Here is a 56,577-nt window from a genome sequence, read left to right on the forward strand (position 1 = left end):
TTGTGGGATGGGCATCCTGCCCGTCTTATTTTCGGACGGGCAAGATGCCCGTTCCACAAGAAGAAAAAAAGTTTTTGTGGGATGGGCATCCTGCCCGTCCTAACTATTTTTACCAGAAATCTATGGAATCTCGCATTCAAGCATACCTGCGTTTTGCCGCCAGCCAGCAGCGCGACACCGAGCATATCGGCCCCTTCCTCGCTACATTCAGCCCCCACAGCACCAACCCTTATCTGAATTATGCGATTCCCGAAGATGGCGCCACACCCTCCCTCGCCGATGTTAACGCACTAATTGCTGCGTACTCTGACCGCGATCGACAGCCACGTTTGGAGTATGTCACGAAACTCGCGCCCGCTGTCGAAGAAGCCCTGATATCCGCTGGTTTCACCGTTGAGGGACGCTTACCGCTGATGATTTGCACTCCGGGATCGGAGAAATTGCTGCCGATTCCGCCGGAAATCGAGCTAATTCTGCCAGTTTCCGATGACGAACTTTTGGGTACTGTGGCGGCGCAAAACGAGGCTTATGGAGAGGCTGCACCCAGCCCTGAAGATGTTGACAGTCTTCGGAAAACTCTGGCGGCGGGTGGGATTGCGGTACTCGCCCGCGTCGCAGCAACGGGCGAACCTGCGGGCGCTGGAATCTGCACGCCACCGCAAAACCAGACGACGGAAATCGCGGGAATTGGTGTGCCGGCTGCTTTTCGGCGGCGGGGTATTGCAGGGGCTTTGACGGCGCGGTTGTTGCGAGAGGCTTTTGACGCGGGTGTTACGGTGGCTTTTTTGATGACGCTACACGAGCAGGAATTTCGAGTTTACACTAGGGCGGGATTTTCGGCGATCGGCTCCGAGGGCTGCGCCAACGACGAAATTCTCCACATTTCCCTCCCGCCCCAGTAAAACACCTGTCAAATAGGTTTGTAGTGAGGACTTTAGTCCGCATCTAAATTAGGGCTTGCTGAATAAAAGTAGAAAGTTTTCCAGATAACGGCTTCAATCTTTTGAAACTCTCACAAGTGCAAGTTATAGGATTATAGATTCTCAAAACCCTTGCACTGTCCTTGTTCGTTGATGGCTAAATTTGGGAAATTTAGCCAGAAACCTACTATTTGTTAATCTGTGTAGCCTCGTTTTTCCAGTACGTACACTTTTTCAGCAAGCCCTAAATTGGCCGACTAAAGTCCTCACTACAAACATCTTGATTGAACTCCCAAAATCAATCGATTACCAATCGATTAAATCATCCTCATCAACATCAGAAGATAACTCAGGAAAATCCGGTTCAGATTCCAATCTAAAAGTTTCCGACTCCCAAATCTCTAAATCATCCGACAAATCGACTACTTGCCCGTCAAACATATCAGCCCATTGCTTGCTCGTATTCGCGACAGCTTGAGCATCAGCCCGTACCGCTACAGCCTGAGCATTTAACTCATTCTGAGAGTCTGTAGAAGTGTTGATCTGCCGCAACGGTTCAGAAACATTTGGCACATTAGCAGCAGTATTTTCGTTCGCCCAAGAGTGTTTTTGCTCTTCTCCTCCGTCCCCCAAAAAATTACCTGCCATCTCAGAATTACCCGGGTGCTCCACCTGTTGATTCTCATCGATCGCAGCAGGAGAATTCCGAGGAGTTTCGGCAACACGTTCGTTATAATTTGGCAAATCTTGGGTGCGGGAACTATTAGTTGCAGCGGGATTTGTTAAAACTACTTTTACTGCTACTCGACTGTTAAACACTTGCAAAAAAGCTTCTTCAATATTAGGTACTTTGTCTTTAACCATATTCAGCAACGGCTGCGAACTAATCTTAACATAAGCCGTATCATTGCTAAACATTACTAGCTGTCCGTGTTGCCGGAGTAGCGATTGAGTCCCGTGGGGCCGCACGCGATCGAGTACCTGTTGCCACACTTTATCTAAATCAATTTCGCTACCTAAATTAGTTGGTGAATAATTGGTTTGACTCGTTTCAGCAGTTGGTATCGCTTCGGGAATCGGGGCAGGAGGTGTGCTTTGTGTGCGATCGACAATAGGTTGCGAAGTCGGTGGCGGATTTTGAGGTTTGGCTGCGGGAGGCTGTTCGATATTAGCTGTGGAACTCCCCCCCAAAGCTTGGGGGGGTTCGGGGGGGTGAATTTGGGATTGAGCAATATTTCTACCTGGTTGGGCTGCTGGTTGTGGCTGAGTTCTAATGGCTGAAGGCAACAATCCCAACAGCGTTACTTCCAGCCACAATCGCGGCTGAGTGGTGTTTTTAATTTGTACTTCGTGGGTTTGCAAGTGTTTCTGACTTGCCAGAATTAACTCGGCGTCCCAATTGCGGGCAAAATCGCAGAGTTTTTCCCAAGTTGCCGCGGTTAAAGCTACTAAATTTGACCGTTGTGGTGCTGCCTTTGCTATGAGCAAATCTCGGTAAAAGCTGGCGAGGCTTTGCAGCACGATTAGTGGTTCCCGTCCGCGATCCATGAGGTGCCGGGTCATGTCTATTAATGCTGTAGCGTTATCGTTTGCGATCGCCTGTAGTAGTTCCATCAAGTCATTTTCTGGAACTGCGCCGACTAAATCCCAAACTTTTTCGATGGTTATTTGACCGGGAAATAAGCTGAGTTGGTCGAGCAAACTTTCTGCATCTCGCAGTCCTCCTTGGGCGAGTTGAGCAACCATTTGTACGGCATCGCTGGCAATATTGATATTTTCTAATTGGGCAATCTTGTGTAAATGAGAGGTCATTGAGTCGAGGGGAATCCGGCGGAAGTCGAATTTTTGGCACCGAGAAATGATGGTTGGTAATACTCTTTGGGGGTCGGTTGTGGCGAGGACGAATACGACGCGATCGGGCGGTTCTTCTAAGGTTTTTAATAGGGCATTAAATGCCTGGGTACTGAGCATATGAACTTCGTCGATTACATATACTTTATAGCGGCACTGTACGGGGGCAAATTGGGCTCGTTCGATCAAGTCCCGAATGTTGTCTACTCCGGTGTTACTGGCGGCGTCGATTTCGATGACATCTAGTGTGGAACCTCGGGCAATTTCTTGACAAACGTTGCATTTGCCGCAGGGTGTCGGGGTAGGGGCGCCGGTAGAAATACAGTTGAGGGATTTGGCAAAAATTCTGGCACTAGAGGTTTTACCGGTGCCTCTGGGGCCGGTGAATAGATATGCTGGTGCTATGCGCTGTTGCAGGATGGCGCTGGTGAGAGTTTGGGCGATCGCCTCTTGACCGACTAATTCGGCAAATGTCTGAGGGCGATACTTGTGATGCAGGGGTTCGTAGGTCACGATCGAATATTTGTGGTATTAGCTGTAATCTTAGCTAAGGACACGTTGTTCGATCGCGCGATAGCTCTATTCTCACAGCCAGCCTCCCGGTGGGCTGGCAGGGCGGGAGCGATCGAACAGTAGTAATTAGCACCCGATAGGAGAGTCCGCTTCTCGATCGGTTGTTCTCCAGAAGTGTTTTTGGCGATCGCTGGAGAGAGTTAGTATTGATTTATGTGTACTTATTTTTCTTTTTCTAGAAACGGAGGCTGCGGAACAATTTTTTTTTTGACCTATATTGGTATAATCTATCACAGACAATTCACCATTTCTTTTTGCCGGTGCCAGCGCGGGATTTTCCGATATTTCGGAAACCTGCTTGCAGTTAAAGATAAAGTATTAATTAGAGGGTGCCTGTTCGAGTTGTAGAAATCCAGTTATAGCAAGATGGTGGTGGAATGATGTCAATGTTGGTCGATCGAGTTACACTGCCAGCTCTACTCTGGAATCCTGTATAAATATAGCGTCAAAATTTACCCTTTAAAAGCCCATGTCAACCCAAATCATCCTTGTAGAACCAAGGTTGGCAGTAGCCTCTCCCAAACCTAAACAGGCTAAACCAGGATCTCCGTCCCCCGACCAAATCTTGATGGGAGCGTCGGGATTACTGTTATTATTGCTGCTCGGTTTAGCGGTATTTACCAAGCTAAGACTAGATGATTTGAGTAAGAAGCTCAAATTTGAAGAGTTTAGAAATAGAGAACTCCAGAAAAAATACAAAATGGCTCTGGAAACCATATCAAAGATGGAAAAAAACCCCGACCTCATTCACTCGCGAGACTTTAATTTAGACTACCTGAGAATGCGGATGGCGGAAGAAGTCTTTCACTTTGCCATTGTCAACCAGATTAAAGTAAAAGTCAAAGACAAAATTAGTATTGCCCTGCGCCCGACTCAGAGTGCAGTAGGAGATAAAAACGGGACTGCTGGCAGCGGCAGGCAAGTAGATTCGATGTTTGATATCGAATACGAAACTGGCGATCCAGCCGTAAAAATAGAAAGGCGAGTGCTGTTTCGGATTCAAATTAAGCTGATGAAACTGCCGACTCAGGCAACATCGGCGACAATTAATCAAATTATTGATTGTTTGGAAACTTATCTGAGTCCTTCAGATGACCATGATAGTTGGCAGCCGACTATTCAAGGTCGCATCGTTCACATTGAATGGGATCAAAAAGCGAAGCCGACGCCGATGTTGGTGTTGGAACAGTCGAATGAAGGGGTGAATGTTACCTTTAGGACTACGAGAACGCCTGCCGGCAGACCGGCTAATGAAAATGAGAGCCAGTTGGCAGGAGCCAAGGGTCAAAAAAATGCTAAAAGTAGTTCTAAAAGTGCAGCTAAAGGTGGAACAAAAAGCCCTGCGAAGGTAGGAGCAAAACGTCCCGGATCTCGGAAATAAGTTGAGCAAAATCACAATAATTGTGCTGAAAGAAGGTCAGTTGCAGCGGGTGTTTGTGTGTCTTGTGCGAGGTGACCGTCTTCTATAGCATTTCTCAGGTACATGAGGTATAGCTTGAGATTTTAGATTGGGCGATTGAGGGGATTGTTAATGAATTGTTGAATATCTCACTTACAATCTTTCGCGCTATATTGGAATAATGCGATCGGCTATGTCTAAAATACGGTTGTCGTGGGTGACGAGTAAAATAGTGCAGGGCTGTTCTTTTGCCAAACCTCCCTAAATATCGATCGCCAAACTCGAATTAAGGTTAACAAAGTTGTTTTACCAGACGCAGAATGCTAATTCATCAACACAACTTCGCCGTAATAAATTGCGGCGTTGCTGAATTAATGAATGACTGAGTGAGGAAGCGGAACATCCTGAAATTTTAGAGCATCTCCGTCTTTGAGAGAGCGGGGAGTTGCCAACCAGGTAGGAACAATTGTAAACAGATTTTAGCTATTTAGGGTAATCAAACAGCACCTCGGTCATGTAATGTTCTGCCCAATCTTGACCGAAAGCTTTTTCGAGTACGCGCCTGGTTTTGTCGTTTTGCTGCTGCTGGGTGCAGTAGTAAATTTGAGCGTCGAGAATTTTTGCTTCTTCGGCTACAGAAACTGGTTCCGAAGCGACTGCGAGTTTGCAGTGAATTTCGACGTAGGATTCAACTATGTCTAGAAATCGGCTTTCTTCTTCCTGTGAATCGGGGCGCACAAACAGGCAAAACTCTGAGAAAATATCGCCCCATTCGGGAATTTGGCGGGGACAAGAAAACTGGTTGACGGGCAAAGTTTGCAGTCGAGTGCGGTAGGTTTCCGACAAAGTTCGATCGGGATTGAGGGGAGAAAGGTCTGCGATCGCGGCGCTAATTTGACCTTTGCCTGCTACGATGTCTGTGCCGAACATCGGCAAAGCATAATTCGGTCTGGGAAACATCACGCAGTGGAGGATATCCAGCAGCGGCCCGACTTTAGCCAGTTCCAAGTGTATTTTGCGGAATTGGGGAGTTTGATAGCAGCGATTTTCTATGATCAGTTTTTCTCCTTCCAGCCGCCCTTCCACGTATCCCAACTCAGCGGGGAGGTGGTAGGGTTCGAGGTCGAGGTACCGACGCCATACTGATTCTATCCGATCGGCTAATTCGCGGATAAGGTAGTGCTGTTGGTCGCGCAGGGAAGGCTTGGATGTTTCTAACATTCTTATTTATCGGGCGATCGCTTAATAAAACTTCATTCTACGGTTGCAGGATGCAGTAAACAAGGTAGATACTTTTAAGGATATCAGCAGTTCGACGTGCGATCGAGTAAGTTTTACAAAAAAATCTGCCCTCTTATAGCAAGCCCTGTGACATTAGTCTAGGTATTCGCAGTGGCACAGGGCAATAAATTGCCATAAAAACCCGAGTAATGAGTAAGATTTCCGGAAACTCTCCGCTAAAATAAATGCACTAGCGGTAATTCGCAGGGAAAAAGCAAAGTAGGTAAGCGCGGAGATTTTGTATGTTTGGTCTGGGATTGCCCGAATTGGGCATTGTTGCGGTAGTCGCTATTCTAATTTTTGGCCCCAAGAAAATTCCTGAGTTGGGAAATGCTTTGGGGAAAACGCTGCGGAGTTTTAAGGAAGGGGTCGGTCAAGCTGATGATGAATCTACCCAGAAGGACAAGGATAAGGACAAGGAGGAAGAGCAAACGCTAGGAAAGTAATTTGCTGAACTTCCTGCAAATAGAATTAGCAACGCTCTGTCATCGTATATGTAGAGAATGTTTCATTGGGCAGTGTCCATATTTCCCAATAATAAGGCGCTGGCAATGAGCTCGATAGCCTTCAAAAATACCCAGATTTGGACTGTATTTATAAGCTAATTTTTGTTGTAGTTTTTTGCCTATAGTTCGTCAGTTTTGAGCAACTTTCTCTTGTTTTTGGGCGAGTCTTCGATAATATTTGGGGGTATTTTTTGAGGCTTGTATTCCTGATAGTCGGTTGCCTAACTGTTTGTTGCGAGGGATATACTGCAATTTCTCCAGCTTGACTTTAGACTTTTTTAGGGAAACTGGCAGTTGTATTTTTTACCGTTATTAAAGCTGGGAAACGTCGATATTCCTAAGGATCGCGAATTAAATAATTTACACTCTTGAAAGTGGGATGGGCCAGAAGAACCCGTCTTTTCTGGACGGGCGGGACGCCCATCCCACAAGAACAATAAAAAATGTAAGTTATTTAATTCTCATTCCTAAGTCTATACCTGTAGGTTTTCTAACGCCACGGTACAAGGGAGGGAGTTTGACTTCTAGTCTGATGGCGTATACGAGTGCGTCGGTTCGATGTCAAGGTATGATTACATTTGAGATTTTACCGTTGTTAGCACAGGAATGGTGGTGATCGCCCTTAGCGATCGTCCCCGATGAGAGCCTCCGCAATGTCCGTGCGATCGCCAAATGTGAATTAAACCGCTATCTAGTAATGTCTCTGGGAAACATAAGGAGCAATTGAGAGCGACTCGCAGCACAGTCCGCTTGGAGGGTGGCTGGCCCGAATCAAGTCCTGATTCTGGCATCTATTCTGGTAAATGCCTCTTGCGAGGGATGCCGCCGGCCCGAAAATCTGCACTTAGATAAATAGCGTACAAGATAGATTTAGTGGTAAAATGAAATATGGTAACCCCCATAGGTGCCAAAGTTTCGGAAAACGTCAAACTGGCCAGTCCATAGGGCTGTGCCTTCCGATGTAAAACTCAAAGTACGTTACTGTAAACAGGCCATATTTTAAGCAAGTTACACTGCGCAGGAGAACTGACAAATGCTACAGCGCAAAATCTATCAACTCTGTTGTGATGGTCGTGAGGTTTCTATTTTTCTTCGAGATCAGCAACGTTGGATAGAGCGCGCTCGTATCCTAGATATTGAAGGGGATCTAGTCACGCTGCGCTACGAAACCGACGAAGAAGACGAAATTAGCTCCTGGGAAGAAATGGTGCGTCTAGAAAGTATTGGAGCTGTGTCCCAGAAGTTGGCTTCGGTGTCGAGAACTAACTGCGAACCCCTAGTTACTGACGATTGTCCCGAAGCCGAGCAAATTCGCAATCACTACCCGGACTCGAATTTAGAATAGTTTTGATCCTTAGCTTGAGTCACAAAAAATAGTTGGGGGAAAAGAAAACGACTTTTCTCCCTTTTTTGTCGAGGAATGGGGCAAAACTCGGGTTTTGCCGAAAAATCTGCTGGATTGTCACCAAATAAGCTATTTAGGATGGAAATTTGAGTTCGATCGCCAGTTTTCGCCTCTGAGCCACCAGAGCAGTCACAGACGCAGAACCGACGAACAACAAATACTGCGATCGCCTCATCAGAAAGCGCGCTAAGCTGTCGATCGCAATGACAACAATAGGTTTATTCCGCATCTAATTCCTCATCTATGAAAAATTCAGACTCCGGTATCGCTTCAAACACCGGACAGAAACCGTCGGGAGTGACTTTAAAGCCAAACAAAGCACTGGACTGGTTCCAACAGCGCTGGCCGCGGTAGTGCTGGCAATTGCCACAGCATTCGAGGTTTGCCTGAACGGCGTTGCCTTGAAATAGCAGTTCCCGCTGGGAGATGCCGCGCAGTACCAGTTCTTCGCCTTGCCAGCGCGCTTCTACTAAACCTGTATCGGCAAAATTTGCCCACCGAGGATCGGCTGTAATCGGACTCGGCAAGCTAATTGCTACCTCTGTCCCCAATTCGCTGAGTTCTCCCTCATAGTTAGTTTCGGGGATAGCGGGCTGCAAAAACATTTCCCCGATCGGCAATTCGACAACAGTCCCTACCGCCGGAGTGTGCAACTGGTAGCGGTTTCGCAGCTCGTCCAAGTTAGCCAAGTCAGCCAAATATGCAGGGGAACCGTGCACTAAAATTACGTGCTGCGGACGCAAATTGTGGATGAGCTGGGTAGTTCCCGGCCCGTCGCAGTGTTCGGCTAGCAGATAAGTTTCAATGAGCCGAACTCCTGATTCCTGCCAGTTGGCAAACCATTCCCTGACGGGATATCCGGGTTTTTGAGGTGCGAGTAAAATCCAAGGATTTGTGCGATCGGCAACGTACAAACCCAAATCGGAAATTTGGTCAGTAATTACAATACACGGGGTTTTCCCCAATTCGGAGCGCTGTTCGGCAGACAACCGGCGCACGCGAGGTTTCACCCTTTCGTCCCAAAACAAAGGTTGGTGGAGAGCAAAGTTTTGAACGGCGGTGGGAAAATGGGGCAGCAGTTCCAGATAAGCGTCGCACCCGTCGGCGACAGTGCCGTCTACCCAAATATCCAAGTCGCGCCCGGTGAAGTAGTGGTGGCTGCGGAGCAGCATCAGCAGTTCTTGACCCAAACCGAGGGCGGGTGCGGGTAGCAGTACCGAGCATCCGTCGGCGATCGCGCGGTGGATGCGATCGGCTAACTGATTTTCCAGTTGTCGGCGGTGAGGGTGGCGCGCTGTGCCGTAACTACCTTCCAAAATTAACACGTCGGGCTTCATGCCCCGGAGTTGTCCCAGCGGCAAACCTTCCACCAAACGACAATTCGATAGAAAAAAGTCGCCGGTGTAAACCAGGGTGTAGGTGCGATGGGGGGCTTCATAGGTCAAGAGTACAGTCGCCGCTCCGGGCAAATGGCCCGACGGGAACAACTGCACGCTCAGTCCTCGGCGCAGTTCGATCGGCGACTGCCAGGGTAGAGCCTCACAGAAATGCGACTCTGGCTGCTGAGACTGGGCCGGCCAGTTAAGCGGTAGCAGTCGCGCTGTGACTTCGCTGGCGTAAATTGGCAACAGGGGGAAAGCCTGGTGGAGTGCGAGCAAACCTCTGGCATGATCGGAGTGGGCGTGGGTGCACACTACGAAATCGACTGGGGGCGATCGATCTAGTGTCGCTGACAGGGGTGCGACATCCTCTATACCGCAGTCGAGTAAAATGCGGTACGGCCCCATTCGCACTAGCAGACAGACCCCTTCCTGGGCGTGGCCTGCGCCGTAAGGTAAACAATCGAGATCCATCACTGCCGTTAGCTCCCTGTACAAGCGCGCAACTTGCTGTATCGCAACATCTAACTAAATGTTGGCTGCGACTGCATTCATTCGATCGAATCGAGTTGAGTCTTGGACGCAAAAACCAGGTTTGATGGAGGAAAAGACTGTGTTTCTGTCCTCGTTGCCGGTCAAAAAACCGTCGCTCAAAGTTCTGGTGCGTCAGCTTTGGACTTAAATTTTTCCTCTATACCTGCGGTTCCCGTCGTGCAAACAAAGTAATTGCACTTGAAATTTGATGCGATCGACGAGGAAAGCGATTTTCAGAAGGCACGGCCAGAAATTGGCCTGTGACCTTCAACAAGGTTAATGCTAGTGGTTCTTGCATCAAAAGTTACATTAGTTACATTGTTATTGCACCTTGTCAGAGCAGCGAATTCCATCTCATAAGCTGAGTTTTAAATTTTTTTTCATAATTTTGCCTGCTAGAAGCTCGTCTTTTTTATGAGAAGATTTTAATTCAGCAACCCTAAGATGTTGACAAAACATTACAAATCTTCATCTTTCGGGTGTTGGGGGCGGTGTAGAGTCGAATAATCCAAAGTTAGAGAACCGGACTCATGCTGAGGAAGTGCTTTTGTCACGAAGATAGCGGCTTTATGAGTGCGATCGGTTTATTTGTAAAAGTTTGATACATTTTTCTAAGCAAACCTTGTGCCGATCGAGGAGACACATCTTGCAGTGTCGGGCGCTTTTCTTGAGCCAACTTTTGAATCTTCAGCCTGACTCGCCCCATTTCTGAGCCCTCAATCTTCCAAAATCTCAACTAAATCTTCCATTGTCACGTCGAAAGCGCGGGCGATTTTGTAGACAGCAGAAATATCGGCCGTGTTCAAAGCATCGCGCTGAACGTAGCTTCTAACAGTGTTGTAATTCACTCCCGATCGATCGGCAACTTGCTTTAGCGTCCAACCCTTTTGCTCAGCTAGTTCTCGAATCCGCAGCCTCACGTATCCCATTAGCGCGCCCTTACTATTCCAAAATCTCGACTAAATCTTCCATCGTCACGTCTAAGGCGCGAGCAATTTTGTAGACAGCAGACAAATCGACTGTGTTCAAAGCATCGCGCCTCCCGTAGCTTTTTACCGTGTTGTAATTGACTCCGGATCGATCGGCAACTTCTTTGAACGTCCAACCTCTTTGCTCAGCTAGTTCTCGAATCCGCAGTCTCACGTAGCCCATTTTTTTGCTTGATTTCGGTGCATATATACCGGATAATATCTATGTACACTGAAAACGATCGCCCACCTAGCGTCGAAAACTTGAGGGCGATCGCTTTTCTACCCAACCCCGCAAACGCGGGGCACGATTTTCCTATGATACCAACATCAAAGCCCAAATTAAACTCTCATCCCTGCTGTATTGTGCGGCAATTGCCAAATATGCAGCGATTGGTTGTGGCGCGCTTCCACCGCCGCGGCGATGCTGACGGCTATATTCAGATATTACGGCGGTTGTTACCTGCGACTAAACACGCGATCGTCTTTGATACGACTGGGGCCGAGAAATTGCCGGAAGTGCGATCGATCTGAGATGTTGCACCATTGTGAAGAACGGGCAAGATGCCCGTTCCACAAAAGATAAATTTTCTTGTGGAACAGGCATCTTGCCTGTTTCTAAACAAGTAATTAAGAATGGTGTAAGATATCAGATGGCTCCTTCTGCAAATTCAATTAGCAACTTATAAGCTACAATATTCCAAGAGTATCTACGAGCTTTAATTACTGTCAGGAACTCAGGGCTGAAGCCACGCTCGCTTGTAAGAAATTACAAGCTATTCTGACGGGCCTAAGTCTTAACTGACTACGTTATTTGAGTCACGACACCGGGCGAATGCGAAGCTAGTCCCTTGCTCTGTCATCTGCAATTAAACAGTTTTAAAGTCACGCTTTACAGTGTTGCAGGTCTAAAAAGCTCTTATAACCTTGGGCGTTGCCTAACATTACCCGAAAGGGATTCGGAGACAACCATATCTCCACAGAGGGGCAACCATACCCCTCTACCCCGCAAGGGGGATTCAAGGCGATTGAAATCGCCGGGTCGTTTTCCTCTCAGGTCTAAAGACTCGCTCGTTTCCCACTTACCGAGTGTTTTTATGAATACTCAATTAATGGTGAAACCTTCCTCCTTGATGCCCCAAGGCCTCAAAATGGTAGAGTTTGGGAACATTTACTTATTCAGATTTACCGACGATCTTCAATCTCGCATGGAAGAACTGCTAGAGAGAAAAAAACTAGATTTACTAACTGCCGATGAAGTTCCAGAATTAGCTGGCATCATCGAACTATCCCGAATTTTTACCTTGATTAACGCCCAACTTTCTACCCAAGCCAAATGGTGTCCGATCGCACTCCACAACTTATACGACAACGAGCTAAATACCTCTGCGAATACTGTCACTCTCCAGAATACCTAAGCCCCGATCGCTTTACCATAGATCATCTCATGCCCAAATCTCTCGGCGGATCTGATGACAGTGAAAATTTAGCATTAGCTTGCCGTCGTTGCAACGAACACCACTACAATTTCACCAAGGGAATTGACCAGGAAACTCAGCAAGAATTTTTCTTATTTAATCCTCGTCATCAGCAATGATCAGAACATTTCATCTGGACAGCAGATGGTCTAAATATTGTCAGTAAAACTTCAGTAGATCGAGCAACTTGCAATCGGCTTGACCTTAATGACGAACGTTATGATGAAATGAAGAGGATTCGATTCGGCGATCGCGCAGGTTTTGGGTATAGCGGTTCTCAGAAAGATCAGGTACGTTGTTGGGCTTGGGCCCTCTTGGTTTCAGTGGTTATATAACCTGTCAGTCATACCTCACCTTTTTGAGAAAGGCTATAGAAGGTGGTTGGCATCCACCTGCGGAAGATCCTCGTCAATTAGAATAAGCAAAATCTCTCAATTCAACTTGACTTCTGCTATGTTATGTGCCATGAATAAGGTATCTAAAAATGAATTTCATAATTAAACTGCTTGATGTCGTTGCATTACTAGAAGACTTACCCGAACATGGCTTATATCGAGGTCAAGTGGGAACAGTAGTTGATGAATACGATGCAGAATTTGTTGAAGTTGAGTGGGAGCATCTCATTTTTGTAAAAAGCATTTTTTTCTTATAGTGCTGTCCCCGCTCGCGTATCCTATAATACGCGAGCGGGGACGCTCGCACTATTAAATGCAAAACTGAGATGCTCCCAGTTGAGTTTAGCGATTTGCAAGGTTGTACCTACGCACGAGAAGCTCTTAAAAAATCGCAGTTAATGATTTTGCATCACAGTCCGCTTGCAGAAACCCAATGGTTAAAAAGTCAGCCCTTATTACAAAAACCAGTTTTAAATCGATAATAATCCCCGTGCAGCTAATAATTAGCCGTTACCAACTAACAAAATAAGCATTTTTTATATTGACTGTTTGCGGTTTACTTATTATAATTACCAGGTCAAAAATAATAAAAATCTTACGCCTAACAGTTTTTCTCAAATAACAGGTAAAATATTCTAAGTTTGCGCGTACCGAACGCCGCAGGCTCAAACTATTATCTGTTAAGGATTCGTCCTAATTCTTAGGAGCGGGATTTTAAAATATGCATCTCAGCGAACTGACTCATCCAAACCAATTACACGGCCTGTCGATTCATCAACTCGAACAAATTGCCCGACAAATTCGAGAAAAGCATTTAGAAACAGTAGCCGCTAGCGGCGGACACCTTGGCCCAGGATTGGGTGTAGTGGAACTCACCTTAGCACTCTACCAAACACTCGACCTCGATCGCGACAAAGTTACCTGGGATGTCGGCCACCAAGCTTATCCACACAAGTTGATCACCGGTCGCTACAACAATTTTCACACCCTGCGCCAAAAAGACGGCGTTGCAGGCTATCTCAAGCGCTGCGAGAGCAAATTTGACCACTTCGGCGCCGGTCACGCTTCCACGAGCATCTCCGCAGCCTTAGGGATGGCGATGGCGCGCGACCTCAAGGGCGAAAACTTTAAAACTGTAGCAGTCATTGGCGACGGTGCGCTGACAGGGGGTATGGCACTCGAAGCGATCAACCACGCAGGCCATATGCCGAAAACTAATGTGATGGTAGTGCTCAACGACAACGAGATGTCAATCTCGCCCAATGTCGGCGCAATTACCCGCTATTTGAACAAAATGCGACTCTCGCAGCCGGTGCAATTTCTCAAAGATAACCTAGAGGAACAATTCAAACAAATTCCCTTTGTTGGCGAAACTTTTACCCCAGAAATGGAACGCCTCAAAGAAGGCATGAAACGGTTAGCCGTATCGAAAGTTGGAGCCGTAATTGAAGAATTGGGCTTTACCTACATGGGCCCAGTTGACGGACACAATTTGGAAGAGTTAATTGCCACTTTCAAACAAGGTCATACTATCCAAGGCCCTGTGTTAGTTCACGTGGTGACGGTGAAGGGGAAAGGATATGCGATCGCCGAAAAAGACCAAGTAGGATATCACGCCCAAAATCCCTTTAACTTAGCCACGGGGAAAGGCATCCCTTCCACAAAACCCAAGCCTCCAGCTTACGCGAAAGTCTTTGCCCACGCCCTGGTCAAGCTAGCAGAAAATAATCCCAAAATAGTCGGCATTACCGCTGCCATGGCAACCGGAACTTGTCTGGACAAGCTTCAGGAAAAACTACCTAAACAGTACATCGATGTTGGGATTGCCGAACAGCACGCAGTGACTTTATCGGCAGGTTTAGCCTGCGAAGGAATGCGTCCGGTTGTCGCAATTTACTCGACATTTTTGCAGCGGGGATACGACCAAATAGTTCACGATGTCTGCATCCAAAACTTGCCAGTGTTCTTCTGTTTGGATCGCGCTGGGATTGTCGGCGCCGACGGCCCCACGCACCAGGGAATGTACGATATTTCCTTCTTGCGCTGTCTGCCAAATATGACAATTATGGCGCCAAAAGACGAGGCAGAATTGCAGCGGATGGTAGTCACTGGCATCAACCACACGACAGGCCCGATCGCGATGCGTTACCCGCGTGGTAACGGTTACGGCGTGCCTCTGATGGAAGAAGGTTGGGAAGAATTGCCGATCGGCAAAGCGGAAATCCTTCGCAACGGCGATGACGTGCTAATCTTAGGTTACGGTTCAATGGTGTATCCGGCAATGCAAACCGCCGAGATGTTGAGCGAACATGGCATTGAAGCAACTGTGATTAATGCGCGTTTTGTCAAGCCTTTAGACACCGAATTAATCTTACCTTTGGCACAGCGAATCGGCAAAGTTGTCACGATGGAAGAAGGCTGTTTAATGGGTGGCTTTGGTTCAGCAGTAGCCGAAGCTTTGATGGATAACAATATCCTGGTTCCATTAATGCGCTTGGGTGTACCTGATACATTGGTGGATCATGCTACGCCTGAGCAATCCTTTGCAACTTTGGGATTGAATCCGTCGCAAATGTGCGATCGCATTTTAGCAACATTTAGCCGCCAAAAGTCACCAGTTAGCGTCTAATTAGCTAGAATTGTAGGGTGGGCAATGCCCACCTTACTTCAGCTTTACTGCACAAAAAGAGAATCAACAATGACTTATCTCAACCCAACTCGCACAGTACCCCGGAAAAGATTGCACGCAAAACGCATACTTTCTCCAGAAGAAATAGCCCAATGGTACGCCGAAAGAGCAGCATTTCGCCAGCGGTGTCAACCCATATTCGATCGCCTCAAACCAGAATTGATTAAAACCCACTACAACTGGTACATGGCGGTTGAACCCGACAGCGGAGAACATTTTATCGAACAAGATTCGTTAGCTGCTGGAAAAATGTGTCGTCAGAAACATCCCAATGCTATCCCCCACGTATTTCGGATTAATGAAACCGGAGTTTGTGGCACGATATGATGGAAGGAATATTTGGCGATAATGACGAGCTATTTTTTGAAATTTCATTGATTGCCGATAACGGCTTAGAATTACCTGTTGATGCTCTGCTAGATACAGGTTTTTCTGGCTGTTTAGCAATGGATATTCAGGATTTAGAAGGGCTTAATTGGACTTATGTAGACAAAGAAACAATGCAAACAGCTAAGGGAGAATTTGATTTCGATATTTATGCAGGAAAAGTGCGTCTTGAGGGTCAAGAATTTGACATTCCTGTTCATGTGGGTGCAGGAGTACCGGAAATTTTAATCGGCCGCCAGTGGCTGAAAAATCGGCGGTTGGTAGTTGATATTTCGGCGGATGTTTTGACATTAGAAGCGAATTAAAAGTAAGATGAATTTAAAAAATTTTGATATAGTAATAGTAGGAGCCGGCCCAGCAGGAGGCCACTGTGCAAGAATTCTAGCCAAATCCGGCCGCAATGTCTTGCTTGCAGAACAAAACGACAATTTTAATAAAAATGACTTTTCCAGCGCCGCCACACCTCTAGAAACCCTCTCACAATTCGATTTACCCGAATCAGTTATCGGCAGTTATTGGCACAAACTGACTATTGAAACTAGCAAAGTTAGTCAAACTTGGGAATCTCCCGAAAGTTTGGGAGTTGTACTCAACTTTGCAAAATTTAGAGCATTTTTAGCCGACGAAGTTGAGCGATTTGGCGGTGAAGTTTGGCTGGGTTGTCGCTACACCGGACATTCGCAAGCCAACGGCGAAACTACAGTAGAATTTAAACAGTTATCTGACGGGCAACTTATCAAAGTTAGCACGAAAGTCTTGGTTGATGCTACTGGCTTTGCTAGGGCGGTTATGTATGAGAAGGAAAATGATAAACCAGATTTCTTGTCGGGAACCGGCATCGAATATTTAATTGAAGTTGAACCGGAAGTTTACAATAAATATGCCAATGATTTAATCTTCTTTTTGGGCGATAAGTGGATGCCGAAGGGTTATTCGTGGATATTTCCCATGGAACAAAACAGGCTGAAAGTTGGTGCGGGACGCATTTTTTTAGATGCTAAAACGCTCAAAGATTTGTCACCGCTTAAACAGTATATTGATTTGCTGATTGATGAATATTTGAAGTCTAAAAGTTATAAAATTATTGACAAACACGGTTCGACGCTGAAATACAGTCGCGGTTTGCAGGATATTTATTGGAAGGATAACATAATTGCGATCGGCGATACTGTCTCGACAGTAAATTTTCTGGGCGGTGAGGGTATCAGACACGGAATGGATGGTGCCGAAATCGCTGGGAAATACATTGAAAAATATTTGGATGGGAAAATGTCAGATTTTCGGGATTATGAGACGGAAATGCACCGCAAGTTTGATCGGAAATGGAATATTTCGGAAAGGTTGGCGGTGAGAAAGTATATTGATGATGTGAATGATGAATTGACAGATAAAATGATTTCTTATTTGAAGTATATGAAAACTAAAGATGTGATGGATATTTTATTTGATTATAAGTTTGAGAAGATTTCCAGAGGATTTGGCGGTTATTTGCGACGTAAATTTCAGGGATTGATGCAGCAATTTCACTTGTAGGGTGCGTCAGTTGAAAGATTTTTGATTGAGTTGAAAATATCTGGCTGACGCACCTTGTTGCAGCAATTTCCCTTGTAGGGTGCGTCAGTTGAAAGATTTTTGATTGAGTTGAAAATATCTGGCTGACACACCTTGTTGCAGCAATTTCACTTGTAGGGTACGTCAGTTGAAAGATTTTTGTTGAGTTGAAAATATCTGGCTGACGCACCTTGTTGCAGCAATTTCACTTGTAGGGTGCGTCAGTTGAAATGTTTTTGATTGTCTTAAAAATCTCTGGCTGACGCACCCTACAAATATACACATCTACGAACCAATTCCCAGAAATTTTCTGCTGTTACTTGAAGGCGGGGTAGCGACATTAAAGAATCGTGAAAATTGCTCGTACTCCATCTATATGATACACCGAAACTATACCCACTTGCTCCGATTAAATGCGCTACAATTTCATCGACATTCCCGTAGGGATAGGCAAAAACTCTCACAGATTTCCCTAATCCCCGTTCCAAAGTTGCGCGGGATTTCGCCGCTTCGCGCACAATTTCGGTGGGGGACAATGAAGTCAGAGGCTGATAGGTGGCAGACATGGAACCAAATTCAATCCCTGCATCCCGCAATTGTCTAATTTCCGGCCATTCCATTAACTGTACTTGTTCAAATTCGGCTTTTTCCCAACTATTTGTCTTTCCTATTGACTCGGCTACTAGAAAAACAGTGGCTGTAAAGTCAAAGCGTTTTAGCAAAGGGAAAGCGTAGGTTAAAAAGTCGAGATAGCCACCGTCAAAAGTTATTAATACAGCTTTACCTGGTAAAGGAGTTTTAGTTAGTTTTGCATTTTGCCAATCTTCCCAAGTTGCACTGTAATAACCATTTTCTTTCAGATACTGCAACTGTTGTTCAAAAACCTGCGGAGTAATTGCATTTAAACCATCGGGAGAAATGCGACGGTAGGCGAGAATCGAGAGTTTTTCTGTGATGCTATCATTGTCAAATATTTGAGTTTTCACTGAGTGAGAAACTTCTCGGTAAGGCGATTTTTGCCAAATGATTTCTGGTGCGTAAAATACTTGCTTTGGTAACTCGTTTTCTCTGGGAATTTGGATTATCACTTCCCCTGCGATTGCTGCTGATTTCGTTAATTCCCGCAGCGCCTGGGCTGGGAGTGCGGCGCGGCGGCTGATACTGGTTCCTGTTGCACCACATCGCCTACCGAACATCACCGCATCTTGGGGGTAAATGCCCCTAGAACCCTTTGCATTCAACCAGTCGGGCAGATTCGACCTTTGTTGTGCAGTAGAGGTTAAGCGCGATCGCAACGATTGCTTATTATCTAGCGGTTTTCCCAACAAAGCTTCTCGCACGGTGGCGACGCACAACTCAAAACCGATATTTCGAGTAATTGTCGATCGCACTTTTTGAGCAGAAACAAAGTTATTTTCCACGGTAACGGTTACAATAGCGATCGCCACACCGCCTACTGTCACCAGCACGTCAATTTCAGCAAGCTCAACTTTTATATTAGTCAATTCTTCGCTAACTTCCACAGCAATCAAGTCTCCATCGAGAGTGATTGTGACTGCTTCATCGACGGTTTCGGGATTGTAAAAATTAGCCTCAACCCAATTAGGACGATTCCAGATTTCTTGTAAAAATAGCGTCCATTCCAGTTGGGGAGTTTCTGGATTGTCTTGAAAGAAGCGTGAAAGTATTGGCCAAGCAAACTGGGCTGCGATCGCATCTGCCAACACCGTACCCGTCACAATCCCGTCACAGACTGGCAATTCAATAAGGGACTTGCGTAGAAATAAGAGCCCAGCCATGCTATTGTATTGTCGAAGGAGCAGCCAAAGGATTGGTATAGTATTAAGCTCCAAATCCCTAACTTCGAGTTCAACACCTGCTAACTTGATTGTACAGCAAACGCGATTGAATATTTGTGGAACCTTAATATCCGAAATTAATTCGCTCAGCTCCACCGTAACCTTGTAGGCAATTCTCGAATTTACCCACTCGATATGAGTTAGAATATTTTTAATTTCACTATCTTTAAAAACTCGATGATATTTGTGAACCTTAGTGCTTTGAATATCCCTGGCAATTCCTTGATGCCAAGGTAAATTCAAACTCAGCTTAGCTGCTTTTTCCTTATAATTAATCAGCATTCCAGCATCATACTCAATTCCAATAAAATTACAAATATCCTCTAGGACTAACTTTTTGTTTTCTACAAGATCTTCATATCTAACCAAGATATGATTAGATTTATCAAGATAGTTATGGCTAGTTAATACTGCATATTTCCATCCCTCGATACAGCGATCTAAATCCCAACCACCGCCCCACAATTCGTTAAAATCCCGAGTAGCCTCATACATAGAAGCTATGCAATCCATGCTGTTTCGCATAATATGTATGAATTTAGAATCCGGCAAAAAGCGCTCTATATCCTCAATAAAATATATGTGTTCCGGCGTTTTTTCCAACCAAATGCTTTTGTTCTGTTCCGCAGCCAAACCATCCAAAACTCCGACAAACCAACTAACTTTAGCTTCCACACTTTGATTGTCATCAAAACCTTGCAAAAGTTCAGGGCGATTAATCTCATCATTAAAAAAAGCTTCCATCCTGCTTGGCAACTTTGCCGCAAACTTCTCGTACAATAAATAGTGAAAAAACTTAGATTCAGGAAAAGAAATAACTTCAGGATGAGCCGCTAATAAACTCTGAAGAATTGTAGTACCGCTTCTTGGAGCTCCTACTAAAAATATTCGTTGCATTGTTGATTTTATATTAATAAACTGGCGATCTAATTTTTTTCGTGGAGTGGGGGCGGGTTTATCTAGATTGTTGGTAAAAATTAAATATGGTTGGTTAACCCGCCCCTACAGGAATTATGTTTTACCGTATTAATCCGCGTTAATCCGCGTTCATCTGCGGTTTCACAAACATCCTAACTCCAACTAAAATCTTCCTTCAACAAATCAGAAAGCTCCTGATTGTAAGGCTTAAAATAATTGGTTAATTCTTGTTCTATTTCCGGAGGCATATTACTGTAATCTTCGGCACTATTACCCTGATATTCTTTGACAGCACTCGCCTTAACATCCAAGAATTCTAACACCTCTGAAAACACATCTCCCGGATTTTTTTGAAAATCTTCGCTTTTGATAATTAGCAACTGTTCCCTGGGAAAATAATCGAGCCAATTCTTGATTTGTTCGACATAAATTCCTCTCGACAAGTAGGAATAATGCTGGTGGTTGAAACTGTAATAGCCTTCATCGGCTTTGAATTTTTCGATCTCACCTTTGAGTCTGTCTGGTTCAGATGCGATCGCCTTTTCAAAATCCAGCTTTTCACAGCCGATCGCCACTTCTAAATGATAGTGCATCCACGCTCTTTGTACCGGGTTGCGGAGCATCACAATCAGCTTAACATCCGGGAAACACTTGTAAACCCGCTCGGCCACCAACGGATGGTAAATATAGTAAGGAGTCATCTCCCACAGCAGCACTTTGTCACCCGCAACACTCCGCGTCAACTGCTTGCTGTACCACTCAACACCGCGCTCGAAATTCAATTCAAAAAAGTGTACTTGCTTAGCACCTTCTTTGATATTTTGCAAGTGATTTTCTAGATAGCCGTATAAAGCCTCGGTGCTGCACTTTTGAGCGCCCAGAATTAAAAAGTCAGGTGACTGCTTATTTTTCAACTGAGTGGAAATCTTGGCGTAGCTGGGATTATTTTTGTTCAAAGCGTGAACTTTGTCAGTTGTTTCTGGCAAATCCAGCACCTCCATTTTGCCGTCAAACTCCCAGCGGTAGGGCGGACAAAGGATCGTTTTTTGGTGTACAGTCGATCGCACGTACAGCGGATAAACGTGCCAGTGATAATCGTAAGCGTAGGCCCAACTCTTCTCGTAAACCCCAGGATTCACGTAATACTGCCCGTTTCCTAAATCCAGCCTGTCTACGTGCAGCCGGATTTTGCCTTTACCTTTCGCCAGCGGTATCAACCGGCCCATTTGATTAGTATTAGTCTCAAAACAACTTTGACCGTCTTCCCGACTGATTGTCACCCCAAAAATTGCAGCATCAATCGATTTGGGAACCGTGTAATGAATTTCAATAGTAATCGTATCGCCGCTGTCTATTTCCTCATCCGGCAACACTTTGACATCCGTAATTTCTACTTCCAAAGAACCGAAACGGTTTTCATTAACACGCAATTCCGAGCCTGTACTTGTGACTTCAGGAGGACGCATGGGAGTGCGCTTTTCTGTTTCCGATCGCATTTCCGATAAATACTGACCGGCTACAACTTCCGGCTCTCCGTAAGCCTGGATTTTACCATCCCGCAGCCACAAAGCTCGATCGCACAATTTCTGAATTTGTCCAGCATTGTGAGAAATTAAAACAATCGCACAACCTTTAGTTTTAAACTCGGCTATCTTGTTCAAACATTTAGTTTGAAAAGCCACATCACCAACCGACAAATGTTCATCAATTAAAAGCACTTCCGGATCGGTGTGTACCGCTACCGAAAAAGCCAGCCGCATTTGCATCCCCGTACTGTAAGTTCGTAGGGGGCTGTCAATAAACTGTTCTAATTCCGCAAATTCAACAATATCAGAGAAGCGGCGCGTCGCTTCCCGGTGAGTTAAACCAGCTACTACCGCACCCACAAACACATTTTCTCGCCCTGTTAAATCCGAGTGAAAGCCTGCACCCAAATCCAACAAACCGCCAATTTTGCCATTGACTTTAATACTTCCTTCCTCAGCACGGCCGATACCTCCAATCAGTTGCAGTAGTGTCGATTTTCCTGCTCCATTTTTGCCAAGAATTCCCAGCATTTCCCCAGGAGAAACACTAAAACTCACATCTCGCAAGGCCCAAAAATGTGCTTGTGGCTTCATCCGCCACCACCCCCACAAAGCAGCCTCCATAATCGTAAAAGGTCGATCGGCACTGTAGCTGTTGAAACGCTTGCCTAAACCTTTAATCACAATTGCTTGACGCATTTACAATTCCTCCACAAATCGATCGCTTTGCCGTCTAAAAATTCCCAGTCCGATCGGCAAAAGAGCAGCTACTACTACACTCACAATTAATAATGCCATCCAATCAGGCTGCGTGCCTCTGAGGAGTACAGCTCGGTAAGCTTCAATCAACGGCACCATCGGATTCAACTGATAAAATATCAGATATTCTTTCGGGACGCTGTTGAGGTCGTAGAAAATTGGAGTCAGATAAAAAAGCATCTGCAACAGTACGCCTAGAGTGTGCTGAGTGTCCCGGAAAGTAACGTTCAAAGCAGCGAGGGGATAAGCCAAACCGACTGTCAAAAAAAACTGAATTACCAGCAGCACTGGCAAAAAAAACAGCACTGAATTCGGCTGCAAACCGTCAATTATCAGAAATATCATTAAGACTGGGAGCGCCAGTAAAAAGTGAATTAGCCCTGTTGCTGTTGTGACTACAGGCAAAATGGCGATCGGAAAATTTGGCTGTCTAATTAAAGCGCGGTTGCTGGTGATTAGTCCTGTTGCTTGAAATAAGGCACTTTGAGTCCAAGTCCAAATTAATAAACCACTGAAAGCAAACGAAGAATATTTTGGAATGTTGATTGGAATTACCGATCGAAACACAAAAGAAAAAACCGCCAACTGCAACAGTGGATTGATCAAAGTCCAAGCAATCCCCAGGGCCGATCGCTTGTAGAGTAGTTTCATGTCGCGATCGACCAACTCGCGCAGCAAATCAAAGAAATGAGCGACTTGGCGCCTGTAAACCAGTTGTCCTGCATTTCTCACTGGACACCCCCAGCCATTACCTGCGGTTCAACTTCCTGCGATTCCTCTTCAGCAAGGGCCACCAACTGCCGCGCTTGCAACTGAGCTTCTCGGTAAGCAAAAGGACTTTGCAAAGCCCCCAGCAATTCGCTGACTACGAATTTGCGGGGAAGTTTGCCAGGATTCCGCAAGCGGCGCAGCAGCCACCAACCCAACCACTCAAACACGACAAAGTGCACAAGTTGGGCGCGCCCTACGGTACGGTTGCGATCGCAAGTCAGCAAATAAGCCCCAAAACTGCGCCCGTTATCCTGTAACTGTCGGCTCAAAGCTTTGTCGCTGCGCCGGTGCAAGTGCCACACCAAAGTGCTCGGATCGTAAAAAGTCGTATATCCCTTCGCCAAAATCCGGTGAAACATCTCGACATCGCCAGCGCCGCGTGTCGCCGTCCCCACATCAAGAGCCACGTCAAAGTTGCCCACAGCCTCAAAAATTTGGCGGCGGAAAGCCATATTTGCTCCAACGCCGTAATTGCAAGCCCACAGCAAATCTTTCACCGAAAGTTTGTTACCTTCAACTTTGAATTTGTGTAAATATTGCAGCATTCCGCCGTAAACCAGCTCAAATTGCTGTTGGGGCATGGTTTCCAGTTCCGCAGCCGAGACTAAACCGCTGACGGCCATGACTTCGGGATCGGCAAAGCCAGCAGCAATTGACCGCAGCCAACCTCGATCGGGTCGCGCGTCGTCGTCGGTAAAAGCAATAATTTCGTGGCGGGCTTCCGCGATGCCGCGATTTCGTGCCCAGTCCAATCCTGGCCGTTCCTCTTTGACGTAGCGTACAGGTAATCCCGCGACGTATTCGGCAGTTCTGTTGTTGGAGGGAGCGTTGTCTACAACGATAATTTCGCGATTGGGGTAGTCGAGGGCCAGCAGCGATTCCAGAGCGCCTTTGAGTAAGTCAGTGCGATCGCGCGTACAGATGACAACGCTAATTGGTGGCAATTCTCGATCGAACTCTGCGATCGGGGCTAACTGCTCTGCCAAACTCAATTGAATCAACGTCTTGCCCATCTGCTCGACAATTGTTTGTCGCACTCGATCTGCCGAGATTGTCTGTTCCCAGGGATTGTTATTAACATAGCCCCAGCCGATCGGGCGTCCTCGGTAGCGAACCAAGATGCGGACGCCTTCATATTTTTCTAGTCCCCTAATCGGATTTATCTGTTCAGTAAACTCGATCTCAAGCATTTTTATTGCCATAATTTCCTCCTAACTAAATATCCGACTTGGAATCTGGCACTTTTAGATTTTAGATTTTAGATTTTAGATTGATGGCAATTGTAATCTCAAATCGGCAATCCAAAATCGGATGGAGCATTAGGTATTTAGTATTTGTGATTGGCGATTAGGAAAATTACTAGCCATTAACATGAAGCACTAGCTATTAATTTCACTATTCCCATTACCTATTACCCCTTACAACTTACCAATTAGCAATTATTTAATTGCCAAAACACGATCTTCAAAAGCAAGTAAAGGTTGTGTTGCGATCGACTCAGAACTGTGTGGCATACCGTTAACCGCCATCGCTCTCGCCAGCGGTTCGGCTAAGTGCAGCGCCAGAATCGTTCGCAGGTGAACTCCCCGTAAAGGTTCGGCGCCAACTTCGGGAGGGATATGACCGATTGTCAGTTGGCCGTAGTAAAGGTAAATACCGGCGGGTCTTTCGGCATCAATCCTTTGTTCTGCTGCTTCCAAACCTTGCTGCAAATCGATTTCTATTTCGTTTTCTGCCAAATCCGCGCGGGCCGGGCCTTCTTGCAGAAAACTAGAAATGCCCGATCGAGTTTTCAATTCGTCTACCACACCACGGAAGTACCAGTAACCGCGCAATTTAGTGTTCAGCCACCGCCAAGTACCGCGCATCCGGACAGCTTCTAGTAAATCTAGCGATCGTCTCAGTCCCAACACCAGCAAATCTAGCGCGGCCGGCCAGTAAAAAACCAGGGCGACCAAAATCCGATCGACCAGAGAGTAAGGAGTTTCGTAATCCCCTACGTGCAGAGTAGGTCTGAGTTCTGGGTGCCTCTGACCCAGCAAGACATCGGAGCGGCCTTCCGCACGCGCGCGCCGAAAAGAGCGATCGAGGTTGTTAGTTTCGTGTTCGTAGTGATACCCGACTGCATCCGCTGCCACAGCAAAAGGTATATTTGCTTTGAGCAAGCGTAAGCCGAACTCGTAATCTTCATGGGCAGTGCCTTGGCCGAAGCCTGAATCGAAGCCTCCGGTGCTAGCAAACAGTTCTGCATCCAGAGAAAGGTTGCCGGTGAGCAAGTCTTGATAAGTGTGACGGTGAGCAGGCTGGCTCATCTCATAAAATTTTTCTTCCCACCAAGCCCGCACTGTTACGTCAAAGAATCTAGTCCCTCCCTGCAATTTAGGAGGATAAGGGCCGATTACCGCGCAGCCCGGACGCTGTTGGTGAATGCGTACATGACTTTCGACTAAAGGCGGAGTTGGTTCGATATCGTCGTCTATAAATATCAGCAGTTTTCCGGTAGCGGAGGCTGCTCCGGTATTCCGGGCGATCGAAGCAGCCCGACACTTTGCTTCAATAACCTGTATTTTAAACGGAGCTTGGTAGTCTTTGAGCATTGCCAAAGTATCGTCAATGCAGCTATCTGCAACTACCGTCACTTCGATGAGGTCGATCGGATAAGTCTGCGAGTGCAGGGCATCGAGAGCGCGCCGCAGCGAATAACTGCGGTTGTGACTGGGAATAATTACGCTAACAGTGAGATTTTCCCTGTTCATAATTGGTAATTGGTAATAGGAATTGGAAGATGGAAGATGGAAGATGGAAGATGGAAGATGGAAGATGGAAGATGGAAGATGGAAGATGGAAGAATCTCAGCTAATAACGTTCGCGAGCGGGGACGCTCGCGCTAATAACGTTCGCGAGCGGGGACAGCACTATGACTAATGACTAATGACTAATGACTAATGACTAATGACTAATGACCAATGACTAATGACTAATGACTACTGACTACTAACTACTAACTACTGACTTCCCTTTAATTTCTTGCAACCGTTTGCGAGAAGCAAAATAAGCCATCGGGCCGCCGATGCAGCCGCGAAGTTGAGCTAAGAGCAAGTCTTTTGGGATAGAGTCCGGTTTGTTTCGCAAAGAAGCAATCAACTCAGGCAGTTGTTTGTAGCGCAGCCATCCCCAGGCTAACAGCGGTATGCTAAACTCCCGATTTTTCACCAAAGTGCGCGTCCAGAAAGCGTAGACTCCAATTCCGTAGCAGTACATCGTTTTGCGCAAATCTTCCCAATCGCGCCGGTGACGATGCCAGCTTAGAGCCCTCGGTTCGTAGATAATGCGATAGCCCGCAGTCAGGATGCGGACATAAAGTTCGTGATCTTCCCCGCATTTTGCAGGCGTCCCCACACCCAAAGCTTCGTCAAATAGACCTACGCAGTCGATCGCGCTCTTCCGCAAAGCCATACTCGCCGAAACGCCTATAGGAGCTACAATCAGCGGGTTGCAGTACGCCCCGTCGAAGATGACTCGCTGAAATCCACGTCCGTGGGGGCTGTAACGCTCGAACCATTCTTGAGCTTCAGTTTCGAGTTCCAAAGGCATTACCAACCCGGTGACACACATAACTCGCGGATCGCCGAAATTGTGCAAGAGCGATCGCAACCAGTTCGGATCTGGTACTGCATCGTCATCTGTCAGGGCGATAACTTCCCCCTTAGCTTCCAGCACAGCGCGGTTGCGGGCAGTGCTAGACCCCGCCACGTCTTCCCGCACGTAGCGGACTTTTGGGTAATTTTCGACCAGTTCCCTCGTAGCCTCCGTGGCGGGACAATTGTCAATTACTAAGTATTCCTGACCGTCGTCGGGCAGCCGCATCAACGCGTCGAGACAGCGCTGCAAATCTTCCGGGCGATCGCGCGTGCAAACCGCTACAGTGGCTGTGGGCATTGCCTGTACTGGCCCGCGTTCGTCCCATTCCAGGGTCTCGTAGAGCCAATTTTTCCACAGGTTATCGCCCACAGCATTCATCAGTGTTTCCCGCAATTGGGAGCCGTCTATGCGACCTCCGACTGCGGGTAAAGTCGCTTGACCGATCGGTTTTCCGTGCAGTCTAATTAAAACCAAGGCTTTGCTGTAACGCTCCTCAACCGCTATTTCTGGCGGTAGTTGGGAGATTTCCAGGTCGAGAATAGCTGTTGCCATTTTAGATTTTAGATTTTAGATTTTAGATTGCAGAATTGTGAATTTTAGATTGCTGAACAAGGTTCAAAAAAAACATCTATTCTCCGTATTTTACCGGATGTCTTTTAGCCAAAATTGTTGTACGAGATAGCAATTTATCAATGTCATACTTGTCGCTCACCGATCGCGAATCAAACATAAAGCCTCATTTTGGTGATTGCTGTTATTTATTTTTACTTTCTATCGTCGGCTGATGTCAAGTTTTTTTTCTACACAATTTTTACCGCCGAAGGCGATCGCACGTCCGGGCTGATGTCAATTGCAGGTGTTAATCGCCCATGCTGTCGAGGTGACTATAGAATATTTAGTCAAAATTTGGGCAAATTGAGGGCTAACATTGAAAGGACTAAAGTCCTTACTACGAACCAGTTTGTAGTAAGGACTTCAGTCCTTCTTTTTCTCTAAAGGTTTGTAGTAAGGACTTCAGTCCTTCTTTTTCCCTAAAGGTTTGTAGTAAGGACTTCAGTCCTTCTTTTTCCCTAAAGGTTTGATAGTTCGGACTTCAGTCCTTCTGCTTCTATACTCGCGTTTGACTGTGCAGAATTTCTGCTAACAGCATCTCTTGGCTTTTCGCAGGTTCTTTGCAAGTCAAACACTCACAAACTAACCCGATAACACCTTCAGGTAAATCAGCCTCAATCTGACAGACAGCAGTCGGATAATACCGCGAAATCAATCCAGAAATCTGGTCGGGCGACGTGCGAATTAGGGTAGAATGCTGGTACCAATCTAAAGCCGAAAGTAGACTCGGACAAGCTTGGGGACTATCTCGGACAATACTGCTGAAAGCTTGCAAAGCTTGTTGGGCGCGATCGAGATATTCTAAATTTTGACCCAGCAGCGCCAAGCGAACCAAAGAGGCGATCGCAATTCCATTGGCCGCCGGAGTAGCATTGTCAGTATAACTGCGTTCCCGCACCAACAAATCCCCGCTAGCATCCTTAGCAGTATTGTAATACCCGCCCAATTCCAAGCTCCACAAAAACTCATCAAACTCATCTTGCACCCGCACAGCTTTCTCCAACCAAAACTGAGAATTCGGCAATTGCTGTACAGATTCCCCGTTTCCTAACATCAAACTCGCTTGATGCAAATCCAACAAAGCTTTCACAAACAAAGCATAATCTTCCGACTGCGCCGCCACCGCCGATTGTCCGTCATAATTGAGTCGCTGAAACCGCCCGTCAATCCACTGATTGTCTAAAATAAAATTAGCAGCTTTCACAGCCAATTCCAAATACTCAAAATTCCCAAAAACAGCCGCCGCCCGCGCCAAACCCGAAATCATTAAGCTATTCCAAGCCGCAATCATTTTCGTGTCAGTAACTGCTGGAATTCTCCCCGGCCAACTGTCGTTTTTTGCTTCCTGATTGTTCCGCGCTGGCGGAAAGGTTTTTACAGTATCTGGATGGCCGCCGTAGCGCAGAGCAAAAAGTTTAGCTAAAGCCGTTTCTACCGTGGTACTGAATTTTCCCGGATGTCGGCGCTGCAATACATTTTTGCCTTCAAAATTGCCGCTGCGACTAATATCAAACGCTTCTTGAACTTCAGCAAATTCCTCGACAGTTAACAGCGTTTGTAGTTCGGTGTAAGTCCAAACATAAAACGCTCCTTCTTCCGGCTCAGACCCCCCCGTTGTCCCCCCTTGGTAAGGGGGGGTTGGGGGGGTAAAACTGTCAGCATCCTGTGCAGCATAAAAATAGCCAGTCGGCGCAGTCATTTCTCGCTTCAACCATTCTACTGTCCGCGCGATCGCACTTTCAAAAGCTGGCTCTTCAATTCCCGCGCTCCACAAATTCGCTAAATACTCAACAATTTGACCGTTATCGTAGAGCATTTTTTCAAAGTGCGGCACAGTCCAAGTTGCGTCAACCGTGTAGCGGTGAAATCCCCCCGCTACGTGGTCGTAAATGCCGCCCAAGGCTAAGTCTAAGCCGCGCTGAGTGCAGACTTGTTTGCTGTCATATTTTGCATCAAAATTAAAGCGCGTTCCCCGCAGTGCTAAATCAGCATAGGGCATCATTGGAAAACTCGGCCCGGGGTTACTCCGGGCAATAATTCCGGTATTGAGTTCTAAGCCTTTTTGGAAGACTTCGCGATTTAATTCTGCGGTTGTTACTGACAGCAGCGCCGACTGGTGGAGGTTGTCTAAAATTTCTCCTTTGAAGGCTTGCAATTTGCGCTTTTCTGTATCGTAAAAGCGGCGAATAGATTGCAACACTTCTAAAAATCCGGGGCGTCCGTAGCGCGGAGTTACGGGGAAATAAGTGCCACCGTAGAAGGGAACTCGCTCGTCGGGAGTGAGAAAAACGTTGAGAGGCCAACCGCCTTGGCCCGTCATCATTTGCAAGGCTTGCATATATATGCTGTCGATGTCCGGGCGTTCTTCGCGATCGACTTTTATCGGTACAAACTGCGAATTCATGTATTCGGCGATCGCGCGATCGGAAAATGCTTCTCCTTCCATCACTGTACACCAGTGGCAACTAGAGTAGCCAATTGACAAAAAAATCGGTTTATTTTGGCCCAGGGCCGTTTCTAAGGCTTCGTCGCACCAGGGCCACCAGTCGATCGGGTTTTCGGCGTGTTTCCGCAGGTAAAGGCTTTGGGATTGAGCAAGACGGTTGACCATAATCAAAGATAATTTAACTTGTGCTGAGTAAGTTTGTCAGTTATTTAGCAGTTTAGCGTGAGATGTTTTAGTTAAGTTTTGGCGACAATCATGTTTTAATATTATTACTGATTATCTCGATATAAAATGAGTTTATCATCTCGTCGAAATTTCAATCAACGGCTCGGACATTTTTTGTTGAGTGTTGTAGTTCCTCCTGTCATTCTCAAACAGTGCCAATCCGAACCATCTGAAAAAGCAGAACCATCTAACAAGCCTCTATTAAAAAGCAATAGTGACTCCAAAAAACAGGCAAAAAAATTAGTTCAAGAAGTAGAATTATTCGTACCGACTTTTTTGGGAAATGACCAGCGCAGGTTTTACGGTAGAGGTGTCCCCAAAGGCTTGAAGTTAATCAAGAAATTTGAGCTAGGAAGCGGCCGGACTTTTTTGGGAAGGCAATCTCAAGTTTGGAGTGGTGCCGGTTGGACTGGACAGCCAACAATTATCAGAGATCGGGATAAAACTTATTTAATTATAGGTGCTTTTGACCACTATTTGCACAAAATAGACATGGCGACAAATAAAGAAGTTTGGCGCTATGAATTTGATGATATAATTAAAGGAAGTTCAACAATTTATATCGACAAAACAGCCAACGCCGAAAACAGAATTGTGATTTTGCAAGGCAGCCGCAGTGGCGGTGGTGGCAAAAATCTTGTCCCGAGTTTTAGGGCAATATCTTTTAGAACCGGTAAGGAACTGTGGAAGTTGGACATCCGGAGAACGCCCAGCTACAGTCAGGATAACGATAGCAGTGCTTTGTATCTGGGCGATGGCCTGTTGTTCAATGCGGGGGAAAATGCGATCGGCTATTTTCTCAATAGTTCTGCCAGCAAAGCTAAAGTTAAACAAGGAATTAAGCAACCGCAGATCTTGTCGGAAGTACAGCTTTATGCGCCAGGAGATATCAGCAAGCACGGCGGTAACTTGGTAGCAGAATCATCACCTTCTCGGCTCAAAGATAGACTGTTTATAGCTGCGGGTTCTGGACATATTTATGGGATAAGTATTAAAACAAAAAAGATAGTATGGGATTTCTATACTGGTTCAGATATTGATGGAAGTGGTGTAATATCTAAATCGGGTAAACTGTTTTGTGCGATTGAAAAACAATACATTGCAGGTAACGGCGGAGTCCTCAAACTAAATCCGAACAAAGAACCGAATGCCAGCGTCGAATGGTTTTTACCTACCGGAAATCGCCGACTTTCAGGCTGGGAAGGCGGGATAATCGGTTCGGTGGCGTTGAATGATGAGTACAATCCTGGGGGATTTCCAGCGCTATTTGCCACAAATGCGATCGATGGCAATTTGTACATCGGTTCCCAAGATACGATTACAGGTAAAAAGAATTCTGTACCTTGGCGAAATCAGTCTTACGATACTCCGGTAATCGTGTTTAAAAAGGAGATTGGTTCTTCGATTTCGACTCCGATTTTTACGGATGGCAATAAACTGATTAGTGCGGGATATAATGGTGTTTATTTGTTTGAGTTGAAGTGGGAACGAGCGAAGTCGGGGGATAAGAATGCTTTGAAAAATGCTAAGGGCGAGTTTTACCGTTTGAAGGTAAAAGAATCGGGTAGATTTAAGCCGGGTTTATCGTTTGAGGCGACACCTGTTGTTTGGGATGGGCTTGTGAGGATTTGCGCCCGGGATGGCTGGATGTATACTTTGGGTTAGAATTGATATTTTCCACAATACAGCAGCAACAGGCAAGATGCCTGTTCCACAATACAGCAGCAACAGGCAAGATGCCTGTTCCACAATACAGCAGCAACAGGCAAGATGCTCCACAATACAGCAGCAACAGGCAAGATGCCTGTTCCACAACTAATCAATTATCTTGTGGAATGGGCATCTTGCCCGTTCGATCGACTTTCGGCAGTTTCCGGGTGTTGAAATCCGCCAATGTCACCACCTACCGTTTAACAGCGCTTGTCTCTATCATGGAAAGGATATCAGGAATTATAGGAAACTTATTATATGGCGACCAATGACAGTCAAATAAATCAAATTTACGGTGCTGAGGATGCCCAAGGTATTTTACAGCTTGCGATCGCACGGCGACAAGATGACGGCGAACTTTCCCGAGTGCAGCTTTTCGAGATTGGGGCGGAATTAGGCATTTCCGAACAGGATATCGTGGCGGCGGAACAGCAATGGTTAGCCACTAGAGGTGAATTTCAGGAAAAGCTGGTTTTTAACTCTTACCGTCGCGGCAAATTGCGAAAAAACTTGACAAAATACGGCATTGTCAATACTTTTTTAGTTTTGTTTAATCTAGCAGGATCGCATGAGCTTTCTTGGTCACTCTTCATTTTACTAACCTGGGGATTGGGATTGTCGCTGAATGCTTGGAATGTTTATCAAACTGAAGGGGAAGATTACGAACAAGCTTTTGGGCGGTGGCGTTTGAAGAAACAGGTGGGAGAGTCTATCGGCACTGCGACGGATAAGTTTATGAAGTGGTTGCAGTCTTGATATTCAGTCACTCTTTTGTCAATGACATATTTATCAGCTAAAGTCTGCGATTGATTCACAAACTTCGCAATTACAGAGGAAACTAATCAATTTTAACATCAGGCTTCATCGCCCTGACTTCTGCTTTTAGATGAGGATTTAACCTCCAGGCAGGCTATTGCGAAGTGGCAACAATTAATTGCAAATGTAATTAAGTTCGATCGCGCAATCCCAACCTCAACCAAAAAATGCTATAATACCAACTTTAACTGCTAAACATATCCGCGAGCCGAAAACACAAGAAAATCTTATGGTGATTATTACCTCACAAGAAATTGCCCAATTTCGATCGCAATTAGCGGAATATCCCGCAGCCCTCAAAGCCCTAGACGAAATCGAAGATTGTGAAGGCAACATCGAAGATGCAGCTATTTCTCTAGCAATTCAAGCTGGACAAGAACCGAATATCTCTGAAAACTGGTTGGATGGATTGGCAAAAAGATGCCGCGTTGCTATTTGCAAATCTGAGGTAAAAGAAGAGTTGATAAACGGACAATTGAATGCTGCTTTTAGAGATTTAGTTGCTGCCAAAACTTGCCCGCAGATTTTGGTAACATCGGTGATTATTTATGTATTTAAAACTGGGGTAAATGATTTTTGCGAGCCTCTTGAATATCAGTTGTAAAGGTATCGATGGAGTTAAGATTCCCCGATTTCCCAAAACATGATACAACGAGGGGATTGCGTAGAGATAGCTACGCTGCGCGTACTTTTATCTATCACTGTGCGCGGCTGTAGCTAGCGGGTACGACATCCGGTGACAAACCCAAAGATTTCCCCAGCAAGCGAGCAAGTTGCACTAAAAAATTAGCAGTATCTTCGTCACCTTCCCGGGCCATTGAAGCTGATATCTGGATTAGCATCTGCACAAATCCCGCATCTATTAAATCGGAACAGGAACTTAAAACCTCTGGTTCTTGACCGTTGGGACAGGTAAGCACTCGCTCGATCAAGTTCAAATAAGCCTCTTGACGTTCTGGATTCATTTTGGGGGGAAATGTACAGTAAATAATTTATTATTACGTTTAACTCGGTTCTGTCAATCAGGCGATCGCACAAGCGATCCCCGTCTTTCCTCTAGAAACTCCATTCAGTCAGGAATAGACAGAAGCTTAAAGAAAATCTTAAGTTTTTTGATGCTACTTTAGTGGAGATCTCGGCGCTGATGGCGCACCCTACAATTTAAGGGTAAGGTGCTGATGGCGCACCCTACAATTTAAGGGAATTAGGAATATCAAACATGAAAATAGGAATATTTTTAGGAAATCTAGGAAATCCCGCCATCTACTATCCGACACTAGGCAAAATTACTGGCGGAGTCGCGGCGAGCATTTTTCTGTGCCAATTGTTGCAATGGCAAACACAACAGTCTAACTCGGGCGAATGGGTGAAAACTAACAGCAGCGAAATTGAAAAAGCTACTGGTTTAAATCGCGAAGAACAGGAATTAGCGATACGGCTGCTGAAAGTGCGATCGCTCCTGAAAGCAAAATCCACAAATCCCAACACCGACACTCTCGAACTCTGGGCGGATATTGACGCCTTCGAGGAAAAATTTAATAACTTGTTGACACCTACTTCCGGCGATAGCATAACACAAACAAGCCGCGAAAACAACAATCTTCCTCTAGAAATATTTGCCGAAACTTACACCCCAGAGCGTGCGGTTAAAACTGACAAGTTTTTCGGGCAACCGCGGCAGCAAATAGCGGTTGCAGTCAATCCAAATTATCGATTTAGCGGGCCTTGGAATTCCCAAGAAGAACTGCATAACTTTCAGCGAGCTTTAGAAGAATATGCCAGACAGCATAACTTATGGTTTGGCAATCCTTCGGGATGGGCTTTTAAAATTATTGATAGCATGACAAAGGGCTTAACTTCGACTTTTTGGGACGAGTTTATCGCGGGAATTCCTTTAGGAGAAAGTCAGAAAGTTAAGCGGGAGTGGGAAATTGAGCCGGAAGTGCCTTATCCGGCGTTTGAGGAGGAGCGAATTCAGTATTACGTGCACAAGGGCGAACCGCTGGAAGCAGCGGTATCTAAAGCTCGTGCTGATTTGAGAAACCCGGTTTTGGGGAAGGATTTGTGGGAGGGTTTTTTGCGAAAGTGCGATCGCCTTGCGGATGATGCGCTCAAAGCCAAAAACCAAGGGGTAGAAACCGCATATTTACCGTCTTCCTTCAACGAAAGACCGCAAATTACCAAAGAAAGTGTGATGAATAAATTAGGGGCGATCGCGCCGCAATTTGCCCTTAATCCATCCACATCTGAACCAATTCCTGAACCGCCAAAAATCGAACAACAACAGCCACCAACTACAGACGAAATCCCGAGTATTTCGTTTTTGCAAAAAGCTTACCAAACTTCTCTCGGTCGAAGTATAGTTGAAAAACAAATTGCTGCTAATCCAGAATGGGGCTATGAAATTTTTGACGGTGAAATTGTAGAATCTATCCCTTTTTAATGAGGCTAAAATGAAACGAATTAGCGATATCAATCCGCTGGGAAGTGAGCGCCCAAATCCTTCTAATCCAGAAAGAGAAAAGCTGCGTCAGGAAAGATTGCAGCGCGAGAAAAATTCAGGTTTTCAGCAGTTAATAGAGCTTTGTATTTTGGGCGAATACGACATGGCTAAACAACTTGCAGCCAGAAATTCTAGCTGGGGTTATGAAATAGTTGATGGAGTTGTAGTGGAGCAGATAGATTAGGTTCGTAGTGAGGACTTTAGTCCTTTCAAGTTCGTAGTGAGGACTTTAGTCCTTTCAGCCTCGGTTTTAAGGACTGAAGTCCTTACTACAAACCTAGTTTTGTGCATATGTTATAATTACAATAGAGACTTAATTTGTTTGAAGATTATGACAGTTATTAATGCCAAAAACTTAACATTAGGAGAAGTCCACCGTCTTTTCGGCTTACAAAAGCACTACAACAGCTCATTTACCTCGCTGTTATCCCTTGAAGATATAACAGAACACGAACAGCAGGAACTTATACAAATCCGGGATGACTTCGATGACTACATCTCTACCGATCGCGTTTCTGAAGGATTGGTACAAGCTCTGACTACTTTTCCCTTAATGCGATTAGCTGGCTTCTACCGCCCACCTATTAAAATTAGTCTAGAACAAGACATTGCCGAAATTAGCATTGAAGATGAAGACATAATCATTAAAGGGCGGTTTGATATTTTGGCAGTCAATAAATTAAAATCATTAAGAAGTGAAACATCTTTTTGGGTTTTAGTGATTGAAACTAAAAATTCAGGAATCAACGCATTTATGGGTTTATCCCAATTGCTTACCTATGCTTATCAAAATTTAAAATATCAAGACGCAATCTGGGGTTTGACAACCAATGGAATGGAATATCAGTTTGTCAATATCCGTCGTGGAAATCCGCCCACCTATCAGTTAATGCCTTTGCTAAATCTGATGGAACCAGAATCTTCAGTTGTGTTGCTGCAAGTGTTCAAAGCTATTTGCAAGCTCTAACAATCCAATCTTGAAACGGCGGAAGCAGCTTTTATATGTACAGAGGCGGTTTCAACCGCCGAGTCTTCTGCACAAAAAAATGAGGCGGGGAGAATTCCCACGCCTCAATTTTTAGCTAGCTTTTTCTCTACAAAATAGAGTTGTTAAAGCTTAGTAGCCTCTGGTGTTAGGCTTGTGCACGATGAAGCTCAGCACTTGGCACTGCTTCACGTTGTCAAAACCCATGACGCGGATGTAGCAGGTGGGGTTTTCAGAGCGGCAAGCTTGAACTTCAGTCATGATTTCTTGGACGCTGCGAGCACCAAACAAAGGCAACTTCCACAATGTCCAGTAGCGCATTTCAGCGGCAGAGGTTTCGTTGAATTCTACGCCGGGAATGTAGCCTTGATCCAAGATGTATTGCAGTTGCTTGGCAATTTGGGCGTCTGTCAGCGGGGGCAAATATGACAGAGTTTCGTAACGACGCTCTTTAGGTAAAGTCTTCATTTTTTGTATCTCTAAGGTGTGTGTTCGATTCGCCAAGTGCGATCGATTAACTCGACAAATTATCCAGATTCGGTTCAGAATCTATTGAGGATGTTTCAGGATTGCTGCTAGCCACAGACCAATTAAGCTGCGTAATTCGCTCCAAATGCTGGCGTCTGTGTTCCATATTCGCCTGTTGAATGCCAGTACAAACCATTTCTGGCAAAAATTCCGTCACATCGTGCGCCAGATATTCTCGCACCGTCATGATCCGAAATCCTAAATCTTGATTTTCCCTCAGCAGTTCCTCAATGTAAGCTTCTCCATCTTGGATTTTGCCCTTGGTGGAAAAGTCATTCAGCCAGATTGCCAGAGGAGGATTGGTTTCGCTCAACTGAGCTACAACAATCCGCACGGATTGATAGGTTAGGTAACTTGCCAGCACCTTAGCGGTGTCTTTCGCAACTTGTTTGAGATCCATTTGACCCCAGCTCCCTCAAATTTTAGGTTTTGAATTTTAGATTTTGGATGCAAACTTACTTGTAAATCTTCTTCAAAGATAAAGACTTAACAGCAAGTTTGCGACCTAAAACTTAAAATCTCTAACCAAAAATCATCAAACGGTATCCATTGCCTCGAACTCAAACTTGATTTCTTTCCAGAGTTCGCAAGCAACAGCCAATTCAGGGCTCCATTTGCAAGCTTCGCGAATGATGTCTCCGCCTTCGCGCATCAAGTTGCGGCCTTCGTTACGAGCTTGAACGCAAGCTTCCAATGCAACGCGGTTAGCTGCTGCACCAGGTGCGTTACCCCAAGGGTGGCCCAAGGTGCCGCCGCCGAACTGCAAGCAGGAGTCGTCGCCGAAGATTTCAACCAAGGCTGGCATGTGCCAGATGTGGATACCACCGGAAGCAACTGGCATGACACCAGGCATGGAGGCCCAATCTTGGGTGAAGTAAATACCGCGGCTGCGGTCTTCTTCGATGTGGTCTTCGCGCATCAAGTCTACGAAGCCCATCGTGATGCCTTTTTCGCCTTCGAGTTTGCCCACAACTGTACCGGAGTGCAGGTGGTCGCCGCCGGACATCCGCAAGCACTTGGCAAGCACGCGGAAGTGGATACCGTGGTTCTTTTGACGATCGATCACGGCGTGCATAGCGCGGTGAATGTGCAACAGAATACCGTTGCGACGGCACCATTTGGCCAAGCTGGTGTTTGCAGTGAAACCACCGGTTAGGTAGTCGTGCATGATGATGGGGGTTTTGATTTCTTTGGCGAACTCAGCCCGTTCCATCATTTCTTCAAAGGTAGGGGCGGTTACGTTGAGGTAGTGACCCTTGACTTCGCCAGTTTCTGCTTGAGCTTTTTCAATAGCTTCTTGAACGAACAAGAAACGATCGCGCCAACGCATGAACGGTTGCGAGTTGATGTTTTCGTCGTCTTTGGTGAAGTCCAAACCGCCGCGTAGAACTTCGTAAACGGCGCGGCCGTAGTTCTTAGCAGACAGACCCAATTTGGGCTTAATTGTACAACCCAGCAAAGGACGGCCGTACTTGTTCAATTTGTCGCGCTCAACGGTAATACCGTGAGGAGGGCCTTGGAATGTTTTCAGGTAAGCAATGGGAATCCGCAAGTCTTCTAACCGCAGAGCACGCAGAGCTTTGAAACCGAAAACGTTACCAACCAAAGAGGTCAGCAAGTTGGTGACGGAACCTTCTTCAAACAAATCCAAAGGATAAGCGATGAAGCAGATGTATTGGTTGTCTTCACCGGGAACTGGCTCGATGTCGTAGCAGCGACCTTTGTAGCGGTCGAGGTCGGTCAGGAGGTCAGTCCACACAGTTGTCCATGTACCGGTGGAAGATTCAGCAGCCACAGCAGCTCCAGCTTCTTCTGGGGGAACTCCTGGCTGAGGTGTGACGCGGAATGCTGCCAAAATATCTGTATCTTTCGGCGTGTAGTCCGGTGTGTAATACGTTAGTTTATAGTCTTGAACTCCGGCTTTATACCCAGCCTTTGATTGAGTTTGGGTTTGCGCGTAAGCCATATCTCGCTTCCTAGTATTCGCTTAATTTTTTTGCCCGATCGCAGGCTCTTAGAAATATATCAATAAAGTGGCGCGTTACAATTTTAATATTCTTTTAATCATCATAAGTATTGTTTATTTAGCTTTACATTAGGAAATTTTATGTAACATATCTTATCAAACAAAAGTGGCGAAGGATGCAGGGCTAAGGGTTGGGGATCGATGAGATTTTAGATTTTAAATTTTAGATTTTAGATTGGAGAAGGAGAAAAAATTAGTCATAAATACTTAAATTATGGTGGAGATCGATTAAATTTTAGATATTAAATTTTGGGTTGGGGGTAGGAAAAAATTAGTTATAAATACTTATAGAACTCCAAAGGTACGTTGTTGGGCTTCAGCCCTCTTTACATATATGTAAAGAGGGCTGAAGCCCAACAACGTACCTAAAAGTCGGCAGCATAGCACATAATATGGACAGGACTTGTGCGGCAAACCGGGTTTCTGCGTTAGCTGCACGTAAGTCTACTATGGATATCTAGCCCCATCTTTACTCTGGTTGTGCCTCACCCCCCTTCACAAGCCGTCCACTGCATCAATCCAGATTGCCCAAGGCCTTACCCTCAGACTTGGGGCAACAATTTTTGTCAGAGTTGCGGGACTCCGCTGCGGCTAAAAAATCGCTACATACCTCTACAAGGGCTCGGTACCGGGGGTTTTGCAGCTATCTACACAGTTTGGGACGCAGAAACTCAAACCGAGCGCGTCCTCAAATTGTTGCTCGAAACTTCTCCGAAAGCGCTAAAACTGTTCGAGCAAGAAGCTTGGGTTTTGGCTATTTTGCGGCATCCTGGTGTCCCGAGAGTCGAGCCGGACGGTTATTTTCACGTCCAAACCCAAAATTTGGGAGGCGGGGATGGAAATGCCACAGGGAGGCGCTTACCTTGTTTGGTAATGGAAAAGATTCACGGCAAAACTTTAGAAGAAATTCTTGAAGATCACCCTCAGGGATGTCCGCAGGAATGGGTGTTTAGCTGGCTGAGTCAAGCTGTGCAAATTTTAGAGGAGTTGCATCGGTGTCAGATTATTCACCGCGACATTAAACCGTCCAATTTGATGCTGCGAGACCCGGAGTCGCCCCAAGTGTTGCTGAGCAAAGGTTTGGGCGGTTTGCAGTTGGTGGCGATCGACTTTGGGGGAGTTAAACAGATGGGCGGTGGCGAACCGGCGGGGAAAGATTCTCCGAGCTCGACGCGGTTGATTTCGCCTGGGTACAGCCCGCCGGAACAAATTGTTGGGGGCCAAGTTGTCCCCGCGACGGATTTTTATGCCCTCGGGCGGACTTGCATTCATTTGCTGACGGGGAAATATCCCGCGGAAATTGAAGATCCGATGACGGGGGAGTTGCGCTGGCGCCACATTGTGTCTGTGAGTCCGGCTTTTGCGAATTTGTTGGATGATATGGTGCGATCGAATATACAGCAGCGTCCGGCTTCGGCTGCGGATGTTCGATCGCGTTTGCAGGATATTTATGCTAAGAGTAAGGGCAAAATTGCGTTAGCCCCAGTCAGTCAAGCTATTGTGGAATTTTGCCGGCAAGTAGTGGTGGCGACGGCGCAAAAAACGGCAAGTTTGACGGTTTTGGTGTTCGGCGCGATCGCCCAAATTGTAGTAGCTTCTCTAGATACGGGCTGGGAAATGGTGCTCGGTGGGGTTGGTGGATCCGCAGGGGCGATCGGCGGTTTGGTTTTGGCCTATGCTTCGCCTATTGGCCCGGAATTTGCGAGTTTTTTGAATGAAGGTTTGCACCAATTAATTCCTTATATGAGTTTTAATGTCGGCCCGGAAGTGCTCTTGTTTGCTTTTGCGGGCTGGGGTACTGCGATAGGTTTGACGGATGCGGGGAGTTTTCGCCAGCAAAAACAGTATTGGCTGTCGGGATTGATGGGTGCTCAGGGCTATTTGTTGGCGAGTTTGTGCTGGATGGAAGCGACTGCTTTTAGCGGCGTGCAGGGGATTATTTTGGGGGCATTTGCGATCGCCACTTTAACGATCGGCATGGGTTTGCGGAGTCACCAATTAGCGCACGCTTTGGTGGTGGCTGCTTGTTCGACGGGAATGTTTCTATTTTTGAATGCTTTGAGCATTTTTCCAGGGAGTTTTTTAGGAATTTTGGATCTTTCGTCTGGTTATCCCTTCGGCTGGTTGCAGATTGGGAGTTCAATTGCATTTTTTGGTTTGTTGGGAAGTGCGATCGGGTTTTGTTTGGGAGTCAGTCATTATTTGGTTGTGCCTTTGTTAAGGTGGTTGGGTTGGAAGTAGGAATTAACTAATTAAATATTCAACATTTCACCTCAAATTCAGATCCCCCTAAATCCCCCTTAGAAAGGGAAACTTTGAGAAGGCTCTTGTCCCCCCGACCTAAGCGGGGTTAGGGGGTTTCTCCGGGTTTTAAAACTCTTGTGGGGTAGGCTTCTAGCCCGCCCCAAAATCTACAATTTAGAGGCTAGACAGCTTATAATCTAATACCGTTTACTTAAGACCGCCCTGAGGGTAAAACCCTATGATAAATAGATACGGAGATTGCTTCGTTCCTCTCTTCGGACTATTCTAAGTAAACCGTATTGGTGTATAAGCAGCAACTGTCAAAATTATGCGGTCGCCTACATTCATAAAAAAGCAACAAAACTTGTTGTTTTATTTGATAGTTAATTGGGCTGATTTTATCCGATCGCCCATTTTACCCGTAATCGCAATCTTTCCGGGGCGCAGCGCCCGAAACGTGCCCGGTTGCGCGCCCATATGATGAAAGGTGCGATCGAGTAACGGCCGCGAATTCGGAGGCTTGGTTGGCGCACCAGGCCCCGGTTCCTGATAATCTGGAGTCCGCAGCCCGAAAGTTAATGGGGGTAGCAAATTGCCTTTTGAATCAGAGGCGATCATTTCAAAGGTAATGCGATCGCCCACGCGCACTGTCGCCACTTCTGGCTGAATCCGAACATCCCAATCTGGCGGATAAACAACACCCGACATCAAGAGTGTTTTTTGTCCTGTTTTTGCCAACACGGTAAACTTTCCCGGCGCAATTCCCGTCACAGTTCCATCTTGCGAAAGTTGGATAACTTTGGTATCTTGTGATGACCAAACTGCTGGTTTTACCAACAATGCGAACTCAGATACTCCGCAATCTGAACCGCTGCCTTCCCCGATTTTTAGTTTAACGTTTTTACCTGCAATTAAAGGGTTAACGTCTTCAAATTTGTAAGCCAGACAAGGAGTTGTTTTAAAGATACCGAGAGTGGTTTTAAAGATGCCTGCCGTCACCACGATCGCATCCCACGCGGTACAACCAATTGCTACCAGTACCAGCGCAACTGAGGTTCCGTAGCCGACGGTGATTATTTTTTGTTTTCGATCAAACTGATGCCAGTCTCTCATTGTTCTTTCGATCGCACTTTCCTCAAAAGTTACTTGCCTCTAAGGGCGATCGATCTATTTCTGTATGCCAAAAACAAAATTGGCATAGGGTTCGATAAAATATATTAAAATTTCGATATTGTCTAGTGCGAGCTTCTAGATCGCACTGTATGGTTAATCGATCGGATATAATATCATGGTAGACTAGATATTTGGTGAATCAGGTTTTATGAATTTGCGAACTGTTGACAAATAGAAGTCCAATGATACTTGAAACTGATAGATTGATTTTGACACCGATTGTAGAGAACGATCTCAACAAGCTGCACGCCATTTTTACCGATTCCTATGTCAGGAGATATTTGTGCGACGGTCAAATTTGGTCGCTAGATCCAGTGGAAGAAATGATCGAACAGAACGAACAACTGTTTGGAGAAAAGAAATTCGGCTTGTGGTTTATCGAGAGAAAGAACGATCGCGAAGTTATTGGATTTGTGGGGTTGTGGTATTTTTTTGAGGAACCGCAGCCGCAGTTGGTCTATGCGCTGTTGCCGAAAGCTATTAAAAAAGGCTACGCTACTGAAGCATCCACCAAAATATTAGAGTATGGTTTTGATGAACTTGGATTAGATTATCTGGTTGCAAGTTGCGATCGCCCAAACATTGAATCATGCAAATTAGCAGCCAGACTCGGGATGAGACAAGTAGAAGAAAGGATTGTCAATGAAAATCCCATATTATTCTTTAGAATCGATAAGTAGTAATTAGCAGTCAGGGCGCAATGCACAAATGGCTTTCGGTGGTGGGAATTGGCGAAGACGGACTTTCGGGATTGAGTTCGATCGCCCTTTCGTTACTCGATCGATCTAAAATCGTTGTCGGTGGCGCGCGTCACCTCGCAATGCTACCCACCGACGACACCCGCGAAAAATTAGTTTGGGCTTCACCACTACAAACCACAGTTGACAGCATCATCAGCCGTCGCCCAGAGGCTGTTTGCGTGCTCGCAAGTGGCGATCCGATGTGTCACGGGATTGGTGTCACGCTGTCGCGCCGGATTCCGATCGCCGAAATGACTGTGATTCCCGCAGCATCGGCTTTTAGTCTGGCTTGCGCCCGTTTGGGTTGGCCTCTGGCGGATGTTGAGACTTTCAGCTTAACAAATCGCCCGATCGCCTCGATCGCCCTTAGTTTCTCTCCCGGTGCGCGGTTGCTAGTCTTGAGTGCCGATCGACACACGCCTGAAAAAGTTGCCCAATTGTTGACACAGCGGGGGTTTGGCAGCAGTTTGATGACCGTGTTCGAGCGGATGGGATCGCAGGCGGAACGGCGGATCGAGGGAGTTGCAGCAGCTTGGAATGCGACGGATTTAGCCGATTTGAATGCGATCGCCATTGCAGTTACAGCCGATCGCGAAACTCTGATTGTTTCCCGCACCTCCGGCTTACCGGATGCAGCCTATCGCCACGATGGACAGTTGACAAAACGGGAGGTTAGAGCCGTTACGCTGTCGGCGTTAGCGCCGATTCCGGGGGAGTTGCTGTGGGATGTGGGCGCGGGCTGCGGTTCGATCGCGATTGAGTGGATGCGGAGTCATCGGAGTTGTCGGGCGATCGCGATCGAGCGCCATCCAACTAGACTGGAATATATTGCTGAAAATGCCTCTAATTTGGGTGTTCCCGAGCTCAAAATCGTCACCGGATCAGCACCGGATGCTTTGGCAAATTTGCCGCAACCAAATGCTATTTTCATCGGTGGCGGTGTCACCGCAGAGGCTTTGCTAGAAACTTGTTGGAATGCTTTAGGTGAAGGTGGCCGATTAGTTGTGAATGCGGTGACGATTGAAAGCGAACTTAAGATTTTGCAATGGCATTCTTTGCATGGTGGGGAACTGATTAGAATTGGGATTCAGCGGGTTGGTGCGATCGGTTCTTTTCAGGGTTGGAAACCGCTTGCACCGGTGACTCAGTGGGCGGTTGTTAAGAGGTAATATCAATTCTGATTGGATCGGATTGATTTAACCACAGAGTACGCAGAGAACACAGAGGAAGAGATCAGAGAGATGAATCATTCCGATGAAGAGCGGATTTAATCTAAAAGGCGATCGATCTTTTTCCTAGAAAGCTATAATCAGTAATATCCTCTGGAATGAAAGTGAAAATGCCAGACGAATCATCTGTAGATCCTTATCTAGATCAACTGTTTGAAGACTATTCCAACACTGAAGTTATTGAACTACAGCAATATCTGTCTGAATGGGATAGAGGAACTTATCGAACTGTAGCCCAAAGTGTGTTAGACCATTCACAAAGAAAAGGATTTGATCCGCTCAAATATCTGCGTAAGGCACACAATTTCAACACTAGAGGTGCTGTAAGAGTTCCTCGCACGGGATATCGGCAGGATGGAGCCGCTGTTTACCGAAAGGGAAATGAGTTTTTAATTGTTCGATCCGATCAGTACGGTGTTGAAAAAATCGTGACTTATGGCATCAATGAGGAATAGAAATATGACACAAGTTCAAAACAAGTTAGCGATTCAGCAAGATATTATTGTGCAGCTTTTGGCACAGTTGACGGTTGACTATCAAAACACTAAATCAGAGCGCAAAGAGATAGCTCAGAACTATCTTGGTTCCGAGGAAGAGTTTTCATTTCTGGAGGAGCTTGAGTTAGTGACAGTCAGTATTCGTGGTTATGCTAGTCAGATTGAGACTAGCGCAGGGGTTGAAATTCGCGAGGAAGCGATCGCAGACTTACATCACCTTCGGGTGTTCGATCGTTCTGCAATCGCTCAGTTTTATGATGAGATGCGATCGGGCTATCTTCAAATGCGGTCTTATATCCGAATGCTAGACTATTTGCGGCTGCTGGTGTTGGAGTATTTGCAAATGGAATAGAGAAGGAGTTTTGCAAAGAAGATGAACGATAAAGAAATAGCAACCGCATTTAAAATCCCCGCAAAAATGCCATTTCTTCAGGCTATATGCTGGCAAATTGCTAATGTCAAAAATCTGAGTGTCCCGGAAATGCTATGTCGCTACGAATCTGGCTGGCATTATTGGGGAGTTTTGGGAGAACCCAACTCTGAGGAACTAATTTTTATTCAACAAATTAGCCAACATTATCAATCTTGGCTGGTAGCGGAACTCTTAAGCATTGGCCAGCCCCAAGAAACAGAAAAACTGGTAAATTTTAAACCCATGTTTAAACGTGAAATTCATCAAAAAATATTAACTGTACTCAGCCACTTGAATGTCGAGTTTTTGCAGGAATGTCGCGCTTATTTTGGTGGCCCAACCCTGATAAGTATGGAACATGAGGAATATCGGTTAAGCCAAGATATTGACTTTATGTGTCCGATGGATGGTGGCTACAGTCTCCTGCGCCGAAAAGTGGCAGAAGCTGGCTATGATGCGATTTTTGCTAATCGCAATCGCATTTTTCTCCCCAACGATATTCAATCAAACCAATACGGCATCAGATTTCCAGTTATTGTGGATGATACTACAATTAAATTCGAGATGGTTTGTGAAGGGCGAATTCAGTTTGGCGAACCAAATTATCCTAATTGGTCGCCTGTTCCTTGCTTGAATCAAATCGATATTATAGCAGAAAAACTGTTAGCAAATGCAGACAGATGGCCGAGCGAGCTGGTAAACTCTAGAGATTTAATCGACTTGGCAATTCAAAGGTTAGCGAGTCCGATTCCCCAAGAGGCGATCGACAAAGCTGAAGCAGCTTATCAAGTTATGAAACCGCTAAATCGAGCGATTCAGTATTTCCAAGAGCGTCCCGATTATCGGGAAAGATGCTACGATATTTTAAGTATTGCAGAACCAGATCGAGTTATTGACGGTATCGATTTATTAGCTCAGGATTTAGGTAGGAAAATCACAGTCAGGACATTTTGCGAGACTATTTCTCCGTTTCCTGGATCTTTGTCGTAATATCATGTCCGGGCGATTACATAATAAAAAAGGTTCGTAATGAATCAAACAATAATGAACGCGGGCATCTTCTGTCCACTACGCTAAGATGAAGGCAGATTTACATTGTCTTATGAGGTCGTTATGACCAGTTTGCTATCGTCTACAAGTATTTCTCGCTATGTCACCCGCAATCTTGAAGTTTTGCAGGGGGAACCGATTATTGCAGGTACTCAATTGACTGTACGGGATATTGTGGTGTTTTGGAAATCAGGAATAAAGCCTGAAGAAATCCCACAGAAGTTACTGCAACTCGTGACGGGTGCTCAAGTTTTTGATGCGATTAGCTTTTATCTGGATAATCAGCCAGAAATAGACGATCGGATTGCTTGGTACGAGGCGCGTCCGATGTTGAATGTTTCGCCTCTTTTGAGATGCAATCCGTTGTTGAATGAAGTCACGGAATATGTTGCAGCCTATCGGCACGATCGAAATACCGATATCGATTTTCCTGAGTCTGAAACTCTATGACTCAATATATTCTCGATACCGACCATATCACACTGCTGCAACACTTTCCTATGCAACTCCAAACCCTGTATACTGTCGCGCATACGGAGGCTGAACTCCTAACACGATCTCTTCTTTGGCAATCCCCATTTCTACTAATTCATCAGCAAAACTTCGATCGGTTTGATTGCGCTGAATCCAAATTTTTCCATCTTTGATATCTAAGTGAATGAAGCAGTTATAAATACGGTCATGTTCATTCCATCCTAAATCGATAACCAAATAGCGATCGCGTTCTTTGTCAAAAACGAATTCTACTTCTATCTGACCATTAACCGGCGGGTCTTCACCCGATTCGAGCAGTAACTTTTCGATGCACTGGCGATAATAATCTAGTCGATCCATTTGACTATTTCCTCCCGTACAGGGTTGTATACAATAATTTTAACTTGATGTCGTTTGACTGATGCTTTGGGTAATTCGCGTTGAAAGAACGATTCGTAAGAGGCAAGTGGAACTGCTAAATATAAGGTACGCTCTGGATCGAGTTCTTCTAAGACTAAGCGATAATTCAAAAATTGTCCCAAGGCTGTATGAAAATCAGCTAATGCGGAATCGTTCAAAAAACTCTTAATTTCGACTGCGATTTTCTCTCCTGCTTTTTCTGCACCCAAGAGTTTTTCTGCTCCCAAGTCAATCTCCACGCGCTCGTTTTTTGCATACTCAAGCTTCAATGGATCGTGAGTAACCGTCCATTTTTCTTTTTCAAGACCCCTCTTTACCGAATCATGAAATTTATCTTTAGCTGCCATACTTTCAGAGTCTCAAAAATATACATTTCATTTTGTCCTATCAGCTTATGATAACAATCACAAAGCAAAACTTACCGATCGCTTCCAACTTCCGCCAAATGCCAAAACGTCATCCCATTTTCCGCATGACTGAGCAAAATCCCCAAATCTTCCAGGCTTTCTAGACAGTCGAGAATGACTTTTTGTTTACGATTGGCACCTTTGAAATGGGCGGTGACTTGGGCTGCTGTCCATTCACCGCTTTGGGTGCGGAACAAGTCGCGGATGGCCGAAAGTTGCTCTTTCAGGGTTTTGGGGAAGGGTTGTTGTTCGGTAGGAATGACGGCGATTTCGGTTTCGGTTATGATACCTGCAAGGGATGGTTGGACGTAGGTTTCGCCTGGGGCTTGGTAGTCGGGACGCAGCCAGCGAATGTGTCCGTTGCGTTCTTCTTCGGCGCGTTGGGCGTTGAGGGTGACGAGGTTTTCGAGGATTTGGTCGTCGGTGAGGGTTGCTTCCCAATCATAGGCGGCAAATACGGCGCGATCGAGTTCGTCGTGGATTTGTTTGAGGGTGGAGACTAGGGCTTTTTGATAGCGCTTCGCTTAACGGGTGGGGAATTGCCACTCTTTAAGTAAACGCGCAGCACAATTTAATTTGGTACTGATTGTTGTTCAACGTATTTTTTAGCTGTTCAATCGTAACGCCACCACAACTAGCTACAAAATACGAGCCAGTCCAGAACACAGGCTTATAGTAGAAATTGCTGAGATATTCCGAAAATTCTTTGCGGATTAACCGAAAACGATTTAGGATAATGACATGATGATAACGTACCAGTACCGAATTAAGCCTAACTCCGAACAAATTGCCATCATGGACAATTGGTTGGAGTTGTTGCGTCGGCACTGGAATTATGCTTTAGGACAAAGGTTGGACTGGCTACATCGTACTCGTTGCCGGATTGACCGATGCTCAATTATCTCAGAGCCCATTGGCAAAATACCTGAAACCGCCAATTATTACACTCAGCAATCAGCACTCAAGGAAACCAAAAAAATATTTCCTGAGTACAAAGATATTTATTCTGAAGTTCAGCAAATCAATATTCAAAGATTAGAAAAAGCTTGGTGGCGTTGGTTAACACCGGATAAAACCCTTAAACGTGCTGGTAGACCACGCTTTAAAAAGAAAGGTGAATTACGTTCGTTTTGTTTTTCTAGAGTCAATCACCCAAAAGCAGCTTGTTTTTTAACAGGAACTACATTACGAATTCCCAGAATTGGAGAAATACCAGTAATTGTACATCGTCCTATTCTTAACGGATTTACACTCAAAACGGCAACCATTGTTAAAAAAGCCGATGGTTGGTATGTTTGCTTAAGCATAGAAGATGGCAGTGTACCGACACTAATGCCAATAGATACCATAAAAACAGCAGTTGGCATTGATGTCGGTTTAGAAAAATTTTTAGCGACATCAGACGGTAAAATTGTCCGGATTCAACAAACAAGAAGAAAAGCTCAAAATCATTTAGGTAGACAACAAAGGAAGTTAGCAAATCAACAAAAAGGCTCCGCCAACTATCAAAAGCAAGCTAATAAGGTCGCCAAAATTCATCAACGAATTCAGAGACAGCGAAAAGATTTTCATTATAAAACAGCACACTTCCTGGTAAGACAATATGACTTAATTGCAGTTGAAGACCTGAATATAAAAGGACTTGCTCGTACTCACTGGGGGAAATCAATTTTAGATGCAGCTTGGGGAAGTTTCATGACGATACTGGAAGCAGTGGCGGTAATACGCGGCGTTCGTGTTGTTAAAGTTAACCCGAATAATACATCTCAAGATTGCTCAGGGTGTGGAGTTAAAGTTAAAAAAGATTTATCAATTAGGTGGCATTCTTGCTCTCATTGCCATACTGAATTAGACCGTGATATTAATGCGGCAATAAATATTTTGCATAGAGCAATTGAGGATTTTAAAGCGGTGGGACTCATCGTTTCTGCTTGTGGAGGCTTAGAGATTACTCAGCCATTGAAACAAGAAGCAAAGGAAATGTTAGCTGGGTTTCAGTTAGAATAATTCTTTTGAAGCCCCCGTTAACCGAAGCGGTATAACGGGGGAGAACGTCACCAACGTCCCAAAAATCGCAGGTTCCACATTGCACCAATCCCGCTTCGCCGCCTGTAACAACACTTCCAACTGCGTCTTTGTCAGCGCAAACGCCTGGGATTCCGCAAACAATCCGCCATTAAACCGCAACAGTTGGCCATGAAAGCCAAAACTCGTCCCCTGATTCATCGCCTCCCACAGCGCCTCTACCTCCGGCTTAAACGTCTTCGGATTGAGAATCCAGCGCGTTTCCAGCGCCTGCGTAAACAAATGTTCCTTCAGCAACCCCACATCCTCAGCAAACATGGTGAAAATACAGCGCATCAAAAACTGGGCGACTTGCTGCGGATCGACATTTGCTTCCATCCCCTTCGCCAACTCTGCCAAATCCGCCGCCACTTCCCGCGTCACCCGCGCCGCAATCTTCTCTGGATTGCGCTGCTGCGGATTGCTAAAAATATCGACAAACAAATCGAAAACATCGGCCTTTTGCAACTCTGTCAGCGCAATTTCTCGCCGCGCCCCATAGCCGCCGTAATCGCCGCTAAACCCCATCCACAATTCAAAATGATCGCCAATATCGCAAGTTAACAAAAACGGCGGTTTGCTGCTGAGACTGCGGGTGTAAGCAACTGCTTGCACAAACGCTTTTTCCATCTCTCGCAAATAGCTATTAGTTCCCCGTTTTGCCGTTCCTTTTTTGCTGGTTGTTCCGCCTTGTTTTGCCTCGATTAAAAAGTGTTCGGCTTTGTAAAAATCCACAAACCCCGAAGTTACTTTGCCACTGGGATGAAAGATTTTGAGATCTTTATCAAAGCAGTAAGGATCGTTGGGAATTCTGCCTTTATCGATCGGGCGATCGACTCCCAGCGCATCGCACATTTCCGCAAAAAACAACTGGTAGTTGGCGCGTTCATTGCCGCTAGAACCTGCCCACCGATTGATGAATGTTTCGACTCTGGTGCGATCGACCTCATTCATGCTTCAATCCTGCTGCTTGCTTTTTCCTTATTTTATAATTAGATCGGTTCGGATTGGCGATTTATCTGGCGATTTTGCTTTATAGCAACCGCCTTGGCGGTTAGGACGCTTTACTATTGATATTTGCTATAATATGTTTGACGATATTCCTAGATACAGGCGGACTCAAAAACCCGGCTTCTGCCTTAAAGTCGATCGTTCACAACGAAGATTTTGCCTAGGAACCGGGTTTTTATGGCTTTAGTGCGTGAAAAATACCTCAATAAATCTATGAAAATTAGAGCGATCGTACATCCCGCAGAAGAAGGTGGCTATTGGGCAGAAGTTCCAGCGCTTCCCGGCTGCATTACTGAAGGAGACACGATAGAAGAAGTAATAATTAATTTAAAAGATGCGATCGAAGGTTGGCTGGAAGTTGCTAATAGTCGTGAAGCAATTGCCTCCACAGATCGAGTTGTGGAAATTGCTGTATGAAATCTATTTCGGGCAAGCGACTTTGCAAAATAGTAGAGCAGAAAGGTTGGGTTCTGAAAAGAGTTACTGGCAGTCATCATATCTATGAAAACCCGGAACTAGAACAAATTTTGTCAATTCCTGTTCACCGAAATCAAGATTTGAAACTTGGAACCTTGAGAGCTTTAATGAAAATAGCTCAGCTATCTGAGGAAGATTTACAAAGTTTTTCTTAAGTATAGCAGGTTTCATAAAAATCAGGAATTACGTAATTTCTAAAGCAAAAAGGTTGGGTTTCCTTTCGTTAACCCAACCTATTAATTAAATGAGACTTAAGACTTTAGCCTTGATTTACACCGAAGTTTTCAAGCTGTCGCGCGACTCGGAAACCCGATCGACAATAGCAGCATTTACCGCAGATTCCTTAATCGGTTTCCGGGCTTCAATCAAAGCCAGAGCTTTCGTGACGCCTTCGGGTAAAATCACCACCAAACTGCCTGCTGGTGCTCGATCTAAAGCCTTGTTAACAGCAATTGTCTCGTCGAGAATCAACTCGTATTCAACTTTAGACTTGTCTGGGGTGCGTGCGGCGATCGCCTCTGCAATCCCTTGGCAAATTAACTTGGCCACCACACCGGGTTCTCGCCCGCGCCTGTCAACATCTTCTTTGACAATAATCCGATCGAACATATCGGCAGAAAGTTTGCCCAAAGTGACAAAATCTTCATCTCGTCTATCCCCCGGCGCACCAACTACCCCGATCCGCATTCCTTCCCAATTCTGCACAAAACTACCCAAAGCTTTGTAGCTGTGCGGGTTGTGGGCGTAGTCGAGCAAGGCGTGATAGCTGCCCAAATTAAACAGGTTCATCCGTCCCGGAGTTTGACCGACGGAGGCCTGAAAGCTGGACAAAGCCGATCGAATATCCTCTATTTTCACTCCCTGAGCAAAAGCCGCCAAACAAGCCGCTAAAGCATTCGCAATCATAAACGGCGCCCGCCCGCCCATCGTCAGCGGCACATTCACAGCCTGCTCAATTCTCAGCGTCCAATCGCCTTTGAGGATGGACAAGTAGCCGTTTTCGTAAATTGCTGCCAGCCCGCCCGCAGCGGTGTGTTTGGCAACCAATTCGTTGTCCGGGTTCATCGAAAAATATGCAATTTGAGCCTTGACACGCTGCGCCATCTGTGATACCAGCGGGTCATCTGCATTCAAAACTGCATAGCCTTTGGGCATTACTGACTCGACGAGGACGCTCTTGAGTTTGGCTAGTTGTTCCACGGTGTCGATGTCGCCGATTCCCAAGTGATCCGCCGCGACGTTCAAGACGACGCCGACATCGCACTGATCGAAGCCCAAGCCCGATCGCAAAATTCCGCCTCTAGCCGTTTCCAGCACCGCCACTTCCACGGTGGGATCGGACAAAATCAAATGAGCGCTCTGCGGCCCAGTATTATCTCCGCTTTCGACTAAATAATCGCCGATGTAAGTCCCGTCGGTAGTCGTGTAGCCAGTAATTTGACCCGTTTGCTTGACAATGTGGGCCAGCAGGCGAGTGGTTGTAGTTTTACCGTTGGTTCCCGTCACCGCTAAAATCGGCACTCGGGTGGGTTGAGGCGAGGGGAACAGCATATCGAATACTGCGCCGGCGACGTTGCGGGGCAAACCCTGGCTCGGGGCGACGTGCATTCTGAAACCCGGTGCTGCGTTGACTTCGACGATGACTCCGTTCGTATCGCGCAGCGGTACGGAAATATCGTCTGTTACCACGTCAATGCCGGCAATGTCCAAACCGATGATTTTGGCGACTCGGGAAAATAGCCAGACGTTTTCTGGGTGGATTTCGTCGGTGCGATCGACTGCAATGCCACCGGTACTGAGGTTTGCTGTCGCGCGCAAGAATACTCTTTCGCCGGCCGGCAATACCGAGTCCATCGCGTAGCCTTGTTTTTGCAGCAAATCGAGGGTCAATTTGTCGATCGTAATTCGGGTGAGCACGTTGTCGTGTCCGTCTCCCCGCTGCGGATCGCGGTTTACTTCTTCAACGAGCTGTTCTACTGTAGACTTGCCATCTCCCACAACGTTAGCGGGGACTCGTTCGGCGACTGCTACGACTTGTCCGTTGACTACTAATACTCTGTGGTCGCGGCCGGTGTAGTAGCGCTCGACAATCACACTCTTGGTTTTTGATGCGTTGCTGGCTAAATCGTAGGCTTCTTCTGCTACTTCCCAGGAGTTGATGTCGATCGTAATTCCGCGGCCGTGGTTGCCGTCTAGCGGTTTGAGGACGATCGGATAACCGCCCACATCTTCGATCGCTCCTTCCAGTTCGTCCAAATAATTAATCACCGTCCCTCTTGGAACCGGTACGCCAGCAGCCCCGAGGATATTTTTGGTACCTTCCTTATCACAGGCTAGTTCTACCCCCAAAACTCCCGTGCGGTTGCTGAGAGTTGCCTGAATCCGCTTTTGGTGCACCCCGTAACCGAGCTGAATCATAAACCGGGCGCTCAAAGGTATCCAGGGAATGCCCCGCGCTTCTGCTTCCTTGATCAGTGTTTCGGTACTCGGGCCCAGGGCCGCCGACAAAGCAAACTCTCTGAGATCTCTCAAATCTTGGGCTAATTCCGCTGCTGGATAGCTTCCAGTATCGGCAATGCTCTGGCACATCCGCACGCCCGCCCGGGTGGCATAGCGACCTGCTTGTTCGTTTTGATACTCGATTACTACCTGGTAAATGCCTGGTGTGGCAGTTTCGCGGGTGCGACCGAACCCGACCGGCATTCCTGCCATTTCCTGAAGTTCTAGGGCTACGTGTTCGATGACGTGTCCCATCATTGTGCCTTCTCTGACCCGTTGCAGGAAGCCTCCCTGATGGCCGGGGGAACAGTGATGGTCGTCCAAACTCGGGAGTGTGGCGGTCAACCCTTCGTAGAAGCCAGGAATTTCAGATGTGGTTTTATCTGCCAACTCCTCTAAATCCAGACGCATGAGGACGAGTTTGTGGCGTCTGATGCTCCAGTAGTTGGGGCCGCGTAACGTCTGGATTTTAAGTATTTTCATGACTGTCAGAGGGGTATGGGTCGCTAAATCTTATAGGTAATTGCAGCATTTATTCAATTTGGAGCTAGATTGCTCGATCGACTGTTCGCTGTGAACAGTTTTGCATTGAATTTCCAGTTATAGGCCGCCAGCGAAAGAAAATTAATGCCCCAGCGATCGGCTAGAAACAAGTGCACGTAAAGGGCAGGAACCAACTAGAAGCCAGAAGGTAGAATAAGAGTGTGATTCTACCTTCTGGTGTCAGCGCGTGGCTGCTTTGGAATACATCCTTCTGTTGTATCTTTGATTGGGCCCAAATGCCGCATACTTTCTGCCCGATCGATGACTCTGATATCCTGCGTTAGTTTGCTGTGCGGCATTCCAAAGGCCAGCCAGACTCGGAACAGGCTGCCGATGGCATTGGTTTGCCTAGGGGCATATTGTAGCAATCTCCGTGACACAAGACGTGCAAGCGCATATTGAACAGACTTAAGGGTTCTGTCGCTGCTACCATTGCCTCGTTGGTATAAAAACTTTCCCTAGAATCAACAATAGTCACCGTGCCTTTACCTAGAACCTTCATAGTATCGTCTCCCTCAAACAAAGCGCAGGTATCTTCGTCAATACCAATAGCGAGGCGATCGGGATGACAAGCCACAGCCGACAACAAGCGAGCCATGCGGTTACGATTGTGAAAATGCTGGTCTACGATGATATTGGGAATAATGTTAAGTCCGTTTGCCATGTCTACCAAAGAGCGGTTGGGTGACGCGCCGCTTCCGCCACCTGCAATCATGTGATATCCCATTACCGCAGCACCCGCACTGGTGCCGGCGAGGGTAATCTTACCCGAGAGAGTATATTCGCGAATTTTTTCCATCAGCGGAGTGTCGGCCAGCAGCCCGCAGAGCCGCAGTTGGTCGCCACCTGTGATGAATACGCCCGTACAGTCTTCCAAGTAATCTTTCCAGACGGGGTTTTCGCCTTGTTCGCGTTCGCGGATGTCAATGACTTTGACGGCACTCACGCCCATTTCGTCAAATATGGTGCGATAGCGGTTGCTAATTCCTTCGGGATCTCGGGAAGCGCAGGGAACGATCGCCAGCCGAGCGTTTGTACCCCCAGCACGGCAAAAAAAGGTATTCAGAATCTCTCGCCCGTGAACCTTGTCTTCGGCTCCTCCGATGACCATAATCGAGGTTTTCGTGCGCTGGGAAAGATTGTGTTCTAGGGCTTGAGATGTCAACTGCTGCATGGTGTGTCTTCCTCTGTGAGATGTGAAATTAAATTTTGCCGTGCCTGTGAGTACAATGGGGCTTTTTAAGAGTAAATATTTTTTGGTGCGAGTAAGGTGCGATCGCGCGATCGCGCAGTTGTTTAAGGGCGATTTTACACAAGTCACCGTCCTGAGAACAGATGATTGTTGTACAAAATCGGCTCGCGGACAAAGGAAGAGAATTTAAGTGGCAAAAATTCTCAGAAATTATAAGAAATTATAAAGAATAAAGCAATTACTGAAAACCGATCGGCCTCTCCGGGTCAAACTAGAGGTGATGTATCAATAAATTCCAATAATTGTGCGATTTGACGTAGTTACCCTGTTTCCAGAATTTTTCCTGGCTCCCCTAGCATCGGGACTCATGGGCAAAGCCTTAGCTAAAAATATTGCTGAGGTAAATTTTGTCAATCCCCGCCATTTTACCACAGACAAGCACCAGCGAGTCGATGACGAACCTTACGGGGGCGGAGTGGGGATGCTGATGAAGCCGGAACCAATTTTTGCTGCGGTGGAATCGCTACCGGTTTTGCCGAGACGGGAGGTGATTTTGCTGACTCCCCAGGGCGAACCGATGCAGCAGCCGATGTTTCGGGAGTTCGCCACCGGGTGCGATCAGTTGGTGTTGATTTGCGGCCATTATGAGGGTGTGGACGATCGAGTGCTGCACTTGGTAACTCGCGAGGTGTCTCTAGGCGATTTTGTGCTCACAGGCGGGGAAATTCCGGCTTTGGCTTTGATTAATGGGGTTTTGCGATTGTTGCGGGGAACCGTGGCCAAGGAAGATTCGCTGAAATTTGAGAGTTTTGAAGACGGACTTTTGGACTATCCGCAGTACACTAGGCCGGCCGATTTTCGGGGATTGAAGGTACCCGACGTGTTGCTGTCTGGTAATCACGCAGAAATTGCTCGCTGGCGCAAGGAACAGCAAATTGAAAGAACTCGATCGCGCCGCCCGGATTTGCTAGCGGATTAATTAACTGTAGGCTGTGGGCTGTGGGCTGTTGACGTTCTTGATTTAACACTGGATTTTTTCCCAGAGAATTTATGCTAAAAAATCAACTTTTGTGCTGTTGGGCGATCGGCTTTTTGCTCGCGGGTGAAGTTACTGTAAATTTAACTCCCAGCAGCGGTGGCAAATGGTTAAATATTAACCAGGAAGCTTTGGCAAGAAGCAGCGGCGGCAGCAGTGGAGGAAGTAGTGGCGGGCGATCGAGTTCTTCTAGTTCTTCTTCTAGTTCTTCTTCCAGTTCCAGCCGTTCTAGCAATACCTCACCTAATTCTTCTAGTTCTTCTAGTTCCAGTAACAGCAGATCGAATAGTGCTGCTAGTTCCAATCCCAGCCGCCCCAGCAACAGCAGCAACACTGGCGGAAGAGTTCGCAGCGGCTCTTTTGACAAGCCCGCCGCACCTGCACCTGTCGCCGCACCTAACCCTCCGATTCCGCCACAATCTAGCAATAACAGAACTGTAATTATCCAGCAGCGCACCTATAATTCA

General features: G+C 46.2%; 58 protein-coding genes and 2 pseudogenes (1 of these 60 cut by a window edge). 33 read left to right on the plus strand and 27 right to left on the minus strand.

Translation table 11 applies throughout. The annotated features are described in order from the left end of the window. On the plus strand, positions 1-902 hold a 902-nt coding region (locus JGK11_RS14070; RefSeq protein WP_293212085.1), incomplete at its 5' end, for a GNAT family N-acetyltransferase. Positions 903-1,226: 324 nt separating this feature from the next. Here the strand turns inward: JGK11_RS14070 and JGK11_RS14075 are convergent. Beyond that, positions 1,227-3,284, minus strand: coding sequence for a DNA polymerase III subunit gamma/tau (locus JGK11_RS14075; RefSeq protein ID WP_293181009.1), 2,058 nt, complete (start codon positions 3,282-3,284; stop codon positions 1,227-1,229). On the opposite strand from JGK11_RS14075, the gene JGK11_RS14080 reads away from it, so the two are divergent. Both JGK11_RS14080 and JGK11_RS14085 read left to right on the plus strand, forming a co-directional pair. Further along, positions 3,264-3,407 carry a hypothetical protein gene (locus JGK11_RS14080; RefSeq protein ID WP_293181006.1) on the plus strand — a complete coding sequence of 48 codons (144 nt, stop codon included), beginning with the start codon at positions 3,264-3,266 and terminating at the stop codon, positions 3,405-3,407. The genes JGK11_RS14075 and JGK11_RS14080 overlap by 21 nt on opposite strands. Positions 3,408-3,813: 406 nt before the next feature. Beyond that, on the plus strand, positions 3,814-4,725 hold the full coding sequence (locus JGK11_RS14085) for a hypothetical protein (protein WP_293181003.1): 912 nt from the start codon (positions 3,814-3,816) through the stop codon (positions 4,723-4,725). Between the two features lie 186 nt (positions 4,726-4,911). Here JGK11_RS14085 and JGK11_RS14090 read toward each other — a convergent pair. Beyond that, positions 4,912-5,016: pseudogene (locus JGK11_RS14090) on the minus strand (ABC transporter ATP-binding protein); the annotation flags it as partial. A gap of 210 nt (positions 5,017-5,226) precedes the next feature. Further along, complete coding sequence (locus tag JGK11_RS14095; RefSeq protein ID WP_293155731.1) at positions 5,227-5,964, minus strand: phycocyanobilin:ferredoxin oxidoreductase; 738 nt, start codon at positions 5,962-5,964, stop codon at positions 5,227-5,229. Between the two features lie 302 nt (positions 5,965-6,266). On the opposite strand from JGK11_RS14095, the gene tatA reads away from it, so the two are divergent. Further along, entirely contained in the window at positions 6,267-6,470 is a 204-nt protein-coding gene (gene tatA, locus JGK11_RS14100; protein WP_293155728.1) for a twin-arginine translocase TatA/TatE family subunit, read from the plus strand. Positions 6,471-7,102: 632 nt separating this feature from the next. Here tatA and JGK11_RS14105 read toward each other — a convergent pair. Continuing rightward, a complete protein-coding gene (locus JGK11_RS14105) occupies positions 7,103-7,321 on the minus strand; it encodes a hypothetical protein (RefSeq protein WP_293212086.1) in 219 nt (72 codons plus the stop codon). 242 nt (positions 7,322-7,563) lie between these two features. Between JGK11_RS14105 and JGK11_RS14110 the strand changes: the two genes are divergently transcribed. Then, the gene (locus JGK11_RS14110) at positions 7,564-7,875 is read left to right on the plus strand and encodes a DUF6679 family protein (RefSeq protein WP_265236321.1); all 312 of its coding nucleotides are present in this window, start codon (positions 7,564-7,566) and stop codon (positions 7,873-7,875) included. A 133-nt stretch (positions 7,876-8,008) separates the two neighbouring features. Here the strand turns inward: JGK11_RS14110 and JGK11_RS14115 are convergent, their stop codons facing one another. The 5 genes from JGK11_RS14115 to JGK11_RS14135 form a co-directional block, all read right to left on the minus strand. Further along, on the minus strand, positions 8,009-8,164 hold the full coding sequence (locus JGK11_RS14115; protein ID WP_293180989.1) for a hypothetical protein: 156 nt from the start codon (positions 8,162-8,164) through the stop codon (positions 8,009-8,011). Further along, positions 8,154-9,788, minus strand: coding sequence for an MBL fold metallo-hydrolase (locus JGK11_RS14120; RefSeq protein ID WP_293191049.1), 1,635 nt, complete (start codon positions 9,786-9,788; stop codon positions 8,154-8,156). Before JGK11_RS14120 ends, JGK11_RS14115 begins: the two co-directional genes overlap by 11 nt. 610 nt (positions 9,789-10,398) lie before the next feature. Next, positions 10,399-10,584, minus strand: coding sequence for a hypothetical protein (locus JGK11_RS14125; protein WP_293191051.1), 186 nt, complete (start codon positions 10,582-10,584; stop codon positions 10,399-10,401). Continuing rightward, positions 10,565-10,777 (minus strand): helix-turn-helix transcriptional regulator, encoded by a 213-nt coding sequence (locus tag JGK11_RS14130; RefSeq protein ID WP_293180980.1) that lies wholly within the window; start codon positions 10,775-10,777, stop codon positions 10,565-10,567. Before JGK11_RS14130 ends, JGK11_RS14125 begins: the two co-directional genes overlap by 20 nt. Positions 10,778-10,790: 13 nt before the next feature. Then, positions 10,791-11,000: a helix-turn-helix transcriptional regulator gene (locus JGK11_RS14135; protein WP_293180977.1), complete on the minus strand. Its 210-nt coding sequence runs from the start codon at positions 10,998-11,000 to the stop codon at positions 10,791-10,793. A 41-nt stretch (positions 11,001-11,041) separates the two neighbouring features. Between JGK11_RS14135 and JGK11_RS14140 the strand changes: the two genes are divergently transcribed. The 8 genes from JGK11_RS14140 to JGK11_RS14175 all read left to right on the plus strand — a co-directional run bounded on the left by JGK11_RS14140 (position 11,042) and on the right by JGK11_RS14175 (position 17,298). Beyond that, the gene (locus JGK11_RS14140) at positions 11,042-11,350 is read left to right on the plus strand and encodes a hypothetical protein (RefSeq protein WP_363319155.1); all 309 of its coding nucleotides are present in this window, start codon (positions 11,042-11,044) and stop codon (positions 11,348-11,350) included. 563 nt (positions 11,351-11,913) lie between these two features. Continuing rightward, positions 11,914-12,234, plus strand: coding sequence for a hypothetical protein (locus JGK11_RS14145; RefSeq protein ID WP_293180974.1), 321 nt, complete (start codon positions 11,914-11,916; stop codon positions 12,232-12,234). 29 nt (positions 12,235-12,263) lie between these two features. After that, positions 12,264-12,413, plus strand: coding sequence for an HNH endonuclease (locus tag JGK11_RS14150; RefSeq protein WP_293212087.1), 150 nt, complete (start codon positions 12,264-12,266; stop codon positions 12,411-12,413). A 365-nt stretch (positions 12,414-12,778) separates the two neighbouring features. Beyond that, positions 12,779-12,946 carry a DUF4926 domain-containing protein gene (locus tag JGK11_RS14155; RefSeq protein WP_293180968.1) on the plus strand — a complete coding sequence of 56 codons (168 nt, stop codon included), beginning with the start codon at positions 12,779-12,781 and terminating at the stop codon, positions 12,944-12,946. Between the two features lie 464 nt (positions 12,947-13,410). Further along, positions 13,411-15,318, plus strand: coding sequence for a 1-deoxy-D-xylulose-5-phosphate synthase (gene dxs / locus JGK11_RS14160; protein ID WP_293191055.1), 1,908 nt, complete (start codon positions 13,411-13,413; stop codon positions 15,316-15,318). 69 nt (positions 15,319-15,387) lie between these two features. After that, on the plus strand, positions 15,388-15,705 hold the full coding sequence (locus JGK11_RS14165) for a hypothetical protein (RefSeq protein WP_293180962.1): 318 nt from the start codon (positions 15,388-15,390) through the stop codon (positions 15,703-15,705). Beyond that, positions 15,702-16,070 (plus strand): aspartyl protease, encoded by a 369-nt coding sequence (locus JGK11_RS14170; RefSeq protein ID WP_293180959.1) that lies wholly within the window; start codon positions 15,702-15,704, stop codon positions 16,068-16,070. The genes JGK11_RS14165 and JGK11_RS14170 overlap by 4 nt, the downstream gene beginning before the upstream one ends. A gap of 7 nt (positions 16,071-16,077) precedes the next feature. Continuing rightward, a complete protein-coding gene (locus JGK11_RS14175) occupies positions 16,078-17,298 on the plus strand; it encodes an NAD(P)/FAD-dependent oxidoreductase (RefSeq protein WP_293180956.1) in 1,221 nt (406 codons plus the stop codon). A 287-nt stretch (positions 17,299-17,585) separates the two neighbouring features. On the opposite strand, the gene JGK11_RS14180 is transcribed toward JGK11_RS14175, so the two are convergent. The 7 genes from JGK11_RS14180 to JGK11_RS14210 all read right to left on the minus strand — a co-directional run bounded on the left by JGK11_RS14180 (position 17,586) and on the right by JGK11_RS14210 (position 30,014). Next, the gene (locus tag JGK11_RS14180) at positions 17,586-20,072 is read right to left on the minus strand and encodes a sulfotransferase (protein ID WP_293212088.1); all 2,487 of its coding nucleotides are present in this window, start codon (positions 20,070-20,072) and stop codon (positions 17,586-17,588) included. 173 nt (positions 20,073-20,245) lie between these two features. Further along, a complete protein-coding gene (locus tag JGK11_RS14185) occupies positions 20,246-22,318 on the minus strand; it encodes a Wzt carbohydrate-binding domain-containing protein (protein ID WP_293180950.1) in 2,073 nt (690 codons plus the stop codon). Further along, positions 22,319-23,110 (minus strand): ABC transporter permease, encoded by a 792-nt coding sequence (locus tag JGK11_RS14190; RefSeq protein WP_293180947.1) that lies wholly within the window; start codon positions 23,108-23,110, stop codon positions 22,319-22,321. Further along, entirely contained in the window at positions 23,107-24,339 is a 1,233-nt protein-coding gene (locus JGK11_RS14195; protein WP_293191065.1) for a glycosyltransferase, read from the minus strand. The genes JGK11_RS14190 and JGK11_RS14195 overlap by 4 nt, the downstream gene beginning before the upstream one ends. A 249-nt stretch (positions 24,340-24,588) precedes the next feature. Then, entirely contained in the window at positions 24,589-25,905 is a 1,317-nt protein-coding gene (locus JGK11_RS14200; protein WP_293180941.1) for a glycosyltransferase, read from the minus strand. 238 nt (positions 25,906-26,143) lie between these two features. After that, entirely contained in the window at positions 26,144-27,343 is a 1,200-nt protein-coding gene (locus JGK11_RS14205) for a glycosyltransferase (RefSeq protein WP_293180935.1), read from the minus strand. Between the two features lie 556 nt (positions 27,344-27,899). Beyond that, positions 27,900-30,014, minus strand: a complete 2,115-nt coding sequence (locus JGK11_RS14210; RefSeq protein WP_293212089.1) for a thioredoxin domain-containing protein — start codon at positions 30,012-30,014, stop codon at positions 27,900-27,902. Between the two features lie 126 nt (positions 30,015-30,140). Here JGK11_RS14210 and JGK11_RS14215 point away from each other — a divergent pair, with 126 nt between their 5' ends. The 4 genes from JGK11_RS14215 to JGK11_RS14230 all read left to right on the plus strand — a co-directional run bounded on the left by JGK11_RS14215 (position 30,141) and on the right by JGK11_RS14230 (position 33,204). Then, positions 30,141-31,739: a PQQ-binding-like beta-propeller repeat protein gene (locus tag JGK11_RS14215; RefSeq protein ID WP_293212090.1), complete on the plus strand. Its 1,599-nt coding sequence runs from the start codon at positions 30,141-30,143 to the stop codon at positions 31,737-31,739. A gap of 71 nt (positions 31,740-31,810) precedes the next feature. Continuing rightward, positions 31,811-32,056, plus strand: coding sequence for a hypothetical protein (locus JGK11_RS14220; RefSeq protein ID WP_293212091.1), 246 nt, complete (start codon positions 31,811-31,813; stop codon positions 32,054-32,056). Next, positions 32,043-32,540, plus strand: coding sequence for a 2TM domain-containing protein (locus JGK11_RS14225; RefSeq protein ID WP_293180923.1), 498 nt, complete (start codon positions 32,043-32,045; stop codon positions 32,538-32,540). Before JGK11_RS14220 ends, JGK11_RS14225 begins: the two co-directional genes overlap by 14 nt. A 289-nt stretch (positions 32,541-32,829) precedes the next feature. Continuing rightward, positions 32,830-33,204: a hypothetical protein gene (locus JGK11_RS14230; RefSeq protein ID WP_293180920.1), complete on the plus strand. Its 375-nt coding sequence runs from the start codon at positions 32,830-32,832 to the stop codon at positions 33,202-33,204. Between the two features lie 94 nt (positions 33,205-33,298). Here JGK11_RS14230 and JGK11_RS14235 read toward each other — a convergent pair whose 3' ends face one another. Continuing rightward, a complete protein-coding gene (locus JGK11_RS14235; RefSeq protein ID WP_293180917.1) occupies positions 33,299-33,565 on the minus strand; it encodes a hypothetical protein in 267 nt (88 codons plus the stop codon). Positions 33,566-33,819: 254 nt separating this feature from the next. Here JGK11_RS14235 and JGK11_RS14240 point away from each other — a divergent pair, with 254 nt between their 5' ends. The 3 genes from JGK11_RS14240 to JGK11_RS14250 all read left to right on the plus strand — a co-directional run bounded on the left by JGK11_RS14240 (position 33,820) and on the right by JGK11_RS14250 (position 36,070). After that, the gene (locus JGK11_RS14240; RefSeq protein WP_293212092.1) at positions 33,820-35,043 is read left to right on the plus strand and encodes a hypothetical protein; all 1,224 of its coding nucleotides are present in this window, start codon (positions 33,820-33,822) and stop codon (positions 35,041-35,043) included. Positions 35,044-35,053: 10 nt separating this feature from the next. Then, complete coding sequence (locus JGK11_RS14245) at positions 35,054-35,287, plus strand: hypothetical protein (RefSeq protein ID WP_293180911.1); 234 nt, start codon at positions 35,054-35,056, stop codon at positions 35,285-35,287. 147 nt (positions 35,288-35,434) lie between these two features. Continuing rightward, positions 35,435-36,070, plus strand: coding sequence for a restriction endonuclease subunit R (locus JGK11_RS14250; RefSeq protein ID WP_293180908.1), 636 nt, complete (start codon positions 35,435-35,437; stop codon positions 36,068-36,070). 150 nt (positions 36,071-36,220) lie between these two features. Here JGK11_RS14250 and JGK11_RS14255 read toward each other — a convergent pair whose 3' ends face one another. The 3 genes from JGK11_RS14255 to JGK11_RS14265 form a co-directional block, all read right to left on the minus strand. Next, positions 36,221-36,556, minus strand: coding sequence for a ribulose bisphosphate carboxylase small subunit (locus tag JGK11_RS14255; RefSeq protein ID WP_293154020.1), 336 nt, complete (start codon positions 36,554-36,556; stop codon positions 36,221-36,223). A 46-nt stretch (positions 36,557-36,602) separates the two neighbouring features. After that, positions 36,603-37,016 carry a chaperonin family protein RbcX gene (locus JGK11_RS14260; protein WP_293154023.1) on the minus strand — a complete coding sequence of 138 codons (414 nt, stop codon included), beginning with the start codon at positions 37,014-37,016 and terminating at the stop codon, positions 36,603-36,605. Positions 37,017-37,151: 135 nt separating this feature from the next. Further along, positions 37,152-38,582, minus strand: coding sequence for a form I ribulose bisphosphate carboxylase large subunit (locus JGK11_RS14265; RefSeq protein ID WP_293154026.1), 1,431 nt, complete (start codon positions 38,580-38,582; stop codon positions 37,152-37,154). Between the two features lie 540 nt (positions 38,583-39,122). Here JGK11_RS14265 and JGK11_RS14270 point away from each other — a divergent pair. Continuing rightward, a complete protein-coding gene (locus JGK11_RS14270) occupies positions 39,123-40,883 on the plus strand; it encodes a serine/threonine-protein kinase (protein ID WP_293212093.1) in 1,761 nt (586 codons plus the stop codon). A 375-nt stretch (positions 40,884-41,258) separates the two neighbouring features. Here JGK11_RS14270 and JGK11_RS14275 read toward each other — a convergent pair whose 3' ends face one another. Next, positions 41,259-41,999 (minus strand): hypothetical protein, encoded by a 741-nt coding sequence (locus tag JGK11_RS14275; RefSeq protein WP_293206465.1) that lies wholly within the window; start codon positions 41,997-41,999, stop codon positions 41,259-41,261. A gap of 242 nt (positions 42,000-42,241) precedes the next feature. Here JGK11_RS14275 and JGK11_RS14280 point away from each other — a divergent pair, with 242 nt between their 5' ends. The 6 genes from JGK11_RS14280 (at position 42,242) to JGK11_RS14305 (ending at position 46,437) form a co-directional block, all read left to right on the plus strand. Then, entirely contained in the window at positions 42,242-42,739 is a 498-nt protein-coding gene (locus JGK11_RS14280) for a GNAT family N-acetyltransferase (protein WP_293196812.1), read from the plus strand. 20 nt (positions 42,740-42,759) lie between these two features. Then, a complete protein-coding gene (gene cbiE / locus JGK11_RS14285) occupies positions 42,760-43,968 on the plus strand; it encodes a precorrin-6y C5,15-methyltransferase (decarboxylating) subunit CbiE (RefSeq protein ID WP_293180896.1) in 1,209 nt (402 codons plus the stop codon). 170 nt (positions 43,969-44,138) lie between these two features. Continuing rightward, a complete protein-coding gene (locus JGK11_RS14290) occupies positions 44,139-44,483 on the plus strand; it encodes a hypothetical protein (RefSeq protein WP_293212094.1) in 345 nt (114 codons plus the stop codon). Between the two features lie 4 nt (positions 44,484-44,487). Further along, entirely contained in the window at positions 44,488-44,877 is a 390-nt protein-coding gene (locus JGK11_RS14295) for a hypothetical protein (RefSeq protein WP_293212096.1), read from the plus strand. A gap of 21 nt (positions 44,878-44,898) precedes the next feature. Next, positions 44,899-45,927, plus strand: a complete 1,029-nt coding sequence (locus tag JGK11_RS14300; RefSeq protein ID WP_293212097.1) for a nucleotidyl transferase AbiEii/AbiGii toxin family protein — start codon at positions 44,899-44,901, stop codon at positions 45,925-45,927. A 123-nt stretch (positions 45,928-46,050) separates the two neighbouring features. Beyond that, positions 46,051-46,437: a DUF433 domain-containing protein gene (locus tag JGK11_RS14305; RefSeq protein WP_293191103.1), complete on the plus strand. Its 387-nt coding sequence runs from the start codon at positions 46,051-46,053 to the stop codon at positions 46,435-46,437. Between the two features lie 48 nt (positions 46,438-46,485). Here the strand turns inward: JGK11_RS14305 and JGK11_RS14310 are convergent, their stop codons facing one another. Further along, positions 46,486-46,821: a XisI protein gene (locus tag JGK11_RS14310; RefSeq protein ID WP_293212098.1), complete on the minus strand. Its 336-nt coding sequence runs from the start codon at positions 46,819-46,821 to the stop codon at positions 46,486-46,488. Continuing rightward, positions 46,809-47,228 carry a XisH family protein gene (locus JGK11_RS14315; protein WP_293212099.1) on the minus strand — a complete coding sequence of 140 codons (420 nt, stop codon included), beginning with the start codon at positions 47,226-47,228 and terminating at the stop codon, positions 46,809-46,811. The genes JGK11_RS14310 and JGK11_RS14315 overlap by 13 nt, the downstream gene beginning before the upstream one ends. 182 nt (positions 47,229-47,410) lie before the next feature. On the opposite strand from JGK11_RS14315, the gene JGK11_RS14320 reads away from it, so the two are divergent. After that, positions 47,411-47,791, plus strand: coding sequence for a hypothetical protein (locus JGK11_RS14320; protein WP_293212100.1), 381 nt, complete (start codon positions 47,411-47,413; stop codon positions 47,789-47,791). A gap of 68 nt (positions 47,792-47,859) precedes the next feature. Here JGK11_RS14320 and JGK11_RS14325 read toward each other — a convergent pair. Beyond that, positions 47,860-48,008 (minus strand): annotated as a pseudogene (locus JGK11_RS14325) (transposase); the annotation flags it as partial. A gap of 24 nt (positions 48,009-48,032) precedes the next feature. On the opposite strand from JGK11_RS14325, the gene JGK11_RS14330 reads away from it, so the two are divergent. Further along, entirely contained in the window at positions 48,033-49,295 is a 1,263-nt protein-coding gene (locus JGK11_RS14330; RefSeq protein ID WP_363319159.1) for a transposase, read from the plus strand. Here the strand turns inward: JGK11_RS14330 and JGK11_RS14335 are convergent. Further along, a complete protein-coding gene (locus JGK11_RS14335) occupies positions 49,287-50,306 on the minus strand; it encodes a type IIL restriction-modification enzyme MmeI (RefSeq protein ID WP_293212101.1) in 1,020 nt (339 codons plus the stop codon). The two genes, JGK11_RS14330 and JGK11_RS14335, sit on opposite strands and share 9 nt — an antisense overlap. A gap of 270 nt (positions 50,307-50,576) precedes the next feature. On the opposite strand from JGK11_RS14335, the gene JGK11_RS14340 reads away from it, so the two are divergent. Both JGK11_RS14340 and JGK11_RS14345 read left to right on the plus strand, forming a co-directional pair. Beyond that, positions 50,577-50,780, plus strand: coding sequence for a type II toxin-antitoxin system HicB family antitoxin (locus tag JGK11_RS14340; RefSeq protein WP_293181169.1), 204 nt, complete (start codon positions 50,577-50,579; stop codon positions 50,778-50,780). Then, positions 50,777-50,995, plus strand: coding sequence for a type II toxin-antitoxin system HicA family toxin (locus JGK11_RS14345; protein ID WP_293180869.1), 219 nt, complete (start codon positions 50,777-50,779; stop codon positions 50,993-50,995). The genes JGK11_RS14340 and JGK11_RS14345 overlap by 4 nt, the downstream gene beginning before the upstream one ends. A gap of 115 nt (positions 50,996-51,110) precedes the next feature. Here the strand turns inward: JGK11_RS14345 and cphA are convergent, their stop codons facing one another. Both cphA and JGK11_RS14355 read right to left on the minus strand, forming a co-directional pair. Continuing rightward, positions 51,111-53,822 (minus strand): cyanophycin synthetase, encoded by a 2,712-nt coding sequence (cphA, locus tag JGK11_RS14350; RefSeq protein ID WP_293206473.1) that lies wholly within the window; start codon positions 53,820-53,822, stop codon positions 51,111-51,113. A gap of 340 nt (positions 53,823-54,162) precedes the next feature. Further along, the gene (locus tag JGK11_RS14355; RefSeq protein WP_293181166.1) at positions 54,163-55,056 is read right to left on the minus strand and encodes a cyanophycinase; all 894 of its coding nucleotides are present in this window, start codon (positions 55,054-55,056) and stop codon (positions 54,163-54,165) included. Positions 55,057-55,378: 322 nt separating this feature from the next. Here JGK11_RS14355 and trmD point away from each other — a divergent pair, with 322 nt between their 5' ends. Then, positions 55,379-56,053, plus strand: coding sequence for a tRNA (guanosine(37)-N1)-methyltransferase TrmD (gene trmD, locus JGK11_RS14360; RefSeq protein ID WP_293180863.1), 675 nt, complete (start codon positions 55,379-55,381; stop codon positions 56,051-56,053). A 71-nt stretch (positions 56,054-56,124) separates the two neighbouring features. After that, positions 56,125-56,577, plus strand: partial view of a DUF1517 domain-containing protein gene (locus JGK11_RS14365; RefSeq protein ID WP_293180860.1) — the 5' end (the start) only. 930 nt of this gene lie beyond the right edge of the window; only the first 453 of its 1,383 coding nucleotides appear in the window; its start codon is at positions 56,125-56,127; the stop codon falls past the right edge of the window.

It is taken from the genome of Microcoleus sp. PH2017_34_RAT_O_A, assembly GCF_020737885.1.
In the GTDB taxonomy this organism is placed as follows: domain Bacteria; phylum Cyanobacteriota; class Cyanobacteriia; order Cyanobacteriales; family Microcoleaceae; genus Microcoleus.

Excerpts from the sequence above, each read along its gene's own strand:
- JGK11_RS14230 (WP_293180920.1), top strand. The coding sequence starts at position 32,830 with ATGGTGATTATTACCTCACAAGAAATTGCCCAATTTCGATCGCAATTA.
- JGK11_RS14305 (WP_293191103.1), top strand. The coding sequence starts at position 46,051 with ATGACCAGTTTGCTATCGTCTACAAGTATTTCTCGCTATGTCACCCGC.
- cphA (WP_293206473.1), bottom strand. The coding sequence starts at position 53,822 with ATGAAAATACTTAAAATCCAGACGTTACGCGGCCCCAACTACTGGAGC.
- JGK11_RS14165 (WP_293180962.1), top strand. The coding sequence starts at position 15,388 with ATGACTTATCTCAACCCAACTCGCACAGTACCCCGGAAAAGATTGCAC.
- JGK11_RS14215 (WP_293212090.1), top strand. The coding sequence starts at position 30,141 with ATGAGTTTATCATCTCGTCGAAATTTCAATCAACGGCTCGGACATTTT.
- dxs (WP_293191055.1), top strand. The coding sequence starts at position 13,411 with ATGCATCTCAGCGAACTGACTCATCCAAACCAATTACACGGCCTGTCG.
- tatA (WP_293155728.1), top strand. The coding sequence starts at position 6,267 with ATGTTTGGTCTGGGATTGCCCGAATTGGGCATTGTTGCGGTAGTCGCT.
- JGK11_RS14180 (WP_293212088.1), bottom strand. The coding sequence starts at position 20,072 with ATGCAACGAATATTTTTAGTAGGAGCTCCAAGAAGCGGTACTACAATT.
- JGK11_RS14235 (WP_293180917.1), bottom strand. The coding sequence starts at position 33,565 with ATGAATCCAGAACGTCAAGAGGCTTATTTGAACTTGATCGAGCGAGTG.
- JGK11_RS14295 (WP_293212096.1), top strand. The coding sequence starts at position 44,488 with ATGACACAAGTTCAAAACAAGTTAGCGATTCAGCAAGATATTATTGTG.
- JGK11_RS14195 (WP_293191065.1), bottom strand. The coding sequence starts at position 24,339 with ATGCTTGAGATCGAGTTTACTGAACAGATAAATCCGATTAGGGGACTA.
- JGK11_RS14345 (WP_293180869.1), top strand. The coding sequence starts at position 50,777 with ATGAAATCTATTTCGGGCAAGCGACTTTGCAAAATAGTAGAGCAGAAA.
- JGK11_RS14300 (WP_293212097.1), top strand. The coding sequence starts at position 44,899 with ATGAACGATAAAGAAATAGCAACCGCATTTAAAATCCCCGCAAAAATG.
- cbiE (WP_293180896.1), top strand. The coding sequence starts at position 42,760 with ATGCACAAATGGCTTTCGGTGGTGGGAATTGGCGAAGACGGACTTTCG.
- JGK11_RS14290 (WP_293212094.1), top strand. The coding sequence starts at position 44,139 with ATGCCAGACGAATCATCTGTAGATCCTTATCTAGATCAACTGTTTGAA.
- JGK11_RS14265 (WP_293154026.1), bottom strand. The coding sequence starts at position 38,582 with ATGGCTTACGCGCAAACCCAAACTCAATCAAAGGCTGGGTATAAAGCC.
- JGK11_RS14080 (WP_293181006.1), top strand. The coding sequence starts at position 3,264 with ATGCAGGGGTTCGTAGGTCACGATCGAATATTTGTGGTATTAGCTGTA.
- JGK11_RS14355 (WP_293181166.1), bottom strand. The coding sequence starts at position 55,056 with ATGCAGCAGTTGACATCTCAAGCCCTAGAACACAATCTTTCCCAGCGC.
- JGK11_RS14280 (WP_293196812.1), top strand. The coding sequence starts at position 42,242 with ATGATACTTGAAACTGATAGATTGATTTTGACACCGATTGTAGAGAAC.
- JGK11_RS14175 (WP_293180956.1), top strand. The coding sequence starts at position 16,078 with ATGAATTTAAAAAATTTTGATATAGTAATAGTAGGAGCCGGCCCAGCA.
- JGK11_RS14145 (WP_293180974.1), top strand. The coding sequence starts at position 11,914 with ATGAATACTCAATTAATGGTGAAACCTTCCTCCTTGATGCCCCAAGGC.
- JGK11_RS14130 (WP_293180980.1), bottom strand. The coding sequence starts at position 10,777 with ATGGGATACGTGAGGCTGCGGATTCGAGAACTAGCTGAGCAAAAGGGT.
- JGK11_RS14240 (WP_293212092.1), top strand. The coding sequence starts at position 33,820 with ATGAAAATAGGAATATTTTTAGGAAATCTAGGAAATCCCGCCATCTAC.
- JGK11_RS14225 (WP_293180923.1), top strand. The coding sequence starts at position 32,043 with ATGGCGACCAATGACAGTCAAATAAATCAAATTTACGGTGCTGAGGAT.
- JGK11_RS14210 (WP_293212089.1), bottom strand. The coding sequence starts at position 30,014 with ATGGTCAACCGTCTTGCTCAATCCCAAAGCCTTTACCTGCGGAAACAC.
- JGK11_RS14255 (WP_293154020.1), bottom strand. The coding sequence starts at position 36,556 with ATGAAGACTTTACCTAAAGAGCGTCGTTACGAAACTCTGTCATATTTG.
- JGK11_RS14155 (WP_293180968.1), top strand. The coding sequence starts at position 12,779 with ATGAATTTCATAATTAAACTGCTTGATGTCGTTGCATTACTAGAAGAC.
- JGK11_RS14200 (WP_293180941.1), bottom strand. The coding sequence starts at position 25,905 with ATGAACAGGGAAAATCTCACTGTTAGCGTAATTATTCCCAGTCACAAC.
- JGK11_RS14245 (WP_293180911.1), top strand. The coding sequence starts at position 35,054 with ATGAAACGAATTAGCGATATCAATCCGCTGGGAAGTGAGCGCCCAAAT.
- JGK11_RS14310 (WP_293212098.1), bottom strand. The coding sequence starts at position 46,821 with ATGGATCGACTAGATTATTATCGCCAGTGCATCGAAAAGTTACTGCTC.
- JGK11_RS14110 (WP_265236321.1), top strand. The coding sequence starts at position 7,564 with ATGCTACAGCGCAAAATCTATCAACTCTGTTGTGATGGTCGTGAGGTT.
- JGK11_RS14275 (WP_293206465.1), bottom strand. The coding sequence starts at position 41,999 with ATGAGAGACTGGCATCAGTTTGATCGAAAACAAAAAATAATCACCGTC.
- JGK11_RS14085 (WP_293181003.1), top strand. The coding sequence starts at position 3,814 with ATGTCAACCCAAATCATCCTTGTAGAACCAAGGTTGGCAGTAGCCTCT.
- JGK11_RS14185 (WP_293180950.1), bottom strand. The coding sequence starts at position 22,318 with ATGCGTCAAGCAATTGTGATTAAAGGTTTAGGCAAGCGTTTCAACAGC.
- JGK11_RS14250 (WP_293180908.1), top strand. The coding sequence starts at position 35,435 with ATGACAGTTATTAATGCCAAAAACTTAACATTAGGAGAAGTCCACCGT.
- JGK11_RS14140 (WP_363319155.1), top strand. The coding sequence starts at position 11,042 with ATGTACACTGAAAACGATCGCCCACCTAGCGTCGAAAACTTGAGGGCG.
- JGK11_RS14150 (WP_293212087.1), top strand. The coding sequence starts at position 12,264 with ATGCCCAAATCTCTCGGCGGATCTGATGACAGTGAAAATTTAGCATTA.
- JGK11_RS14260 (WP_293154023.1), bottom strand. The coding sequence starts at position 37,016 with ATGGATCTCAAACAAGTTGCGAAAGACACCGCTAAGGTGCTGGCAAGT.
- JGK11_RS14115 (WP_293180989.1), bottom strand. The coding sequence starts at position 8,164 with ATGCGGAATAAACCTATTGTTGTCATTGCGATCGACAGCTTAGCGCGC.
- JGK11_RS14315 (WP_293212099.1), bottom strand. The coding sequence starts at position 47,228 with ATGGCAGCTAAAGATAAATTTCATGATTCGGTAAAGAGGGGTCTTGAA.
- JGK11_RS14340 (WP_293181169.1), top strand. The coding sequence starts at position 50,577 with ATGAAAATTAGAGCGATCGTACATCCCGCAGAAGAAGGTGGCTATTGG.
- JGK11_RS14330 (WP_363319159.1), top strand. The coding sequence starts at position 48,033 with ATGATAACGTACCAGTACCGAATTAAGCCTAACTCCGAACAAATTGCC.
- JGK11_RS14335 (WP_293212101.1), bottom strand. The coding sequence starts at position 50,306 with ATGAATGAGGTCGATCGCACCAGAGTCGAAACATTCATCAATCGGTGG.
- JGK11_RS14105 (WP_293212086.1), bottom strand. The coding sequence starts at position 7,321 with ATGCCAGAATCAGGACTTGATTCGGGCCAGCCACCCTCCAAGCGGACT.
- JGK11_RS14135 (WP_293180977.1), bottom strand. The coding sequence starts at position 11,000 with ATGGGCTACGTGAGACTGCGGATTCGAGAACTAGCTGAGCAAAGAGGT.
- JGK11_RS14220 (WP_293212091.1), top strand. The coding sequence starts at position 31,811 with ATGCCTGTTCCACAATACAGCAGCAACAGGCAAGATGCTCCACAATAC.
- JGK11_RS14120 (WP_293191049.1), bottom strand. The coding sequence starts at position 9,788 with ATGGATCTCGATTGTTTACCTTACGGCGCAGGCCACGCCCAGGAAGGG.
- JGK11_RS14205 (WP_293180935.1), bottom strand. The coding sequence starts at position 27,343 with ATGGCAACAGCTATTCTCGACCTGGAAATCTCCCAACTACCGCCAGAA.
- JGK11_RS14170 (WP_293180959.1), top strand. The coding sequence starts at position 15,702 with ATGATGGAAGGAATATTTGGCGATAATGACGAGCTATTTTTTGAAATT.
- JGK11_RS14095 (WP_293155731.1), bottom strand. The coding sequence starts at position 5,964 with ATGTTAGAAACATCCAAGCCTTCCCTGCGCGACCAACAGCACTACCTT.